This is a genomic window from Xanthomonas arboricola pv. guizotiae (genome assembly GCF_002940205.1).
Lineage (GTDB): Bacteria > Pseudomonadota > Gammaproteobacteria > Xanthomonadales > Xanthomonadaceae > Xanthomonas > Xanthomonas arboricola_C.
This window is the reverse complement of record NZ_MDSK01000007.1, coordinates 56,712-113,853: the sequence shown is the minus strand read 5'-3', so window position 1 is coordinate 113,853 and position 57,142 is coordinate 56,712. Positions and strand designations below refer to the sequence as shown.

The window sequence follows — 57,142 nt, the reverse complement described above, 5'->3', positions numbered from 1 at the left end:
GGCGAACATTTCAGCAGCTACGTGGAAGCGGGTTTCGACACTGGCCGCGAGCATTCGCGCGTGGCCGGTGCGGGTGGCGCCTGGCAGTTGCCGCATGCGATGCAACTGGATGTGTCGGTGCTGCGTGGCCTGACCTCGGCAAGCCCGGATTGGCAAGGCGGAATCGGTCTGTCGATCGCGTTTGAATAAGTGCGCCACACCGTTGTGACGGTGGCTATCTGCCGGCCGGGAACCGCACCGAGGCGTAGCAGGCTGCGTCGTCCCTATGTTGCACTGCCGCATGCATTGACGGCCCGGAAAAGGCCTAATTGGATCGATCCAATTTGATGCCAATGCATGCGCAGGTTCACTACCGCAAGGCTCGCCACATGACGCCAGCCAAGCCGACATCCGAGGCGAAGGACGGCCTGGACGCGCCACGCGCGCGTCGCGGTGCGGTGACCTTGCGCGATATCGCAGGCGCCATTGGGGTGTCGCGGGCAACGGTATCGTTGGTGCTGCGGGGCAGCCCGTTGGTGCACGCGAGCACGCGCGCGCGCGTGGAAGCCGAGCTGGATCGGCAGAATTACGTCTACAACCGTGCTGCGGCCAATCTGCGCCGGCGCACCTCGTCCAGCATTGCGCTGGTCATCAACGACCTGTCCAACCCGTTCTTTGCCGAATTTGCCGCCGGTGTCGACGAGGCATTGGGCGCAGCCGGTTACGTGACGCTGCTGGGCAGCACCGGCGAATCGACCCAGCGCCAGCAGGCGGTACTGAGCTCGCTGATGGAACACACGCCGGCGGGCATCATCCTGTCGCCGGCCGAAGGCAGCCAGGCGCAGGCGCTGACCCAGGTGCTCGGCCGCCAACGCAATGTGGTGCTGTTCAACCGCGAGGTGGAAGGCACGCAGTGGGATCTGCTGGCGCTGGACAATGCGCAAGGCGCCTTTCTCGCCTGCACCCATCTGATCGCGCAAGGGCATCGGCGCATCGTGTTTTTCGGTGGGCATGCCGAATCCAGTTCCTGCCGTCAGCGTCGTGCCGGCTACGCGCGCGCGATGGAAGAGGCGGCCCTGGAAACCCATTACGTCGAGTCCGCCCCCAATCGCCAGGACGCCGCACTATCTGGCGCGCGCATGCTGGGCACTGCCACGCAGGTTGCGACCGCTGCGGTCTGTTACAACGACAGCGTTGCGCTGGGCTTGATGGCGGCGTTGACGAAGCACGGCATCGTGCCGGGCCGCGACTTTGCGGTGACCGGCTTCGACGACATCGCCGAGGCGGCGCTGTTCACGCCTGCACTGACCACCCTGGCGGCAGATCCGCGTGCGCGCGGCAGGCAGGCCGCGCAACTGGTGCTGCAGCGGATCGGCAACCCCGAACTCGCGTCGCAACAGCTGACCGCCGCAGTCGCCTTGAAAATCCGCGCGAGCAGCGCATGCGCAGCGACAACCCAATTGCCACCATTTCCCTCAAGCAGTCCATCCGCCCATTCCCCCACCAAGGCCTCAGGCCGCTGACCAGGCAATTCCTATGGTTTCCCTTTCCACGCAGTCCACAGTGCCAAGCGGCAACAAGGCGCCCGTCAACAACGGCGTTGCGTTGTCGGTCGTCACCACGATCTTCTTCATGTGGGGCTTTCTGACCTGCCTCAACGACATCCTGATTCCGCATCTGAAGGCGGTGTTCGAACTCAACTTCGCGCAGGCGATGCTGGTGCAGTTCACCTTCTTCGGCGCGTATTTCCTGATGTCGCTGCCGGCCGGTTGGCTGGTCAATCGCCTGGGTTACAAGCAGGGCATCGTGGCCGGTTTGGCGGTGGCGGCGGTGGGCGCGCTGGGCTTCTGGCCGGCGGCAGAACTGCGCGTGTACGGTGCCTTCCTCGGCGCATTGTTCGTGCTGGCCACTGGCATCACCATCTTGCAGGTGGCAGCCAATCCCTACGTCGCCTTGCTCGGTCCGGAGCGCAGCGCCTCGAGCCGCTTGACCCTGGCACAGGCGCTGAATTCGCTCGGCACCGCAATCGCACCGCTGTTGGGTGGCTGGTTGATCCTGTCCAACACGGTGATGAGCGGCGACCAGCTCAAGGCGCTGCCGGAAGCCGAGCAACTGGCCTATCGCGTACAGGAAGCGCAAGCCGTGCAGGGGCCGTACATCGGTCTGGGCGTCGTGCTGTTCCTGCTGGCGATCTTCGTGTTCCTGTTCCGTCTGCCGGCTCTGACCGATGCCAGCGCACAGAAAGACGAGAGCAGGCATTCCTTGCTCGATGCGTTGCGTCATCCGCATGTGCGCTTCGGTGTGCTGGCGATCTTTTTCTACGTCGGTGCAGAAGTGGCGATCGGCAGCCTGATGGTCAACTATTTCTCGCTGCCGCAAATCGGCGGGTTCACCGAGCGTGAGGCAACCAAGTATGTGTCCGCGTACTGGACGCTGGCGATGATCGGCCGTTTCATCGGCTCGGCGCTGCTGGCCAAGCTGTCGCCACGCGTGTTGTTGTCGGTGTTCGCCGCAATCAATGCGGTTTTGCTGGGCCTCACCATGGCCAGTGGCGGCATGCTGGCGGTGTACGCACTGGTGGCGATCGGCCTGTTCAATTCGATCATGTTCCCGACCATTTTCACCCTGGGCATCGAGCGGCTTGGTGCGCTGACCGGCCGCGCCTCGAGCCTGTTGATCATGGCCATTGTCGGTGGCGCCATCGTGCCGTATCTGCAAGGGCTGCTCGCCGACAGCATCGGCCTGCATGAGTCGTTCGTGCTGCCGCTGCTGTGCTACCTGTACATCGTGTTCTACGGCATCTGGGGTTCGCGTCTGCGCGGCGCACTGGCGGAGGCGCGCGCATGAGTGCCTTGAAGAACCGGGTGGTGTGTTTTGGCGAGGCCTTGATCGACATGCTGGCACTGCCGCAGGCCGGTCCGGATGAGGCACGTACGTTTGCGCAATACGCCGGCGGTGCGCCGGCCAATGTCGCGGTCGCGGTGGCCCGGCTGGGCGGTGCGGCGCATTTCGTCGGCATGCTGGGGCGCGACATGTTCGGCGATTTTCTGCTGCAGAGCCTGCAGCAGGCCGGTGTCGCCACCGATGGCATCGTGCGCACCGATCAGGCCAAGACCGCGCTGGCCTTCGTGGCGTTGGATGAAGCCGGCGAACGCAGTTTCAGTTTCTATCGTCCGCCTGCGGCGGATCTGCTGTTCCGTCCGGACCATTTCGCTGCGGACGGCTTCACGCAGGCCGCCGTGCTGCATGTGTGTTCCAACAGCATGACCGAGCCTGCGATCGCGCAATGCACGCTGGACGGCATGCGCCGCGCACGCGCCGATGGTGCCATCGTCAGCCTGGATCTCAACCTGCGGCCGATGCTGTGGCCGCAGGATGTGGACCCGGCTGCGTTGCTGTGGGAGGCCTTGGCGCTGGCCGATGTGGTCAAGCTCTCGCGCGAAGAACTCGATTACCTGGCCGGCACGCTCGATGGCGACGCCAGCGCGGTCACCCGCAAGCTCTGGCAGGGCCAGGCCAGCTGGCTGCTGGTCACCGACGGTGGCGGTCCGGTGCATTGGCAGACACGCACCGATTCGGGTCAGGTGCCGGCCTTCCGCGTGCAGGTGCGCGACAGCACGGCGGCGGGCGATGCGTTCGTCGGTGGCTTGCTGTTTCAGCTGGCGACGCGTGCATCCACGCTGGAGCAGCTGACCGGCGATGCCGCTGCGATCACCGAGGTGATCCGTTTTGCCGCGGCGGTCGGCGCGCTCGCGGTAACGCGCAAGGGCGCGTTTGCGGCGATGCCGAGCGTCGATGAAGTCCATTCCCTGATCCAGGAACAATCATGAGCCGTTTGCCTGCGAGCCCCGCACCCGATTTCCGTTCGGCCGATGTACTGCGTCAACATATCGCCGACACCATGGCGTTCTACCACCCGCGCGCGATCGACCCGGCGGGCGGCTTTTTCCAGTATTTCCGCGACGATGGTTCGATCTACGATGCCGGGCATCGGCATCTGGTCAGCAGCACGCGCTTCGTCTTCAACTACGCGATGGCGTATCGCGAATTCGGCGATGCGCAGTATCTGCAGGCGGTGCGTCACGGCCTGGACTATCTGCGCAACGTGCATCGCAATCCGGCCACCGGCGGCTATGCATGGACCTTGCGCGATGGCGTGGTCGAAGACGACATGAATCATTGCTACGGCGTGGCATTCGTGCTGCTGGCTTATTCGTGCGGTTTGAAAGCCGGCGTCGCCGAGGCGCGCGCATGGATGGACGAGACCTGGCAACTACTGGAAAAACACTTCTGGGAAGCAGAATTCGGCTTGTATCGCGACGAAGCCGATGCGCAGTTCAACTTCACCAGCTACCGCGGTCAGAACGCCAACATGCATATGTGCGAGGCGATGATCGCCGCGTACGAGGCAAGCGGTGAGCAGCGTTATCTCGATCGTGCGCTGGTGCTGGCCGAGAACATGACCCGTCGCCAGGCAGCCAAAGCCGATGGGTTGGTGTGGGAGCATTACGACCTGCAGTGGAACATCGACTGGGACTACAACCGCGACAATCCCAAGCACCTGTTCCGCCCGTGGGGTTTCCAGCCCGGCCATCAGACCGAATGGGCCAAGCTGCTGATGCTGCTGGATCGCTACGCACCGACCGACTGGTTGTTGCCGACCGCGCAACACCTGTTCGATGTGGCGGTGGAGCGCTCCTGGGATGCGCAGCGTGGCGGGCTGTATTACGGCTTCGACCCCGACGGCAAGGTCTGCGATGACGACAAGTACTTCTGGGTGCAGGCCGAATCGCTGGCGGCGGCGGCATTGCTGGCGCAGCGCAGCGGCGAGCCGCGCTACTGGCAGTGGTACGACAAGCTCTGGGCGTATTCGTGGGCGCACATGATCGACCATCGCTACGGTGCGTGGTATCGCATTCTGGATGCGGACAACCGCAAGTACAGCGACGAAAAGAGCCCGGCCGGCAAGACCGATTACCACACCATGGGCGCGTGCTACGAAGTCTTGAACGTGTTGCGGCCGGCGGCTTGATGCTGGCGTGATCGAAGCGCGGCCGCGCAATGCGTCGGCGCCGCGTAGGAGCGCACCCGGGCGCGATGAGGCTTTACCGGTAAAGCCTCATCGCGCCCGGGTGCGCTCCTACGATGTCTGCAGTCTGCAGTCTGCAGTCTGCAGCTGCTCTTATTCCGGGTCGTAATCCAGATTCGATGCCAGCCAACGTTCGGCCAATGCCACGGTGATGCCCTTGCGCCTGGCGTAGTCGGCCACCTGTTCCTTGCCCAGGCGCCCGACCACGAAGTACTGGCTCTTGGGATGGCTGAAGTAATAGCCGGAGACCGCTGCGGTGGGCAGCATCGCGAAACTTTCGGTCAGCGTCATCGTGGTATGGCGCTCGGCATCGAGCAGGTCGAACAAGGTGCGCTTTTCGCTGTGCTCGGGGCAGGCGGGATACCCCGGTGCCGGACGAATGCCGCGATAGCGCTCGGCGATCAGCGCCTCGTTGTCCAGCGTCTCATCCTCCACATAGCCCCAGAATTCGGTGCGCACGCGTTGATGCAGGCGCTCGGCCAGCGCCTCGGCCAGACGGTCGGCCAGGGCCTTGAGCAGAATCGCGTTGTAGTCGTCGTGTGCGGTTTCGAACCGCGCCACATGCGGCTCGATGCCGATGCCGGCGGTGACCGCAAACGCGCCGATCCAGTCCTGCTTGCCGCTGCTCTTGGGCGCGATGAAATCGGCCAGGCAGAAGTCCGGGCGGTCGACGGGTTTGTCGACCTGTTGGCGTAAGAAGTGCAGGGAATGGGGAATGGAGAATCGGGAATGGTCGGGCGCCGATGCATCGCCTTGCGATTCCCGATTCCCGATTCCCGATTCCGCAGGCCCGGTCAGCACGACAACATCATCGCCGACTGCATTGGCCGGCCACAGCCCGAACACCACCTTCGCGGTGAGCCATTTTTCGGCGACGATGGTGCGCAGCATCTTGCGTGCATCGCGGTACAACTCGCTGGCCTGGCTGCCGACCACCTCGTCGCTGAGGATCGCCGGGAACTTGCCGGCCAGTTCCCAGGCCTGGAAGAACGGGGTCCAGTCGATCAGCTCGATCAACTCCTGCAGCGGGTAGTCGTCGAACACGTGCAGGCCCGGCTGACGCGGGGCGGGCGGTGTGTAGGTGTCCCAATCACCATCGAAGCGCTGTGCGCGTGCCTTTTCCAGCGATACCAGGCGTTTGGCGTCGCCGCGATTGCGATGGCGCGCGCGGATTTCCGCGTAGTCGGCATCGTTGGCGGCGACGAAGGCCTGGCGCAGGTCGCGCGAGATCAGCGACTGCGCCACGCCCACCGCGCGCGAGGCGTCCTTCACCCACACGGTGGGGGCAGTGTAGTGCGGGTCGATCTTCAAGGCGGTGTGTGCGCGCGAGGTGGTGGCGCCGCCGATCAACAGCGGAATCTCGAAGCCTTGCCGCTGCATCTCGCGTGCGACATGCGACATCTCTTCCAGCGACGGCGTGATCAGGCCGGACAACCCGATCAGGTCCGCATTCTCTGCGCGTGCACGGTCCAGTATCACCTGCGCCGACACCATCACGCCCAGATCCACCACGTCGAAGTTGTTGCATGCCAGCACAACGCCGACGATGTTCTTGCCGATATCGTGCACGTCGCCCTTGACGGTGGCCATGATGATCTTGCCGTTGGACTTGCCGACATCGCCGGTCCGCAGCTTTTCCGCTTCGATGAAGGGCAGCAGATACGCCACCGCCTTCTTCATCACACGCGCGGATTTGACCACCTGCGGCAGGAACATCTTGCCGGCGCCGAACAGGTCGCCGACCACGTTCATGCCGTCCATCAGCGGGCCTTCGATCACCTCCAGCGGGCGGGTGGACTGCTGGCGTGCCTCCTCGGTATCGGTTTCCACGAATGCGTCGATGCCGTGCACCAGCGCATGCGCCAGCCGCGCACGCACCGGCTTGTCGCGCCAGGCCAGGTCTTCGACTTTCGCCGCGCCCTTGCTGCCTTTATAGCGCTCTGCAATTTCCAGCAAGCGTTCGGTGCCGTCCTTGCGGCGATTGAGGATCACATCCTCCACGCGTTCGCGCAGTTCCGGGTCCAGCTCGTCGTAGATCGGCATGCCGCCGGCGTTGACGATGCCCATGTCCATGCCGGCCTTGATCGCATGGAACAGGAACACCGAGTGGATCGCCTGGCGCACGCTCTCGTTGCCGCGGAACGAAAACGACACGTTGGAAACGCCGCCGGAGACATGGCAATGCGGCAGTGTGTCCTTGATGATGCGGGTGGCTTCGATGAAGTCCACCGCGTAGTTGTCGTGTTCCTCGATGCCGGTGGCCACGGCAAAGATGTTGGGATCGAAGATGATGTCTTCCGGCGGAAAGCCCACCTGCTCGGTCAGCACCTTGTAGGCGCGCGTGCAGATCTCGACCTTGCGCGCGCAGGTATCGGCCTGGCCCACTTCATCGAAGGCCATCACCACCGCGGCAGCGCCATAGCGCAGCACCTTGCGCGCCTGTTCAATGAACAGCGCCTCGCCTTCCTTGAGCGAGATCGAGTTGACCACGCTCTTGCCTTGCAGGCACTTCAGGCCGGCTTCGATCACGCTCCACTTGGACGAATCCACCATCACCGGAATGCGCGCGATATCCGGCTCGGACATGATCAGGTTGAGAAAGCGCGTCATCGCCTTTTCCGAATCGATCAGGCCCTCGTCCATGTTGACGTCGAGGATCTGCGCGCCGCTGTCCACTTGCTGGCGGGCCACTTCCACGGCTTCCTCGTAGCGCTCTTCCTTGATCAGCTTGCGGAACTGCGCGCTGCCGGTGACGTTGGTGCGCTCGCCCACGTTGACGAACAACAGGTCCGGGGTGATGACCAGCGGCTCAAGACCAGACAGGCGGGTGTAGCGGGGAGTGCTCATGCAATGCTCTGCTGGACGTTGAGGGCGCGGTCGGTCGTGATGAGTGGGTGTTCACGGCCCGACCCTGGGGCGTCGTGCGAGGCGGCCCTCATCCGGCGCTTCGTGCCACCTTTTCCCGCTTGCGGGAGAAGGGCGGTGTGTTGTGCGCGGAGCGTTTTCGTGACACGCGGGGCTACGCCGCTGCTTCCTTCCCCCGCTCGCGGGAGAAGGTGCCCGAAGGGCGGGTGAGGGAGTAGCTCGCGCCTCACGCCGCCAGCTCCCGCGCACCTGCCAACTGCCTCGGAGCCAGATCGGCCACCGCCTCGGCGATGGCGCGGATATGGTCGGGCGAGGTGCCGCAGCAGCCGCCGACCAGATTGAGCAAACCGGCCTGCGCGAATTCGCGCAAGGTTTCGGCCATTTCTTCCGGGGTTTCGTCGTACTCGCCGAAGGCATTCGGCAGGCCGGCATTGGGATGCGCGCTGACGTAGGCGTCGGCAATCTGCGCCAGCGTTTCCACATGCGGCCGCAGGTCCTTGGCACCGAGCGCGCAGTTCAGGCCCACAGACAGTGGCCGCCCGTGCGCGACCGAGGCGTAGAACGCCTCGGCCGTCTGGCCGGACAAGGTGCGTCCGGAGGCATCGGTGATGGTGCCGGAGATCATCACCGGCAGGCGTCCGCCGCGCGCTTCGAACACTTCCTCGATCGCATACAGCGCGGCCTTGGCGTTGAGCGTGTCGAAGATGGTTTCCACCATCAGCGTGTCGGCGCCGCCGTCGATCAGGCCGTCGATGGCCTCGCGATAGGTGTCGCGCAAGGCGTCGAAGCTGGTGTTGCGGTAGCCGGGGTCGTTGACGTCCGGGCTGATCGAGGCGGTGCGGCTGGTCGGGCCGAGCACGCCGATCACGAAGCGCGGCTTGTGCGGGGTCAGCGCCTCGACTTCGTCGCAGCAGGCGCGCGCGACCTGCGCGCCGGCCTTGTTCAATTCGTAGACCAGATGTTCCAGGTGATAGTCGGCCTGGCTCACCGAGGTGGCGTTGAAGGTATTGGTTTCCAGCAGGTCGGCACCGGCGTCCAGATAGGCGCGATGGATGCCGGCGATGATCTCCGGGCGCGACAGCAACAGCAGATCGTTGTTGCCTTTCAGGTCATGGCCTTGCGGCGCGTGTGCGTGATCGCAGCCCGGGCCATGCACGTGTACCTGCGCGCTGTCGTAACCGTCGGCAAAGCGGCTGCCGCGATAGTCACGCTCCTGCAGGTCGTGGCGCTGGATCATCGTGCCCATCGCGCCGTCGATGATGAGGATGCGTTCGGCGAGCGCGGCAGTGAGCTTGGCCGCGCGCTCGGGATGCAGCCACGGCAATGCAAACGGGATTGGGGATTCGGAATTGGGGGTTGCTGGGGGCGTCATGATGCGATTCTCCGTGAGGCAGTGGCGCCGCTTTCAACGATTCCCGATTCCCAATTCCCGGCTTCACCGCAATCAACGAAATCACCTCGAAATGCGGCGGGCGCTTTTCGCGCGTCACCGTCTCCAGGCTGGACACGTCCAGCCCGGCCTTCTCGGCGAACCTGCGCAGCTCCTTGGCGGCAAAACCGAGATTGACGTGGCCATAGGCGTGCACCGCGGCGCGGTGTTCGTGCTTGGCCAGGCTGCACAGCAGCAGGCGGCCGCCGGGGCGCAGCACGCGCGCGGATTCGGCCACTGCCTGCGCCGGCTTGGCTGCGTAGGTGAGCGCATGCATCAGCACCACCAGGTCGAAGCTGGCATCGGGAAACGGCAGCGCATGCATGTCGCCCTCGCGCACCTCCACATTGCGCAGCTTGCGCAGGCGCTCGCTGGCGGCGGCGACCACGCGTGCGCTGGTGTCGATGCAGATGTAGCGGGTGGCATGTGGTGCCACCAGCTCGGCCAGCACGCCGTCGCCGGAGGCGATGTCGAGCACGTCGCCGGTTTCCAGCAAGGGCAGGGCGGTGCGCGCCAGCGCCTCCCAGGTGCGCCCCGGGGAGTAGTGCCGCTCCATGTCGCCGGCCACCGAATCGGCCCAGTTCTGGTCGGCGGCGCGGTTGGCCAGCACCGCGGCCACGCGCTCGGCGTCCTGACGCAGCAGCGGGTCGTCGCTGCCGGTGCTCAATGCCAGCCACAGGGCGCGCTGCGCCGGGTCCAGCGACACCTCGTCGAACCGGTAGTAAGCCGATACGCCGGCGCGGCGGTCGCGCACCAGCCCGGCTTCCTTGAGCTTGGCCAGGTGCGTGGACACGCGCGGCTGGGCCAGGCGGGTGATCGCCGACAGCTCGGCCACGGTGAGTTCTTCCTGCTCCAGCAAGGTCAGCAGGCGGACGCGGGTGGCGTCGGCAAATACCTTCAGGCGCGCCGACCAGTCTTCCAGATCCATGAATATCTCTATATCGCGATATGGAGATATTTTCGGCCGGGCAGGCTGTGGGGTCAACTACATACGCATGCGAATGGTTGGGGCTACAATGGGCGCTCAGCCTAGGCCTGGAGGGGTGCGACGTGGATTTCAGCTTTACCGAAGAACAATTGATGATCCAGGATGTGGCGCGCCGCATCGCCCAGGAAAAGATCGCCCCCAGCGCGGAGCAGTTCGATCGCAGCGGCGAGTTCCCGCTGGAGAACATCCGCCTGCTCGGCGAGAACGGCCTGATGGGCATCGAGGTGCCGGCCGAGTACGGTGGCGCCGGCATGGACCCGATCAGCTATGCGTTGGCAATGATCGAGATCGCCGCCGCCGACGGCGCGCATTCCACCATCGTGTCGGTCAACAACTCGCTGTTCTGCACCGGCATCCTGAAGAACGGCAGCGAGACGCAGAAGCAGCTGTACGTGCGCGCGATCGCCGAAGGCGCGCAGATCGGCGCATTCGCACTGACCGAGCCGCAGTCCGGTTCGGATGCTTCGGCGATGCGCTGCCGCGCGGTCAAGCAGGCCGATGGCAGCTTCGTGATCAACGGCAAGAAGAGCTGGATCACCTCCGGCCCGGTCGCCAAGTACATCGTGTTGTTTGCGGTGACCGAGCCGGACAAGGGCGCGCGCGGCATCACCGCCTTCATGGTCGACGCCGATCGCGCCGGCTTCCATCGCGGCAAGACCGAGCCCAAGCTCGGCATCCGTGCCTCGGCCACCTGCGAGATCGAGTTTGCCGATTACGTTACGCAGCCCGATGAGGTGCTGGGTGTGGAAGGCGAGGGCTTCAAGACCGCAATGAGCGTGCTGGATGCCGGGCGCATCGGCATCGCTTCGCAGGCGGTCGGCATCGCGCGTGCGGCGTACGAAGCCACGCTGGCCTACGTCAAGGAACGCAAGGCCTTCGGCGCGGCGATCGGCACCTTCCAGATGACCCAGGCCAAGATCGCCGACATGAAGTGCAAGCTGGATGCAGCGCTGCTGCTGACGCTGCGCGCGGCCTGGTTGAAGGGGCAGGGCCAGAAGTTCGGCACCGAAGCGGCCGTGGCCAAGCTCACCGCCTCGGAGGCGGCGATGTGGATCACCCATCAGGCGGTGCAGATCCACGGCGGCATGGGCTATTCCAAGGAAATGCCGCTGGAGCGCTACTTCCGCGACGCCAAGATCACCGAAATCTACGAGGGTACCTCGGAAATCCAGCGCCTGGTGATCGCCCGCGGCGAGACCGGCCTGCGCTGAAGAGCCTGATCCGGCACCGCGCCGCGGTCGGTTTTATTGGCCCAGGGATGCGCAGCAGTCGATCCAGCGTCTTGGCGCTGACGATTGCCTCGCACTCTGTAGGAGCGCGCTTGCGTGGGCGGTCAGATATCGCGGATGCGCCGTGTCAGTGGCCTGGCGCCGACACACCGCAGGCACCTCACAGCGCCAGATCGCGCCTGGTTGCGCCCGACCTTGTCGTACGCGGCGCGCGCGGATCACAATCGCGGCTTCTCCCGCCTCTGGTGCGCGCATGCCCCGATCCTTGCACGCTGTGCTTTCCCGCCTTTCGTCGTCCGCCCTTGTTGCGGTGCTGGTGTGTTGGGGGCTGTTGCTGGTCTGCGCTGCGGCAACTGCGCAAACGCCGCCGCCCTCGATCGTGCCCACCGACCGCCTGCAGGAAGCCTGGTGGGCGCAGCGGCATGCGCAGGTGCTGGAGCAGGTGAAGCAGCACGCCGACACCCCGCTGCTGTTGATCGGCGATTCGATCACCCAGAACTACGAAAAAGCCAAGGCACCGGACGAGGATTTTCAGCCGACCTGGCAGACCTTCTACGGCAGCCGTGGCGCGCTCAACCTGGGCTTCAGCGGCGATGGCACCGAACACGTGCTGTGGCGGCTGGCCAATGGCGAGGTCGATGGCCTGCAGCCGAAGGTCGCGCTGGTATTGATCGGTACCAACAACACCGGCCATCTCGGCCAGACCGCCGAGCAGGCCCAGCTCGGTATCGATGCGGTGGTGGCGGCGATCGAACAGAAATTGCCGCGCACCCAGATCTTGCTGGTGGGTGTGCTGCCCAGCGACATCTCCAGCGAGAAGTCGCGCCGCGATGCGCAGATCAACCAGGGCCTGGCGGTGCGCTATGGCGACAATCCACGCGTGACCTATCTGGATGTAGGGTCGATCTTCCAGCGCGACGGCAAGCTGCGCACCGAGCTGTTTTACGACACCCGCTTCCGTCCGCCGGCCGCTGCCCTGCATCCGGACACGCGAGGCCAGCGCATGCTGGCCGAGGCGATCGAGCCGACCCTGGCGCGCCTGCTCGGCGAGCCGCCGGTCAAGCCGGTTGCCGCGCTGGGCCGCGATTTTGCGACCTCGCTGATTCCGGTCGACCGGCTGGAGCAGGATTCCTACGACTGGTATGCGCGTCACCATGCGGCGCTGGCCGCAGCGCGCACGCTCAAGCCCGAGGTGGTGATGATCGGCGATTCGATCACCCACTTCTGGGCCGGCCCACCGCAGGCCACGCGTGTCAGTGGCCCCGAGTCCTGGAGCTGGTTGTACGGCAGGGCCCCGGTGCTGAATCTGGGCTTTGGCTGGGACCGCACCCAGAACGTGCTGTGGCGCATCCGCCAGGGCGAGCTCGACGGCCTGGATCCGCGCTGGGTGGTGCTGCATATCGGCACCAACAACCTCAGCGGCACCGCGCAATCGCGCGCCAGCACGCCTGCCGAGGCTGCATTGGGTGTGCAAGCAGTGGTGAGCGAAGTGCGCCGCCGCCTGCCCGACAGCAAGCTGATCCTGATGGCGATCATGCCTCGCGGCCGCAATGCCGGCGACGCACAGCGTGCGCCGATCGCCGAAACCAACCGGTTGCTCGCCGCGCGGTATGCCAAGGATCCGGCGGTGCGCCTGGTCGACATCGGACCGCAGATGTTGCAACCCGACGGCAGCCTGCCCGAAGCGCTGATGCCGGATGGCACTCATCCCAGCGAAGCCGGCTATCGCATCTGGGCGAAGGCGTTGCGTGAAGCAGGGATCACTGCTGCGCCTTAAGAGGCAGCCGACAAAACGACTGCACTCACAGCCAGGTGGCGCGCAGAGACTCGGAACCGACCTGATCCACTCGTGTGGTTCTTCGCGATATCAGCAGCCAACTGATGGCAGCTCGCCGCGTCTTGTCAGTCGCTCCTGAGGCGGGCTGCACGCAGCTGCGCCCATCGACAGGCGCGCGTAGCTGACGTGTGTGTTCCATGCGGCCAATCGCATGTTGCGGTGTTCAGTGCTGTCTAGCAGCTGAGCGTGCTTTCACGCATGCAAGGGTTGCAGTGATACGCCGGCAGCGCCGACGGCTTTGAACTACAAGTTGCTTCGAGCGGTGAGCTGTCTCTACCGGAAGACGTGGCGCGATCCGGCCGGTCGCATTCGACATTGCGGTAGCGGTGTACGCGGGACTCGCAACGTGAGGTCGCGGCCGGCACACCAGGCGCTGGATTTTAAAACCCCAGAAACCAGAAGACCCCCGATCGCTCGGAGGTCTTTTTAAACTGGTGCCCAGAAGAGGACTCGAACCTCCACGAAGTTGCCCCCGCTAGCACCTGAAGCTAGTGCGTCTACCAATTCCGCCACCTGGGCAGGTGAGCCGCAAATTCTGCAGACTCCTGGCAGGCTTGTCAATGCCTGGCGAATGGCAATTGCGACCGGCCGGGCGCGGCTTGCCGCCCATGGCGCGGCCGCAAGGGGTACCATGTAAGCAATGACAAAGAAAAACACCCCAGATTCCGATCGGCCCAGTCGCCGCAAGTCCACCAGCCCGGGCGAGTCCACCACCGCCGAAAAACAGAAGTTGCCGGGCTGGATGCCGGACTTCCTGGTCCGCGCCGCCGCCGGTGCGTCGACCAAGTCCGCCAACAAACGCGCTGCCGACAAGGCCGCCAACGCCTCGCCCGAGCTGCCGGTAGCGCCCGGACTGCCCACGCCGCCGCCACGCGCCCCGCATCCGCGCAAGAGTGGTCCGCCGGCGCCGCCGCCGGAACGCTTCCGGCAGGCGCCGACCGAAGCGCCCGCGCCCGCGGCGGGGTTCAACGATCCGCATGCCGACCGCGAAGCATTGCGCTACGCCGAGCCGATCGCCAGCCGCGAGGCCATCCTGCAGTTGCTCGAGGCCTGCGACGGCCCGCAGACCGCCGAGGAAATCGCCGAACAACTCAATCTCAGCGACCGCATCGACGCGCTGGGCAAGCGCCTGGCGGCGATGGTGCGCGAGGCGCAGCTGGTGCAGAACCGTCGCGGCGGCTACGCGCCGGTGCAGCAAACCAGTCTGATCGCCGGCGTGGTAATCGCCAATCCGGAAGGCTTCGGTTTCCTCAAGCCGGACGAAGGTGGCGACGACCTGTTCCTGCCGCCTTACGAAATGCGCAAGGTCATGCACGGCGATCGTGCGCTGGCCAACGTCACCGGCATCGACCGCCGCGGCCGTCGCGAAGGTGCGATCGCCCGCGTACTCGAGCGCGGCATGTCGCGCATGCTCGGGCGCTTTTTCTATGAGCACGGCGTGGCTTATGTCGACCCCGATGACAAGCGCATCCAGCGCAACGTGCAGATCGCACCGGATGGTATCGGCGAGGCGCGCGAAGGCCAGTTGGTGGTCTGCGAACTGATCGCACCGCCGGACGCGCGCCGCCCGGCGATCGGCAAGATCATCGCAGTGCTCGGCGACAAGCTGACCCCGTCGCTGGTGGTGGAAATGGCCATCCACGGCCACGAGCTGCCGCACGAATTCCCGCAGGAAGTGCTGGACGAGGCCGCGGCAGTGCCGTTGGTGGTCGAGCCGCAGATGATCGGCGGGCGCGTGGATCTGCGGCAGATGCCGCTGGTCACCATCGACGGCGAAGACGCCAAGGATTTCGACGACGCGGTGTATTGCGAACCCAATGCAGACGGCTTCCGTCTGGTGGTGGCGATCGCCGACGTATCCAACTATGTGCGCCCGGGCACCCCGTTGGACGACGAAGCGCAAAAGCGCGCCACCTCGGTGTATTTCCCGGGTTTCGTGGTGCCGATGCTGCCGGAGACCCTGTCCAACGGCATCTGCTCGCTGATGCCCAAGGTCGACCGCATGTGCTTCGTCTGCGACATGCAGGTGGGCCGCGATGGCGAAGTCACCGGCTCGCGTTTCTACGAAGCGGTGATGAACTCGCATGCGCGCCTGACCTATAACCAGGTCTGGAAGGCGGTGGGCGAGGACGACGCCGACACCAAGGCCTTCATCGGCCCGTTGCTGCCGCAGGTGCAGCGCCTGCATCAGCTGTACAACGTGCTGTCCAAGGCGCGCACGCAGCGTGGCGCGATCGAGTTCGAAACCTCCGAAGTGCGTTTCGTGCTCGACAACACCGGCGAAGTCACCCAGGCCGGCATGCTGGTGCGCAACGATGCGCACAAGCTGATCGAAGAGTGCATGATCGCCGCCAACGTCGAGGCCGCGCGTTACCTGCTGAGCGTGCATGTGCCGGCGCCGTACCGCGTGCACGAGCGGCCGCCGGAGAGCAAGTACGAAGACCTGCTGGAGTTCCTCAAGGAATTCCAGCTGAGCCTGCCGGCATGGAGCAAGGTACGCCCCGGCGACTACACCAGGCTGCTGAAGAAGGTGCGTGCGCGCCCCGACGCGGCGCTGCTGGAGTCGGTGCTGCTGCGCAGCCAGAGCCTGGCGGTGTATTCGCCGGACAACAATGGCCATTTCGGTCTGGCGTTGGAGGCGTACGCGCACTTCACCTCGCCGATCCGGCGTTACCCGGATCTGCTGGTGCACCGCGCGATCAAGCACGCCTTGAGCGGTGCCAGCCCGGAAAAATACATCTACACCCCGCGTCAGATGGCGGCGTTGGCGCTGCAGTGTTCCGAGCGTGGTCGGCGCGCCGACGAAGCCGAGCGCGAAGTCGACGAGCGGTATCGCGCCGCGTGGATGGAACAGCATGTCGGTGGCCAGTTCGATGGCGTGATCAGCGGCGTGACCGGATTCGGCCTGTTTGTGGAGTTGAACGAGTCCAAGGTCAACGGCCTGGTGCATGTCACCCAGTTGCCGCAGGACTACTACCAGTTCGATCCGATCCGCAAGACGCTCAGTGGCGAGCGCCGTGGCCGCACCTTCCGTCTGGGCGACCCGGTGCGGGTGCTGGTGCTCAAGGCCAGCATGGAGGAACGCAAGATCGACTTCCGCCTGGCAGAGGATCGCGGCGATTCGCCCGAACCGCCGCCGCCGCCGCGTGCTCAGCCGGCCAAGCGCAAGAAGAAGCAGTACTAAGCGTGTCTGCAGGACCGCGAGCCGCCCTCCGACGGCGGCTCGCGACGCGTACGGACCGCCGCATATGAGCTGCAGGTCGTTGCGGCTAGACGCTCGCAACGCGCGCTGGGTGCCCACTTTCAAGGCTTGAGGCGACGATGGACGCAGCAATCGAGTACAGCGGTGGCTGCCAGTGCGGCGCCGTGCGTTTCCACGTGCGCGGCAGGCTGACGGACGCCTCGATCTGCCATTGCCGCATGTGTCAGAAAGCCTTCGGTGCCTAGTACGCGCCGTTGGTTTCGGTGCGCGGTACCGAGTTCGGCTGGACCCGCGGCGAGCCGAAGCGCTTCGCCTCTTCATCGTTGGTGTTGCGTGGCTTCTGCGCCGAATGTGGCACGCCGCTGAGCTATGAAGCGCCCGATGGCCCGGCGATTGCTGCCGGTGCGTTCGATACGCCCGAGCGGTTGCCTCCGGCAATCCAGTACGGGGTGGAGCGCAAGCTGCCCTTCGTCGATGCATTGGCCGATCTGCCGGCGCGCACCACCGAGGACGATGTCGCCGCATTGGCGTTTCTGGCCGATGTGGTGTCAAGGCAGCATCCGGATCACGATACTGCGCAGTGGCCAGTGTGAGTTTGCGCCCGCAGGCGTGAGCGCCTATCGCAGGGGGGGCGACGGCGAGTGCGTGCAGGTGCCGGCACCATCGCAACGGTGCGAGCGCCATCTTCGATCCCCGCAATCGGCCGTACAGCGTGCTGACGTTCTGGCCGTGGTCCAGGAACAACGCGATCTCCCTGCTGGCAGTGCCGTCTGCGCTCCGCCCGTGACGTGGCAGGCCGCAGGCCCTACCATTCCCCTTTATCTCTTCGTATCCGGCGCAATGAGCAGCAAGCAGAATCAGTGGATCGTCGGCGTCAACGCCGTCGCCTCGTCCGTCGAGAACGACGCCGACAACGTGCGCGAGGTGTTGATCGAGGCCGGCAGCAAGAATCCGCGCCTGATCGAAATCGAAGAGCAGGCCCGTCGCAAGGGCATCGACGTGCGCAGGGTCACCACCCAGGCACTCGATGGCGTCGGTGGGCAGGTGCGCCACCAGGGCGTGGTCGCGCGTTATGCCGCAGCGCGGCTGTGGGCGGAAAACGAGCTCGAAGCGCTGGTGACCGCAGCCGAGGGACGTGCCTTGCTGCTGATCCTCGATGGCGTGCAGGATCCGCACAATCTCGGTGCATGCCTGCGCAGCGCAGCCGCCGCCGGCGTCACTGCGGTGGTCATTCCCAAGGACAAGTCGGCCACGGTCAACGCGACCGTGCGCAAGACATCGGCCGGTGCGGCCGACCGTATTCCGGTGGTGGCGGTGACCAATCTGGCGCGTTGCCTGCGCGATCTGCAGAAGCAGGGCGTGTGGCTGTACGGCCTGGCCGGCGAAGCCGAGGCGTCGCTGTACAGCGTGGACCTGCGCGGCAACGTCGGGCTGGTGCTCGGCGGCGAGGCCGACGGCCTGCGTCGTCTCACCCGCGAGCATTGCGATGGCCTGGTCAAGATCCCGATGCCGGGCGATATCGAAAGCCTCAACGTGTCGGTGGCCGCCGGCGTGACCCTGTTCGAAGCGGTACGCCAGCGCCTGGGCGCCTGAAGCGGCGACCGAAACGACTGCGCTCACCGCCAGGTGGGCGCGTGAGCGGCCGATGCCCTGACTCAGCACGCACCACCGTGCACTGCGCTTGCTGCGCGCTGTCCGCATCCAGCTGGCGATTGTTCGCTCTGTTGCCAACCACTCTGAACCGCACGTGCGTGCCAATGGCGAGCCGCGCAGGTCGGTCGGCACGGCGAGATCGCGCATCCGGCGCGGTTCGCTCCGCGCACCCACGCAGTGGCCGATCTGCGCAAACCATGGTGCCGGTGCGCTTGCCGCTGCAGTGCCGGGCGTGCAGGTAGCGCGCTGCAGATGACTTTCGCCCAGGCATGTGGAGATCCACCGGCGCGCGTGCCCGTTTTTGCCTACCATATCGCCAGCGAACGGCGTGTTATGTCTGATGAGAGATGGGGCGGGGGCCTGGTCGACGGGCGAGAACGGATGCGATGCCAAGGCGTCGGCACGGGGAAACAGGCGGCCGCAGCGCTGGCTCGGTGCCGTGGTCTGCATGTTGCTGGCGCTGTGCCCGCTCGTGGCACTGGCTGCACCGGCCGGCACGGCGCCATTACGCGACTACGCGATCGACAGCTGGAGCTCGCGTAACGGCCTGCCGCACAACTCCTTGCGCGATATCGCCCAGACCCGCGATGGCTACCTGTGGTTCGCCACCTGGGAAGGCCTGGTGCGTTACAACGGCCTGGAATTCGGCATCGTCGACCGCAGCACGCGTCCCGGCCTGCCCGACAACGGCGTCGGCGCCTTGTACGTCGACCACGACGGGGCGCTGTGGCTCAGCGATGCGCGCGGCAATCTGGTGCGGCACGGCAGCGACGGGCAGTGGCGGCACTGGCAGCGGCAGGGACAGTGGCCGCAGGCGCTGATCCATGCAATGACCATGGATGCGCACGGCCGCATGTGGTTGCTGTTCGAGGGCCACGGGCTGGGCTGCCTGTGGCCGGATGGGCGCTTCGAGTATTTTCCGCCGCGCGATGGCGTGCCGCTGCAGAGCAGCTTTCCGCGCATGGCGTTCGACGACCGGGGTCGGCTGCTGATCGGCACGCTGGACGGCCTGATCTATCGCGAAGCGGACGGGCGCATGCATCGCGCCCCGGCCGCGTTCGGCCTGCCGCCGGGGCTGGCGTGGCCATACCGCGCCGCTGACGGCACGCTGTGGGTCGTCGCCGGCGAGCAGCTGTATCGGCTGCGGGGCGAGACTGCGGAGCTGGTGCGGCGGGTGCCGGGGCAGGGCCATTTCACCGCGATGCTGCAGGACCGTCATGGCGACCTGTGGCTGGGCAGCGAAAATCAGGGGCTGCTGCGCATCGGCAGTCATGGCGTGGAGCAGTTGCCGGCCGGTCGCAGCCTGCCGACCGGGCGCATCGTCAGCCTGCGCGAGGATGCCGAAGGCAGCATCTGGGTCGGCGCCAACGGCGGGCTGTTTCGGCTGCGCGAGACTTTGTTCAGCAGTTACAGCCAACGCGATGGCCTGAGCGGCGACTATGCCCGCGCGGTGCTGGAAGACCGCGACGGCAGCCTGTGGATCGCCAGCACCGCCGGCCTGGATCGGATGCTGCCGGACGGGCGCATCGTGCCGGTGGCGGTGGCCACGCCCTCCGGGCGCACGCTCTCGGTGCTCAGCCTGGCGCTGGATCGGCACGGCGATCTATGGGTGGGCACGTATGCCGATGGCGTCTTCGTGCTGCGCGACGGACGCCTGCTGCGGCATTACGGTGACGCCGAGGGCATTCCCAGCGGGCATATCCGCGCCATCGTGATCGACGACTCAGGCGTGGTATGGCTGGCCACGCAGCGCGGCGTGGTGAAGCTGGTGAACGGCAAGCGGGCGCCCCTGGCCGTCGACGGCCTGCCCGATGGCGTGGTGACCGCGCTGGCCAGCCTCGATGGCGCGCTGTGGATCGGCTCGGTCGACGGCGCGGCGGTACTGCGCGACGGAAAACTGCAGCAATTGAATCTGGAAGCCCTGGGCGGCGCGCGGAGCGTGTTCGGTTTTCAGCGCATCGGTGACGCGGTCTGGATCTCGACCGACCGCGGCCTGTACCGGGTGCGTAACGGCAGGCTCGCACGCGTGGGCCTGGAGCAGGGCATGCCGGTCGATACGGTGTTCCAGCTGGTCGGCGACCGGTTCGGCAACGCCTGGATCAGCAGCAATCGCGGCGTGCTGCGCACACAACTCGCCCTGCTCGACGCGGTTGCCGATGGACGCGGCCGGCTGCTCATCGAACGCTATGGCGAGATCGACGGCATGGGCAACGCGCAGGCCAACGGCAGCTCCGGGCCGAGCATGATCGCGCGTGCCGACGGCTCGATCTGGGTGGTCACCGCCGGCGGCGTGAGTACGGTTGATCCGGCGCGCCTGCAGCGCTTTCGCGAGCGGCGCGCGCCGCCTGCGGTGATCGAGAGCGTGCAGCAGGACGCACGTCCGCTGACATGGCGGCAGCAGGCACGCCTGCCGGGCGGGCACCGCCTGAACGTGTCCTACGTCGGCATGAGCTTTCTGCCGCCGGAGCGGATCGAATACCGCACGCGCCTGGAAGGCCTGGACACCGACTGGACCGAGCGTGGCCGGCAACGCAGCGTGGAATTCATCGGCCTGCCGCCAGGGCGCTACCGTCTGCATGTGGCGGCCCGTCACCCGGGCGGTGCCTGGAGTCCGCACGAGGCGGTGTGGGCGTTCGAGGTGCTGCCGCTGTGGTGGCAGCGCCAGGACGTGCGCCTGGCCGCGGTGCTGGGCGCGATGTTCCTGCTTGCGCTGGTGTATCGATTCCTGTTGCGCCGCTACAAGACCCATAACACACGCCTGGCCGAACTGGTGCGCAAGCGCACCGAAGATCTGCAACTGCAGGCACAGCGCTTGCTGCAGGCCAACCAGGAAAAGAGCGAGCTGCTGACGCGGCTGCGCATCAAGTCGGATGTGTTCGAGCGCCAGGCGCACGAGGACGCCCTGACCGGGCTGCCCAACCGCCGGCATTTCGACGAGGCGCTGGCGCGCGACATCAGCCGCGCCCGCCGCAGCGGGCGGCCGCTGGTGCTGGCGATTCTGGATATCGATCACTTCAAGCGCATCAACGACCACTATTCGCACGCCAGTGGCGATGCGGTGCTGCACGAAGTCGGCGTGCTGCTGACCGCCGCCGCACGCGCGTCGGACCTGCCGGCACGCCTGGGCGGCGAAGAGTTCGCCCTGCTGCTGGCCGACACCCCGCTGGAGGATGCGCAGGCGCTATGCCAGCGCATCCGCGAGCGATTCCACGCGCGCAGCGACTGGGGCGGCGTGGAAGGCCTGCAGGTGACCTTCAGTGCCGGCGTGGCCCAGTTGCGCGACGACGATACCGGCTCATCGCTGATGCAGCGCGCCGACCAGGCGCTGTACCAGGCCAAGAGTGCGGGGCGCGATCGCATCTGTGTGGGTTAGGTGCTGGGATTGGGGAATCGGGATTTGGGAATCGGGAATCGCAGAGCCAAGGTGCTTGGCGCTTTCCTTCTCCTGCGGGAGAAGGTGCCCGAAGGGCGGATGAGGGTAAGGGCACACGCAGTGGCGCCGCCAACTGCTGATGTCTCAAGCAGGGAGCCCCGCTGCTTTAACGATTCCCCAATCCCCAATCCCCGCTCAAACAGGTCCCGGCCAGGCATTGGCTATCGTGCAGAACAGCCGCGCGGTCTGCTCGGTGTCGTAGACCGCGCTATGCGCATCGGCGGCGTTCCAGTCCAGGCCTGCGGCTTGTGCCGCGCGCGCCAGCACGGTCTGCCCGTACGCCACGCCGGCCAGGGTGACGGTGTCGAACACGCTGAACGGATGGAACGGGTTGCGTTTGTGGCCGACGCGCGCAACTGCGGCGTTGAGGAAGTTCAGATCGAAATGCGCGTTGTGGCCGACCAGGATCGCGCGCTGGCAACCGTACTTCTTGACTGCCGCGCGCACCGGTGCGAACACATGGTCCAGCGCGTCCTTTTCCTGCTTGGCGAAGCGGAACGGATGGTCGAGCACGATGCCGGTGATCTCCAGCGACTTCGGGTCGATCTCCAGCCCCGGCGCCGGCACCAGATGGGCGCTGGCGGTGTCGCCCGGGAAGAACCGCCCGTCGGCATCCATTTCGATCGGCACGCAGGCGATTTCCAGCAGGGCGTGCCTGTTCCAGTCGAATCCTCCCGTTTCCACATCCACCACCACGGGCAGATAGCCGCGGAAGCGTCGCGACATGGGCAGGAAGGAGGGGGCAGGCTGCAGGTCGACCGGTTCGTTCATCGGCATAGCCTAGCAGGTCGCACGGCCGGCCCGATCGTGGCGGCTGGCGGCCTGCCCGCGTGTACTGAGCGGCGATCCGGCAAACAAAAGCCCGACCCGTGTTGCCACGGATCGGGCCCAGGAACGGTGCTGCAGCGCTGGCGTCAGCGGGCGGCGACCACGCTCGCGATCAGCCCGGTGGCCACCGCAATGAGCACGTAGTTATTGTCCACGCGGCGCCACTCGTGCCCGCGTTGCGGCGTGTTCAAGTGATGCTTGCGGTAGTCGGTCACACGTATTCCACGATGGTCCGGTGCCAGGCGCTCGCCGCGGCGATACGGCGGGCCGCGACGATCGTTGCGGTGGTCGTCGTGGTGCGCGCTGCGGCGGTCGTCGCGCCTGTCGTCGCGGTGATCGTCGCGGCGGTCCGGACCATGCGCGTCGTGGTGCTGCGCGATGCGGTCGCGGTCGTCATGCTGTTGCGGCGCCGCGAACGCTGCGCCGGACGTCAGCAGCGATACAACCATGAGGGATCCGATGATGCGTTTCATCTGCCTACTCCTGCGTCACAGGAACAGCCTGTGCGAGCCCACCGTAGGTATTTGTAGCTGAATACGTAATGAAATAAGGCGTTGCGGCCTGTGCCGGCAGGTGCTGCCGGCACCTGTTGCGATCAGATGACGCCGGTGGTGCTGGTGTCGTCGCGCTTCAGGCGCGGCGGCAGCGGCTGCTCGCCGTGCACCAGAAACCACACGTTCTCGGCGATGTTGGTGGCGTGGTCGCCGATGCGCTCCAGGTTCTTGGCCATGAACAGCAGGTGCGTGCAGGGCGTGATGTTGCGCGGGTCTTCCATCATGTAGGTCAGCAACTCGCGAAACAGCGCGGTGTACTGCGCATCCAGGCGTGCATCTTCGTCGCGCACGCGGATGGCCGCATCGGCATCCTTGTTGCGGTACGCCTGCACCGCTTCGCGCACCGCATCGGCGGCCATCTTGCCGAGTGCACGCAGGCCCACCGTCTGCGGTAGCGGCGGTGCGGAATTGAGCGCGATCGAGCGCTTGGCGACATTGGCCGCGTAATCGCCGATGCGTTCGATATCGGCCGGAATGCGCAGGCCGGCCAGGATCTCGCGCAGGTCGCGCGCCATCGGCCCACGCAGCGCCAGCCGCATCACGTCGTGGCTGATCGCATGCTCCAGCGCATCGATCGCTTCGTCGTTGACCACGATACGATGCGCGGCGTTGTCGTCGCGACGCTCCACCACATCCAGTGCGGCTTCCAGCTGCGCCACCGCCGTGTCGCCCATGCGCACGATCTCGGCGACAAGACGGTGCTGCTCCTCGTCGTAGCTTTTGACGATATGGTCGTTGAGGTGCTGGTTCATCGTGATCTCGATTTGTGGCGGTGGTGGATGTCCGCCGTGACCTCGGCGACATGGCACATCATGCAAATGTCGTGCCGGGCGGCGCGACGGAGATGCTGGAGACGGCGTTGCGATGACGCGGCTTACATCAACCGAAACGACCGGTGATGTAGTCCTCGGTCTGTTGCTTGGACGGCTGGGAGAAAATCGTTTCGGTGCGGTCATGCTCGATCAGGTCGCCCAGGTACATGAAGGCGGTGTAGTCGGACACGCGCGCGGCCTGCTGCATGTTGTGGGTCACGATCACGATGGTGTATTCGCGCTTGAGCTCTTCCACCAGCTGCTCGATCCGGCTGGTGGAAATCGGGTCCAGCGCCGAGGTCGGTTCGTCCAGCAGCAACACGTCCGGGCGCAGCGCCACTGCGCGTGCGATGCACAACCGCTGCTGCTGGCCGCCGGACAGGCCCAGCGCGCTTTGCCCCAGCTTGTCCTTGACCTCGTCCCACAGCGCGCCCTGGCGCAGCGCCTGCTCGACCCGGTTCTGCATGTCGGCCTTGGAGAGTTTTTCGTGGTGGCGGATGCCGTAGGCGACGTTTTCGAAGATCGTCATCGGAAACGGCACCGGCTTCTGGAACACCATGCCGACCTTGCTGCGCAGCCGGTTCATCGGGTACTTCGGCGACAGGATGTTTTCGTTGTCCAGCAGCACCTCGCCGCGCGCTTCCATCTTCGGATACATCGCATAGATGCGGTTGAAGATGCGCAGCAGGGTGGACTTGCCGCAACCCGATGGCCCGATCAGCGCGGTGACGCGCTTTTCCGGGATCTCGATGTTGATGCCCTTGAGCGCGTGGTACTTGTCGTAATAGAAATCCAGATTGCGTGCGGCCACTTTCACCGGCGTCTGCGCGGCCGGAGCTCCCTTGGCGGCCGGAACGGCGATGCGATGCATCGGCATGGCGTTTTGGAGATCGTTCATGTCGGGTGTCCGGAGGGAGAGGTCAGTCATTGGAAATCTTGTTGCGCAATAGCAGGGCGCGCGCGCCCAGGCTCACCAGCAGCACGAACACGGTCAGCACCAGCGCGCCGGACCAGGCCAGGGTCTGCCAGGTCTCGTAGGGGCTGCCGGCGAACTGATTCATGATCACCGGCACGCTGGCCATCGGCTGGAACACATTGCTGTTCCAGTACTGATTGCCGAAGGCGGTGAACAGCAACGGCGCGGTCTCGCCGCTGATACGGGCCAGGGCCAGCAGGATGCCGGTGAGGATGCCGGCCGATGCGGCGCGATACAGCACCTGCACGGTGACCTTCCATTGCGGGATGCCCAGCGACAACGCCGCTTCGCGCATTTGCGCCGGCACCAGGCGCAGCATTTCGTCGGTGGTGCGTACCACGACCGGCAGCACGATGAAGGCCAGCGACAGCGCGCCGGCAAACGCCGAGAAGCGCCCGCCGGTCTGCATCACGTACAGCGTGTAGACGAACAATCCCAGCACGATCGATGGCGCCGACAACAGGATGTCGTTGACGAAGCGCACCACCACGCCGGCCTTGCGTGCATTGCCGTATTCGGCCAGCCAGGTGCCGGCGGCAATGCCCAGCGGCGTGCCGATGGCCAGCGCCAGACCGCACATCACCGCACTGCCGAAGAAGGCATTGAGTAGCCCGCCTTCCTGCATCGGCGGCGGTGTCATCTTGATAAACAGGTTGACGTCGATGCCCGGCACGCCCTTGGACAACAGGGTCCACAGGATCCAGGCCAGGAAGAACAGGCCGAACATCGCGGTGACGCAGGACAGCAACAGGGCGATCGCGTTGGTCACGCGGCGGCGGTTGTACGGCGATTGCGAGACCGAGGACATCAGTTGCCCTCCCGACGCGACAGCTGCATCAGCATGAAGCGCGCAATCGCCAGCACGATGAAGGTCACGATGAACAGCACGAAGCCCAGCAGCAGCAATGCCGAGCGATAGGTTTCGGTGGCCTCGCCGAAGTCATTGGCGATCAGTGCGGCGATGGTGGTGCCGGGCTCCAGCAGCGACGGCGACAGCCGCACCGTATTACCGACCACGAACGCCACCGCCATGGTCTCGCCCAGCGCACGGCCCAGGCCCAGGAACACGCCACCGATCACCGCCGAGCGGGTATAGGGCAGCACGATGTCCCAGCTGACTTCCCACTTGGTCGACCCCAGCGCATACGCCGATTCCTTCAGGCGCGTCGGCACGGTCAGGAACACCTCGCGCATCACCGACGAGATGAAGGGGATCACCATGATCGCCAGCACGAAGCCGGCGGTCAGCAACCCGATGCCCAACGGCGGGCCCTGGAACAATGGGCCGATCAGCGGCAGCGTGCCGAGGTGATCGTTGAGCCAGGGCGTCACGTGCTCGGTCATCACCGGCACCAGCACGAACAGGCCCCACATGCCGTAGATGATCGACGGGATGCCGGCTAGCAGTTCGATCGCGGTGCCGACCGGGCCGCGCAACCAGCGCGGCGCCACTTCGGTCAGGAAGAACGCGATACCGAAACTCACCGGCACCGCAATCAGCATCGCAATCACTGCGGTGACCAGGGTGCCGTAGATCGGCGCCAGCGCGCCGTATTTGTTTTCCACCGGATTCCAGTCGGCGGAATAGAAAAAGCTCATGCCCTGCATCTGCAGGGCATGGCGTCCGCCCCACAGCATCGATAGCGCGGCGCTGCCGAGCGCCAGCAGGACGAAGACGACCGTGGCGGCCAGCGCAAGCTTGAACAGGCGATCGGCGCGTGCATCGCGCAGGTCGCGGCCGCGCGGGGCGGTCATCGCTTCGGGAATGGCGGTGGCATTCATTCGATTGGACTCGTCACCCGCGCGACGGCGGGAGCGTGAGACAGCAGGAACGGCGAGGCGCCCGCAGGCACCTCACCGCAGCGCAACCCGCCATGACGGCGGGTGCAGGGCATCACTTGAACTCGCTGCCCCAATAGGCTTCGATCTGCTTGACCAGTTCCGGCGGCAGCGGCACGTAATGCAGTTCGCTGGCCTGGGCTTGGCCGTTGTCCAATGCCCACTTGAAGAAGTCCAGCGTCGCCTTGCTGCGTGCCGCATCCTTGGGCTGTTTGTGCATCAGCATGAAGTTGGTGGCGGTGATCGGCCATGCCTTCTCGCCCGGTGCGTTGGTGATCACCAGATTGAAATCCTTGGCGTTGGCCCAGTCGGCGCTGGCGGCGGCAGCGGCGAAGCTTTCCGCATTCGGCTCCACCCACTGGCCAGCCGCGTTCTGCAGCGAGGCGTAGGGCATCTTGTTCTGCAGTGCGTAGGCCAGTTCGACATAGCCGATCGAACCCTTGATCTGCTGCACGTACGAGGCCACGCCTTCATTGCCCTTGCCGCCGACGCCACCGGGCCACTGCACCGAGGTGCCTTCGCCGACCTTGCTCTTCCACTCCGGGCTGACCTTGGACAGGTAGTTGGAGAAGTTGAAGGTGGTGCCCGAGCCATCGGAGCGATGCACCAGGTTGATCTTGGTCGCCGGCAGCGTTACGCCGGGATTGGCCGCGACGATCGCCGCGTCGTTCCACATCGTGACCTTGCCCAGGAAGATGTCGCCCAGCAGCGCGCCGGTCAGGCGCAGCTTGCCCGGTGCGATGCCTTCCAGATTGACCACCGGCACCACGCCACCGATCGCCGACGGGAACTGGCCCAGGCCGGCCAGCTGCAGTTCGGCGCTGTCCAGCGGCTTGTCGGTCGAACCGAAATCCACCGTGCCGGCCTTGATCTGCGCGATGCCGCCGCCGGAACCGATCGACTGGTAGTTCACCTTGTTGCCGGTGGCGGCGTTGTAGTCGGCCGACCACTTGGACACCAGCGGATAGATGAAGGACGCACCGGCGCCGGAGATCTCGGCGCCCTTGCTGTCGCTGGCGGTGGCGCCTGCGGTCGGCGCGCCCTTGGCGGCGTCGCCGGACTGCGCGTCCTTGCCGGGCGAGCACGCGGCCAGGGCCAGGGCGATGGTGAGGGACAGGGCGGTCAGGCTGGCCGACTGCAATTTCATGGAAGCTCCGAGGCTGGATTGGCCGGGTGTCCGGCAGACCACGCTATGAAATGATGTTTTTGTTACACGTGCATGACAGTGCCTTCTGGACCAGGCATCACAAAAAAAGACGCGACCCCGTGGGGCCGCGTCCCGGTGCCGACGCCGGGGAGAGAGACGGCGTCGTTCCTGTCGCTGTGGCTGGGCATTACTTGGGCAGGTTCTTGGCCCAGTAGCCTTCGATCTGGGTCACCAGGCTGTCCGGCAGCGGCACGTAGTCCAGTTGCTTGGCCTGCGCGTCGCCCTTGCTGTAGACCCAGCGGAAGAACTCCAGCGTGTTCTTGAGGCCGGCCGGGTTCTTCGGCTTCTTCTGCACCAAAATGAAGTTGGTGGCGGTGATCGGCCAGGCGTTGTCGCCGGCGGCATTGGTCATCACCAGGTAGAAGTCCTTGCTGCTGCCCCAGTCGGCGCTGTTGGCGGCGGCGGCGAAGGTCTCGTCGGACGGCTGCACGAACTTGCCGGCAGCATTCTTCATCGCGGTGTAGGCCATCTTGTTCTGCAGCGCATACGACAGCTCGACGTAGCCGATGCCGCCCTTGATCTGCTTCACGTACGCGGCGACACCTTCGTTGCCCTTGCCGCCGATGCCGGTCGGCCACTGCACCGCGGTGCCTTCGCCAACCTTGCCCTTCCAGTCCGCGTTGACCTTGGACAGGTAGTTGGTGAAATTGAAGCTGGTGCCCGAACCGTCGGAGCGATGCACCACGGTGATCTTGCCTTCCGGCAGCTTCGTGCCCGGGTTGAGCGCGGCGATCGCCGGGTCGTTCCAGGTGCTGACCTTGCCCAGGAAGATGTCGCCCAGGGTCTTGCCGTCCAGCTTGAGCGCGCCGGCGGCGATTCCCGGCACATTGACCACCGGCACCACGCCGCCAATCACCGACGGGAATTGCGCCAGGCCGGCCGCGGCCAGTTCTTCCGGCTTGAGCGGCGCATCGGACGAGCCGAAGTCCACGCTGGCCGCCTTGATCTGGGCGATGCCGCCGCCCGAACCGATCGACTGATAGTTGACCTGCTTCTTGGTGGCGGTGTTGTAGTCGGCCGACCACTTGGACATCACCGGGTAGATGAACGACGCACCGGCGCCGGTGACATCGGCGGCCTGGGCGCACAGTGCCAGCGAGGCGGCGAGTACGCCGATGGCCAGACGGGTCTTCAGAGAGTGGATCACGGAACAGCTCCTGTAGCGAAGGGATGAGGACGTCCCGCCGTCGTGCCATTGCAGGGCAGGGGCATGACTGCGCGGTGTCCGGGAGATGACATGCAGATGACGGCGTTGCGGCGGGGCGCGTTGCCGGGTCGGATCAGGGTGGTTGCCGCCGTGGCACGCTCACGGGAGCGCAGCACGGCAGCCGATCCAGCGCGCACTTACCAATAGAACTGCGCACGTGCCTCAATGATCGACGGGTTGTCGTCGACCAGGCCACGCGTGGCGCTGTTGTAGCGGGTGCTTTCCACCTTGGCGTAGTTCAGCGCGAACTTGAAGTTGGAGCGCCAGTACCAGTTGGCGCCGAGCGTCCACACATCCATCTTGCCGCCCAGCACGCCGTCCACGAACGGGGTGGTGCCGTTGGAGACCAGGTGGCCGTCGTTGAGGTCCAGGGTGTCGTAGCGCACCGCCAGCTGCCACAAACCGGAGGCCGGCGCGTTCGGCAGCGGCGTGGTCGGCACGCCGGCCTTGTAGCCCCAGGTCTCGCCGGTGATGTTCCAGACGCCGCTGACGTACCAGCCGTCACTCTTGTAATCGTTGGCGTTGTTGCCGATGCGCTTGGCGTTTTCCTGGAAGTACTCGCTCTGCAGCTTGAACGGGCCGGTGATCCACATCGCCTCGGCTCCGGCCACGCCCACGCGGTCCACGTTGGTGATGGCGCCACTGTCGATCAGGCGCACCGTGGTCAGGTCGGCGTCCGGGCGCGCGCGCAGGCGCAGGGTGTCGTCGTCGGTGTCGTAACCCAGGTAGCTCAGGCCGAAATGCAGCACGTTGCCGCTCTCGTTGAGCGGCGCCCAGGTGCCGCGCGCGCCATAGCCGCTGCCGTGGGCCTGGTTGCGGGTGAGCTCGCGGCCGAACGCACTGGCGGTCACGCTCCAGTTGTTGTCGCCCATGCCATAGGCCACGCCCAGCCGGCGAGAGATACCGTAGGTGTTGGTGACCGAAGCCTTGGACACGAAATCGTTGTTCTTGGTGCTGGACAGTTCTTCCAGGCTGTTGGGTTGCTTGAACTGGCCGATCTGCAGGTAGTTGTTGGCGTTGCCGCCGAACTTGTACTTGATGTTGTTGTCGAGGAGACGCCCGGTGCTGCGGATGGTGGTGCCACGGATGGTGACTTCCTTCAGCACGCTGGGGTCGTAACCGGCCACCCATTCGACATTGCCCGGGCCCTTGCCCTTGAGCACCAGCTCGGCGCGGCGGATGCTGAATTCTGAATTGTCGCCATTGGCGCCGATCGCGCCGTTGAGGTCCAGCACATCGTTGTGGAACCAGTTACCGTCGGCCTGGACCAGACCTTCCAGCGAGATCTCCGAACCGCCGATCACGTCGATGGCGATTTCGGCGTGCGCGGCGGGTGCGGCCAGCGCCAGTAGCAGGGCGGAGCCAAGCAGGGTGGGAGAAAGTTTCATGTGTGCCTTGCGACCTGAGAAAGTGAGCGCAGGCTATGGCGTGAAAGTTGCGTTAATGTGACAACTTCGCAGCGCGGTGATTTTTAATTTTTGTCAACGAAGACAAATATTTACATGAGTTTTGTTTTTGTCATCGTGTGTCATGAGTCTGAACAAAGACCGGGTTATGACAGATGTGACAGAGCATCCGCGTCGCGTATTGGCGAGCTCAAGTGTGCGACAACCTGAACTTACGCCGTAAATCCATGATCAATCAGGCGCTTTGTGCGTCGCACCACTTGCACATGGCTGCTCTAAATTGTTAGTTTCGAGGCCATGTTTCCTCGATTCCTCCAATTGCTGCTGGTTTGCCTGCTCGCGCTCACCGCGTGGTCGGCAGCCAGTGCACATACGCGCATCCACGATGCGTTCGTGGGCGACGGCTTGGCGATGATGGTGGATGCTGGCGAAGAACGCGATGCAGCAGGAGATCCGCAGGACGACGGCGATACACAGAGCCAAGTCGACACACAGCCTGCAGACGATATCCCCTTGCTCTCCCAGGCATGGCCGATGCTGGCGCGGTATTCCCCCTCTTGGCACGCGCATCACGCGCCGGCAAATCAAAAACGCGACATGATCCCACAGCTGCGCCCTCCAAACGCACTGATTGGCTGATCCCCGCTGTCGCTGTACCCGGCGCGTTCCGCGCCGGATTTCCGATTGATTTGTTTTGTCTTTGCAATTCGCGGCTTGCGCCGCGAACGGCTATTCGTTGCCCAGAGGAATCTCCCATGGAAAGTTTGCTAGAAGGTTTTCGTCATTTCCGTAAGGAAGTGTATCCGCGCCAGAGTGCGCGCTTTCAGGAACTGGCAGGCGGCCAAAGCCCGCACACGCTATTCATTACCTGCGCAGACTCGCGCGTCATGCCGGAGCTGATCTTCTCCGCACAGCCGGGTGAGCTGTTCGTCTACCGCAACATCGGCAATGTGGTGCCGCCTTACTCCCAGCATGTCAGCGGCGTGGTGGCGGCGATCGAATACGCCATCGCCGTGCTGGGCGTGCGGCACATCGTGATCTGCGGTCATACCGACTGCGGCGCAATGAAGGCCGTGCTCAAGCCGGAGTCGCTGGAAGACGTGCCCTCCGTGGCAGCGTGGCTCAAGCACACCGACGCAGCGCGTCATGTCACTGCCCATCACGGGCACGACCCGCACAGCCAGGACGCGCTGAGCTGCATGACCGAAGAGAACGTGGTCTCGCAGCTGGATCATCTGCGCACGCAGCCGGTGGTGGCCGCGCGTCTGGCCGCAGGTACCTTGCGGATCCATGGCTGGATCTACGATATCGCCCACGGCGAGATCCGCGCCTTCGATGCCGAGAAGGGTGGCTTCCGTCCGTTGTTGGCGGAGAAGACTCCTGAAGCCACCCCACGTCCGCGACTGCAGCAAGTCGTGCGCGCTGAACTCGCCTGAGGGAGCCGACCATGAACACATCAGGTATCGGCGGATATTTCCGTCAGGGACTGTTCGGGCGTGATTTATTGGCGTCGGTTGTGGTCTTCCTCGTCGCGCTTCCGCTGTGCATGGGGATTGCGATCGCTTCCGGCATGCCGCCAGCCGCCGGCCTGATCACCGGCATCATCGGTGGTCTCGTCGTTGGCTTTCTGGCGGGCTCTCCGCTGCAGGTGAGCGGGCCGGCCGCCGGCCTGGCTGTGTTGGTGTTCGAACTGGTGCGTGAACACGGCGCTGCCGCGCTTGGTCCGGTGATCCTGGTCGCCGGTGCGATTCAGCTGGTTGCCGGCCTGTGCCGCGCAGGTGTGTGGTTCCGGATGACGTCGCCGGCCGTGGTGGCCGGCATGCTGTCGGGCATCGGCATCCTGATCGTGGCCTCGCAGGCGCACGTGCTGATGGATGCCGCGCCCAAGGCGCGTGGTCTGGAAAACTTCGCCGCATTGCCTGCCGTGTTGTGGCAGGCGATCAGCGAAGGCACCGGCCGCAATGCGTTGTTGGTGGGTCTGGCGACGATCGGCATCATCCTGGCATGGGACAAGCTGCGCCCGCAGCGTCTACGTTTCCTGCCGGGTGCGTTGATCGCGGTGGTGGCCGTGACGGCGACCGTGCAGTTGCAGGGTTTGGACGTCAACAAGGTCGATGTCCCGACCAATCTGTTCTCTGCAATCAGCATTCCCAGCATTTCCGACATCTTTGGCGTGTTCAACCACACGTTGCTGGTGTCGGCAGTGACCTTCGCCTTCATCGCCAGCGCTGAAACCTTGCTGTCGGCGGCGGCGGTGGACCGGATGCATCAGGGTGCACGCACGCAGTACGACCGTGAGCTGGCGGCGCAGGGTGTGGGCAATATGCTGTGCGGCTTCCTGGGCGCATTGCCGATGACCGGCGTGATCGTGCGCAGTGCGGCCAATGTGCAGGCCGGCGCGGCGACGCGTGCATCGACCATCCTGCACGGTAGCTGGTTGCTGGTGTTCGCAATGCTGCTGCCATGGCTGCTGCGGATGACGCCGGTGGCGTGTCTGGCCGGCATCCTGGTTTACACCGGTGTGAAGATGATCAAGATCGGGCAGGTCAAGGAACTGGCGACTTATGGGCGTGGAACGGCGGCGATCTACCTGGCCACCACGTTCGCGATCGTGGCCACCGACCTGCTGACCGGTGTGCTGATCGGCTTCGGCCTGTCGTTGTTCCGGCTGGCATTGCATTCGTCGCGCCTGAAGGTCGAAGTGCGCGAGCACGCCGACAAGAAGGACGAGATGCACCTGACCCTGCAGGGCTCGGCCACCTTCCTGAAGGTGCCGGCGATGGCACGTACGCTGGAGAGCGTGCCGCCGAACACTGCGCTGCATCTGGATGTGGCCAAGCTGCACCACGTCGACCACGCCTGCATCGAGCTATTGCGCGACTGGAGCCGGAATGCGTCATCGCGCGGCTGCGAGCTGTTGGTGGATTGGAAGGAGCTGGAGCGACGTGTCGAAGGGCGGCCGACGGTGGAGCGCGCACCGGTGGAACCGCAAGTCGAGCAAGCGAAAGCTGCGTAAGGTGTTGTAGACGCCCGGCGTTCGCGCCGGGTGACCCCATCGCGACCGGATGATGCATGGCGCCGAAAGACGCATCATCCGGCCGCGATTTTTTTGGGGCGGGGAATCGGGAATCGGGAATCGGGAATCGGGAATCGGGAATCGGGAATCGAAAAAGCTTGCGGCCGTGCGGTTGCGGAGTACGGCGCATGCTTTTCCCACTGCACCGTTGCGCCGATGCCGTGGTTGCACATCACCCCTTGGTTTTTGTTTGCCGCTCCGGGGCCGGCTGGGTCTTGTCGCGGTAGCGGCATAGGTCGTGGATCACGCAGCCTGGGCAATCGGGTTTGCGCGCCTTGCAGACGTAGCGGCCGTGCAGGATCAGCCAGTGGTGTGCGTCGTGCAGGAACTCGGCAGGAATGACCTTGACCAATTTGTCTTCGACAGCGCGCACGTCCTTGCCCGGCGCCAGACCGGTGCGGTTTGCGACGCGGAAGATATGCGTGTCCACCGCCATGGTGGGCTCGCCGAACGCGGTGTTGAGCACGACGTTGGCGGTCTTGCGGCCGACGCCGGGTAGCGCTTCCAGCGCGGCGCGATCGTGCGGCACCTGACCACCGTATTGCTCCAGCAGGATCCGGCAGGTGGCGATGACGTTCTTGGCCTTGGCGTTGAACAGGCCGATGGTGGCGATGTAGCGCTTCAGGCCTTCTTCGCCCAGATCGAGAATGTCGCGCGGGGTATTGGCCACCGGATACAGCTTGCGGGTGGCCTTGTTGACGCCGACATCGGTGGCTTGTGCCGATAGCAGGACCGCGATCAGCAGCTCGAAGGGCGTGGTGTATTCCAGCTCGGTGGTCGGGTGCGGATTGAGTTCGCGCAGCCGCGCGAACATCTCCTGTATCTCAGGCTTGCGCATGCTGCTGGCACGACGCGCCGGTGAAGTTGCCTGCGTCGTATTCAAGACTGCGCTCCGCCGGCGGCTTTTGCCTTGGCACGCGCCAGGATGGCGGCGGCCAGCGGCGGCAAGGCCGGGGTTGCCGGTTGGCTGGGTGCCGGGGCAGGTGCCCTGCGTGCGTCGCGTTCGGCGGCGCGGCGTTGCAGGCGCGCGGCGCGCGCGCGATAGCGTTCGCGCGCGGCCCATGCATCGCGCAGACGCCGTTGTGCAGCCAGCAATGTGGCGCACACACGCGGGCAGTTGGCGTCCAGCGCGTCGTGCTGCGGATCGGGCAGATACGCCATCAAGCCGAGTGCCAGCGCGCGATCGAGATCATCGGCCTGCACGCAGTCGAATAGTTGCAAGGGCAGGGGACGCGATGCCGGCATGGGGTCGAGCGTCATGGCGAAGATCAGCGGTTATTGAATTGGGCGGGGCGCTTGTCGAGAAACGCGCCGGTGCCTTCGCGCATGTCGTCGGTGGCAAATAACAGCGCAAATTGCGCGGTTTCCAGCTGCAGGCCTTCTTCGATGGCGCATTCGCCACCGAACACCACCGCGTCCAGAACGCCGCGCAGCGCGAGCGGTGCGGCAGCGGCCAGGCGCTGTGCCAGGGCGAGGGTTTCGTCCTGCAGTGCCTCCGGCTCGACCACGCGGTTGACCAGACCCAATTGAAATGCGCGCGCGGCATCGATCGGCAGGCCGAGCAGGCACAGTTCCAGCGCAGCCGCTCGCCCGGTCAGACGCAACAGCCGTTGCGTGCCGCCGAAGCCCGGGATCAGGCCGAGATTGATTTCCGGCTGCCCCAGGCGCGCGCTGGATGCGGCGATGCGCAGATGGCAGGCCATTGCCAGCTCCAGTCCGCCGCCCAGCGCAAAGCCATTGACCATGGCGATCACCGGCTTGGGCATGCGCTCGATCCGGCGCATCAGCTGCTGGCCGAGCAGCGAGAACTCGCGGCCCTGCATCGCCGACAGGTCGCGCATTTCGGCGATGTCCGCGCCGGCGACAAACGCCTTGGGGCCGGCACCGGTCAGTATCACCACGCGGATGTGGTCCGCGCTGGCGGCCTCGGCGAAGGCTTGGTCCAGCGCCTGCAGCGTCTCCTGGTTCAAGGCGTTCAGTTTGTCCGGTCGATTGACCGTGATCGTCCGTACACTGGCGTGGTCGGCGATCAGAATGACGTGATTGGACATGGAAATCCTTGCGAACGTAAAAAAATAGTAAATACGGAACTTCCGAAAGCCTTGCTGGTCCTAGCTTTCGTGATAAGTGGCGGTTCGGTATCGCGGCCGCTATCCTAGCGCGTCATCTCAGGCGGCAGACCCGTCCTGTGCCACCACCCTGGAGAATTGTTTGATGAAGTTGCGTTCTATCGCGGTCGCTGTGGCGGCCCTGGCCCTGACGGGCAATGCACTGGCCCAGGACACGACGTCCGAGAAGGGCAAGTTGAGCTACTACTTCGGCTATGACTACGGCAACAACCTTGCCGAGCTCACCGGCCGCGGCGAGCAGCTCGACATCAACTCGGTGGTAAAGGGTCTGCAGGACGCCTATGCCAAGAAGCAGCCGGCGATCACTGCCGACCAGCTCAAGCCGGCCGTCGAAGCGTTCCAGAAGCGCGAGCAGGGCCGTGCCCAGCAGGCCAAGGCCGAGTACGACAAGGCCGCTGCGGCGAACAAGACCAAGAGCGATGCGTTCCTGGCCAAGAACAAGGGCACCGCCGGCGTGCAGACGCTGCCGAGCGGCGTGCAGTACCGCGTGATCGAAGCCGGCAAGGGCGCCAAGCCGACCCAGGCCAGTACCGTGCAGCTGGAAGTGGCCGGTCCGTTCCCGTTCGGCGACCGCGAGAAGGCGCGTCCGGCGCAGCAGATCCCGGCCATCAAGGTCAGCGAAGTCGAAATGCAGGCCATGCGCGACACGCTGCTGCAGATGCCGGCCGGCTCGAAGTGGGAAGTGACCCTGCCGCCGGACAAGGCCTACGGTGCCGATCCGCGTACGCCGTTCCCGCCGAACGTGGCCGTGCAGTTCGAGATCAAGCTGGTCAGCGTCAAGTAATTGCGTCTGCTGTTGCTGTGACAACGCCGGCCACCAGGCCGGCGTTGTCGTTTGGGTCCACCGGCTGCGCGACAGGATGGACGGACGGCGTGAGGATGCGGTGCGGCGGGAGCCAGCGATGAGCGACACGGATTCGAACCGCAGTGGCCTGCCCAGCCCATGTATCGGTGTATGTTCGCTGGACGCGCAGGCGCACTGTGTCGGCTGCCTGCGCAGCCTGGATGAAATTGCACGCTGGATGAGCATGAGCGACGGCGAACGTCAGGAGTATCTGCATACGGTTCTGCCTGCGCGCGCGCTGGCGGCGCGGTTGCCCGAGTGTGCGCAGCTGCGGCGCGCGTTGTATGCGCTGGACACCGCGCCCGACGGGCCGGGCTGGAATCATGCCGAACTGGTCGACCTGACCGAAGGCGGCGCGTCTGCCGAGGCGGCAGTGCTGTGCGGTCTGGTGCCGCGCGCGCGGGGCACCACGGTGCTGCTGACCCGGCGCACCGACAGCCTGCGTCACCATGCCGGGCAGGTCAGTTTTCCCGGTGGACGGGTCGAGCCGTCGGATGCGGATGCGGCCGCTGCGGCCTTGCGCGAGAGCTGCGAGGAAATCGCGCTCGGCGCCGGCCAGGTGCATGCGCTGGGATATCTGGATCCGTTTCTGACCGTGAGCGGGTTTCGCGTCACCCCGGTGGTGGCGGTGATCGACCCGGCATTCGTGGCGGTGCCGCAGCCGGAGGAAGTGGCCGAGGTGTTCGAGGTGCCGTTGGCCTATCTGATGGACCCGGACAATCTGCGCAGCGTGGAGCTGGAGTTTCGCGGCCGGCCACGCCGCGTGCTGGAATACGGCTGGCCTGGCCACCGCATCTGGGGCGCCACTGCGGCCATTCTCCTCAATCTTCGTCGTCGTCTGGAGCAGGTTGCATGAGCGCGGAACCCCACTGGACCACGCTGGTCGACAGCGCCACGCTGGCCGCGGCATTGCCGCATCCGCAGTTGCGATTGCTGGACGCGCGCGCTGCGCCACCGACTGCGCCGGACCCGGATGCAGCGCGCAAGGCCTATGCGCAGGGGCATCTGCCAGGCGCGCACTATGTCGATCTCGACGGGGATCTGGCCGATCTGTCGCAGCCGGCACAGGGGCGGCATCCGCTGCCGCAAAGCGCCGCATTCGCCAGGCGGCTGGGCGAGTGGGGGATCGACCCGGACAGCCAGGTGGTGATCTACGACGCCGCCGACGGCAGCATGGCCGCGGCGCGGGCCTGGTGGCTGCTGCGGTTGCTGGGGCATCGTCGCGTGGCGGTGCTCGACGGCGGGCTGGCCGCCTGGCGCGCGGCGGGGTTGCCGGAAAGCACCGAGCCGCCTGCACTGCACGATGGCGCGGCGTATCCAGGCAGCTTCGATGGCGAGGCCGTGGTCGAGGCCGGGCAGATCCTGGCGCGGCTGGATCAGGCGCCGGGCTGGTTGCTGGATGCGCGCGCTGCCGAGCGCTTTCGCGGCGCGGTGGAGCCGGTCGATCCGGTGGCCGGGCATGTGCCCGGTGCGGTGAGTCGTCCGTTGGGTGTGAACCTGCGCGACGGGCGTTTCAGGCCGGCCGAGGAACTGCGTAGCGAGTTGTCTGCGCTGTTGGGCGCGTATCGTCCCGAGCAGACAGTCGTGATGTGCGGCTCGGGCGTGACCGCCTGCCATCTGTTGCTGGCGCTGGAAGTGGCCGGCCTGCCGGGCGCGCGCGTTTACGCCGGCTCCTGGAGCGGTTGGTTGCAGGATGCGACACGTCCGGTCGCGACCGGCCCCTGATTGCAGGCACAATGGCGGCAGGAACGGTGACCTGTGGGGACGCAGGTTCGCTGCGCGGAGCGCAGTTTCTCGCAGTGCTGGGTGACTCATGCGGTTGCAGTTGCAGGTCGGCGCGCTGTGCGTCGCGATGCTATCGATGGCCGCCTGTTCGGCGGGGTCGACCGCCGACGCCAACGGTGCGCGCATTGCCGGTCGTGGACAGAGCGACCGCCATGCGGTGTATCAGGTCGAACTCGAACGTGCACGCGCCGAGCGCTTGCAGCGCTTGCGGGCGCCCGACGGCTGGCTGAGCTACACCGGTTCCGGGCGTGTGCGTGCAGGCCATTACCAGGTGGGCAGCGATCCGCGTAGCGATCTGGTGTTGCCGGCCGGTCCTGCGCAGCTGGGGCAGCTGACGCTGGATGGCGACGGCCGCGTGCACTTCGACGCCGCCGCCAATGTACCGGTGCACTTGAACGGGCAGCGCGTCGATCGCGTGCGGCTGGAGCCGGAGCGTGCGGGCCAACGTGGCGATCGCCTGGATGTGGAAGGGCGGCAGTTCTATCTGGTGCAGACCGGCAGCTTGTTCGGCTGGCGTTTCCGCGACCCGGCAGCGCCGCCGCTGAGCCATTTTGCCGGGCTGGAGTATTTTCCGATCGATCCGCACTGGCGCATCCAGGCGCGCTGGCAGGCCTATCCCACGCCGCGCACGACCACGCTGCTGACGTCGATCGGTACACCGCTCACCGTCGAGGTGCCGGGCGAGGCGGTGTTCTCGCGCAATGGCCAGGACTACCGCTTGCAGCCGATCGTCAGCGACGACGGGCAGGGCCTGTTCTTCCTGTTCGCCGATCGCACCAGCGGCAAGGAGAGTTATGGTGGCGCGCGCTATCTCTACACCGCGCCGCCACATGATGGCCGGCTCGTGCTCGACTTCAATCTGGCCGAAAATCCGCCCTGCGCGTTGACGCCGCACGTGGTCTGCCCGATCGCATCGCCGGAAAACCGCCTGGATCTTGCGGTGAATGCAGGCGAGAAGACCTATCGCGCAGCCGAGCGCTGAGCGCTGCACCAGCGAAGGCGCATGCGGGGCCGATGGCGTCGTGGGCACCGCTGCTAGCGCGGTGCATGCGACCAGCTGACCGCCGCTTCGATCTGCGGCCACGGAAACAACGGGCCGGGATCGAGCTTGCGTTGGATCTTGCGCGACGGGTCGTCGCTGGCCGCTTCCTGGGTGGTGTCCAGTGCCTGGTGGCCGGCAATGCGGCGTATCGACGGCAACTGCTGCTGCAGCCATTGCAGCAGCGTGATCAGCGCGTTGATCTGCACCTGCGGATAGGCTTCGCTCATGCACTGGTGGCGCGAGTCCAGCCAGTGCGGATAACGGCCGCTGTTGACCAGTTCGATGCCCAGCGTATGCGGGTTGTGGCCGCGCACGTGGTGGGCGACGCGCTCCAGCGCGACGTATTGCTGGATGCTGCCGTTGCGGTCGATGTAGTAATGCCCGCTGTTGCCGGTGCCGCTGTCGTAGAGCACGCGTTCGCCGTATTCGCGCGCCATCGCCATGTCGGGCAATTCGGTGCAATGGATGACCACCATGTCGATCTGCGTGAGCGCGCGTCGCGCCAGCCGCGCTTCGTAGGACAACGGCGCGTAGGTGATCGGCGGCGACGGTAGGACGGCATCGGACATGGGGCGGATGCTAGCATTCGACGATGGCTTTGAATCCCGACAGCCCTTTGGGCAAATTGATGGCAACCCTGCCGCAGACCGGCCAGGTGACCTGGATCGGCGTGCGCCCGGCGCGCGACGTGGACATGATCGAGGTGGACGCGGCGCAGGCCAGCACCGGCATCGGCCTGGTCGGCGACCGCTACAAGGGCGGCAGCGGCAAGCGCGGCGTGACCCTGATCCAGGCCGAACATCTGCCGGTGATCGCAGCGCTGGCCGGCCACCCCGCGATTGCGCCGGCCACCTTGCGCCGCAACCTGGTGGTGTCCGGCATCCCGCTGATCGCCTTGAAGGGGCGGCGCTTCCGCATCGGCGATGTCGAGCTGGAAGGCACCGACCCCTGCGATCCGTGCTCGCGCATGGAAGATGCGCTGGGCGCGGGCGGCTATAACGCCATGCGCGGCCATGGCGGCTTGTGCGCGCGCATCCTGCGTGGCGGCGTGCTGCGCATCGGCGATACGGTGCAGGCGCTATGAGCCGCGGTCACTGCATCCTGTCGCACGGCTTCGAAAGCGGCCCCGACGCGCTGAAGGTCACCGCCCTGGCCGATGTCGCCGGGCAGCTTGGCTGGAGCCACGAGCGCCCGGACTACACCGATCTGGACGCACGCCGCGAGGTCAGTTCGCTCGGCGATGTGCAGGGCCGGCTGCAACGCCTGCTGGAGATCGCGCGGGCGGCGGCCGACAAGGGCCCGCTGGTGCTGGTCGGCTCCAGCCTGGGCTCGTATATCGCCGCGCAGGTGTCGTTGCAGGTGCCCACGCGCGGGCTGTTCCTGATGGTGCCGCCGACCCGGATGGGGCCGTTGCCGGCACTGGATGCGGCGCACGTGCCGATTTCCATCGTGCATGCCTGGCGCGATGAATTGATTCCGGCCGGCGAGGTGATCGCCTGGGCGCAGGCGCGGCATGCGCGCTTGCTGCTGGTCGACGACGAACACCGGCTGGCATCGCATGTGGATGCGTCGGCACGCGCGTTCGCCGAACTGTTGCAGAGCCTGTGATGCGCAATGGTCTGAAGATGCGTGGGCGACGGGGCCTGCGATGAACGTGGTGATTCGCGAAGCCGGCGATGGCGATGCCGCGGCGATCGAACTGCTGACGGTGGTCGCGTTCATGCGCGACGCACATAGCCGCCACGACGAGCAGCAGGTGATCGCCGCCTTGCGCAACGACGGCGCGCTGGCGTTGTCGCTGGTGGCCGACCACGACGGGTATGTGGTCGGGCACCTGGCGGTATCGCCGGTGTCGCTGTCGGACGATTCGCCCGGCTGGTACGCGTTGGGGCCGCTGGCGATCGGGCCGGGGCATCAGCGCCAGGGACTGGGCACGCGCCTGGTGCAGGCGGCGCTGGGCAGCTTGCGCGAGCGTGGCGCTGCCGGTTGTCTGGCATTGGGCGAGCCGGCGTTTTTCCGGCGTCTGGGCTTTGCGGTGGAGCCGGGGCTGGTGTTGCCGGGCGTCCCGGCCTCCGAGCTGCAGGCGCTGGCGTTCGGCGACCGTCTGCTGCCGCTGGCCGACGTCGCCTATCACCCGGCCTTCGGGCTGGGGTGAGTCCAGCCGCTGGCGACCGCCTGGCGTGATCCACGCCAGGCATTGCGTGCGGTGCCAGTTCGCTCGGCCGCATCTTCCATCGCTGTAGAGACACCGTCGCGCCGGGAGTGATCGCAGCATGGCGAGCGCTGCGATTGGCGCGCTCCTGTCGAGGTGGACGATGCAACGTGATGACGAAGACCTGGGCCAGGCCGCGCAGGCGGGCCGGCTGATTTCCCACGGCAGCGATGACCAGGACGATGCCGCGTTGCTGGCATCGCTCACATTGCGTCTGCGCCAGAGCGGTGACCGGCCCGATGCGCTGGTCCAGCGTCTGCTCGGTCTGGTCGATGCGCTCTGGGACACCGAGTTCGGGCGCTTTCTGCTCAGGCATCGCGGGTTGAATGCCTACTGGACCCATCGGCTGGTGACGTATCGCGCCGATGCGCCGCCGAACGAGTCGATGTCGGCGATGGAACGGCATATCTTCGAAGAGGCACCTGCGGTGCTTGCGACCCGCGAACGCTTCGGCATCTTCCAGCAGCAGCTGCAGGAGCTGCTGCGGCCAGGCATGACGCTGGCATCGGTGCCCTGCGGATGGATGGGCGAGCTGTTGCTGTTGGACTACCGGGAATGTCCGGACGTGCGCCTGATCGGTATCGATCTGGACCCGCAGGCGCTGGAAGGGGCGCTGCACCTCGCACGCGCGCGCGGGCTGGAGGGGCAGCTTTCGCTTCGTCTCCAGGACGCATGGACATCTGGTGCCGACGATCGCGTGGATGTGCTGACCAGCAATGGCTTGAACATCTATGAGCCGGACGGCGAGCGCGTGATTGCGCTGTATCGCGCTTTTTTTCAAAGGCTGGCGCCAGGCGGCGTGCTGGTCGCAAGTTTCCTAACACCGCCGCCGACGCTGTCTGCCGAGTCGCCGTGGAAGCTGGAACACATCGATCCCGAGGCGCTGACGCTGCAGAACCTGGTGTTCGCCGAGATCGTCCAGGCGCGCTGGGCCTCGTTCCGCACCCACGCGCAGACCCGCGCGCAGCTGGAAAGCGCTGGGTTCACCGATCTCCACTTCATCGATGATCGCGCCAGCATCTTCCCTACGGTGGTTGCCCGGAGACCTGCGGCCCGCTGAGTGGGGGGGCGAAGGCATCGGCCGCGTCGTATGCGCCGCTGTGCCGGTGGGACGCAGCCTGGCGGGCGAGTTTCGTGCCACGTGCTAAGTGCTGCGGGTCCTGGCCTTCGGCGAGTGCTTGCCGTGCTTTTTCGAGGGCGCCTGACAGCCAGCAGGGTGCCGGCCGCCAGGAGCTTGAGCATGTCTGCAAGAGCCGGTGCTTGCCATGCTGCGCTTGAACGCGGTCAATCCTGCCGCGGTGTCCGGAATTTGGCTTGCGTCGCAGGCTGACCTACACTTTGCCGCGTTGCCCACTGTCTGAGGATTGGTCCAATGCGCCATTGATGCCGCCGTCGTGATGACGGCCTTACCTGCTGCCGGTCCGGCTGGATCGGTGCGTGTGCTGGCATGCAATGGAGACCCGTATGACCTGTCCGTCGCTGACGCTGGAAAGCGTTGCGTATGTGCTGCCCGATGGCAGCCCGCTATTTTCCGATCTGACCCTCCACATCGACCAACGCGCCACCGGCCTGGTCGGGCGCAATGGCGTGGGCAAGAGCGTGCTTGCGCGCCTGCTGGCAGGCGAGGTGTTGCCCAGCGCAGGGCGTTACGTGCACAACGGCAGCGTGCATTACCTGCCGCAGCGCGTGCGCGTGGCGCCGGGGCAGAGCATTGCCGAACTGGCCGGTGTCGCGCCGCTGCTGGATGCGCTGGACCGTATCGCCGCCGGCAGCGTTGCGCCCGCCGACTTTGAACGCGTCGGCGAGCGCTGGACCGCCCATGCGCAATTTGCCGCAGAACTCGAACGGCAAGGCCTGGGTGGGCGCGATCCGCGTGCACCGGCCGCGCAGCTCAGCGGCGGCGAAGCGACGCGCGTGGCACTGGCCGGTGCGTTTCTGACCCGGCCGGACCTGTTGATTCTGGACGAGCCCAGCAATCACCTGGATGGCCCGCAACGGCAGCGGCTGATGGATCAGCTGCTGGCGTGGAGCGGTGGCTTGCTGGTGATCAGCCACGACCGCGGCCTGCTCGATGCGATGCAGCGCATTGTTGAACTGTCCGCGCAGGGGCTGCGCAGCTATGGCGGCAATTACGCGTTCTATGCGCAGCAGCGCGCCATCGAACAGCGTGCGGCCAGCGCGTTGCTGGCCCAGCGCAGACAGGCACGTGCGCGCGGCGAGCAGGCGCTGCGCGAACAGCAGCAGCGTCAACAGCAACGCCAGGCACGCTGCGTGCGTGCTGCAGGGCAGGCCAATCAGGCCGCGATCCTGCTCGGCGCGCAGAAGCAACGCAGCGAGCTCAGCGCGGGGCGGCTGCAACAGCACCGCCAGGCCGAACAGGCGCGGTTGAGCGAGGCGGTAGTGCAGGCCGCAGCGCAGCTGCAGGACGCCCCCACGATCGCGCTCCTGGCGCCGGCATCGCCCGCCGGCGCATCGCGGCAGCTGGCCACGCTGCAGCAGGTGGAGCTGGTCGGCGGACGGCTGGGCGGGCGGTGGGTGGATCTGCGGCTGCATGGGCAGCCGCGGATCGGCCTGGTCGGCCCCAACGGCAGCGGCAAGTCGTCGTTGCTGCAACTGCTGGCCGGGCGCCTGCAAGCCAGCGCGGGGCATTGCCAGGTGCATGTACCGGTGGCGTATCTGGATCAGCACCTGGGGCTGCTGGATCCGGCGCGCTCGGCCGCTGCGCAGCTGCAGGATGCAGACCCGGGCGCGCCGGCCCACGCGCAGCGGCTACGCCTGGCGCTGCTGGGACTGGACCAGCAGCGTGCCGACCTGCCCACCGGCCAGCTCAGCGGCGGCCAGCGGCTCAAGGCGGCGCTGGCCTTGCGCTGTACCGGGCGCAGCCGGCGCAACTGCTGTTGCTGGACGAGCCGCCAACCACCTGGACCTGGCTTCGGTGGAAGCGATCGAGGCGCTGCTGCGCGGCTACCAGGGGGCGCTGATCGTCGCCTCGCACGATGCCGCCTTCCTGCAGCGGCTGGGCCTGCGGCAGCGCCTGGAGACCGCGTAAGCGCAATGGCGGCTGGCGCCGTGGTGAACCGCGCGGCGGGCGATCCGGCCGGCGGGCTGGTAAAGCCGGCTCCGATGGCCGACCATTTGCGCCCCGCCCGCGGCGGCCACGGCTTTGCCCTCCCGGGCGCCGGCCCAGCGTCCTGCTCCCACGCTCGCCCTCACGGCCAGCGTCTCCATCGATACCTGCCTACGTGAAATTCTTCGCATCCTGTGCCAAGGGCCTGGAATACCTGCTTGCCGACGAGCTGCTGTCGCTCGGTGCCAGCAAGGCCACCGCCACCATCTCCGGCGTCAACGTCGAAGGCGACCTGCGCGACGCGCAGCGCGCCGTGCTGTGGTCGCGCCTGGCCAGCCGCGTGCTGTGGCCGCTGAGCGAGTTCGATTGCCCGGACGAGGACGCGCTGTATGCCGGCGTGGCCGAATTGCCGTGGGGCGAGCACCTGTCCGTCGGCCACACGCTGTCGGTGGACGCGCATGTCTCCGGTACCGCGATCACGCATGCGCGTTACGCGGCGCAGCGGATCAAGGACGCGGTGGTCGACACCATGCGCCGGCAGGGCCTGGAACGTCCGTCGGTGGACGTGGACAGCCCGGATCTGCGTTTGAACCTGTCGCTGCGCAAGGGCCGTGCCACCATTTCGGTGGATCTGGGCGGCGGCCCGCTGCACCGGCGCGGTTGGCGCATGGCGCAGAACGATGCGCCGCTGAAAGAAAATCTGGCCGCGGCGGTGTTGCTGCGCGGCGGTTGGCCGCGCGCCTACGCCGATGGCGGCGGCCTGCTGGATCCGATGTGCGGCAGCGGCACCTTGCTGATCGAAGGCGCGCTGATGGCCGCCGACGTGGCGCCCGGCCTGCAGCGCTATGGCAGCGATCTCCCCAGCCGCTGGCGCGGCTTCGATCGCGAGGGCTGGCAGCAGCTGGTGGGCGAAGCGCGCGAGCGCGACAGTCTTGGCCGCGCCGCACTCCGGCAGGTGATCCACGGCAGCGACATGGACCCGCACGCGATCCGCGCCGCCAAAGAGAATGCGCAAGTGGCCGGTGTGGCCGAGGCGATCTGGTTCGGCGTGCGCGAGGTGGGCGACCTGCAGGCCCCGCCGCAGGCCACCGGTGTGGTGGTGTGCAATCCGCCTTACGACGAACGTCTGGCCGCCGATGCGGCGCTGTATCGCCGCCTGGGCGATACCCTGCAGCGTGCGGTGCCGCAATGGCGGGCCAGCCTGCTGTGCGGCAACGCCGAGCTGGCGTATGCCACCGGCCTGCGCGCGGGCAAGAAATACCAGCTGTTCAATGGCGCGATCGAGTGCGCGTTGATCGTCTGCGACCCGATCGCGGTGCCGCGGCGCAGCCCGCTGGCGGCGCCGACCGCGCTCAGCGAGGGCGCACAGATGGTCGCCAACCGCCTGCGCAAGAACCTGCAGAAGTTCAAGAAGTGGCGCGCACGCGAAGGCATCGAATGCTTCCGCGTCTACGACGCCGATCTGCCGGAATACTCCGCCGCCATCGACGTGTACCAGCAAGCCGATGGCGATCGCCGCGTGTTTCTGCATGTGCAGGAATACGCCGCACCGGCGACGATTCCGGAAGCCGACGTGCGCCGCCGCCTGGGCGAACTGCTGGCCGCCGCACGCGAGGTGTTCGAAGTGCCGGGCGAACGCGTGGCGCTCAAATCGCGCGAGCGCGGCAAGGGCGGCAGCAAGTACGGCCGCTTCGAGCAGCGCAACGAATTCATCAACGTGCGCGAGCATGGCGCGCTGCTGCGGGTGAACCTGTTCGATTACCTGGATACCGGCCTGTTCCTGGATCATCGCCCGTTGCGCGGCACCATGGCCACGCAATCGAAGGGGCGGCGCTTCCTCAACCTGTTCTGCTACACCGGCGTGGCCAGTGTGCAAGCGGCGGTGGCCGGCGCGAGCTCGACCACCAGCGTGGACCTATCCGGTACCTATCTGCAGTGGTGCGCCGACAACCTGGCCCTGAACGGCCAGGCCGGCAGCAAGCACAAGCTGGTGCAGGCCGACGCGCTGGCCTGGCTGGAAGCCGAGCGCGCGCATTTCGACGTGATCTTCTGCGACCCGCCGACCTTCTCCAACTCCGCACGCGCCGAAGACTTCGACATCCAGCGCGAGCACGTGCGGCTGTTGCGCGCGGCAGTGGCGCGCCTGGCGCCGGGTGGGGTGCTGTATTTCTCCAACAACTTCCGTCGCTTCAAGCTGGACGAGGAACTGGTGGCCGAGTTTGCGCAGTGCGAGGAAATCAGCCCGCGCACCATCGACCCGGATTTCGAGCGGCATGCGCGCATCCATCGCGCCTGGCGGTTGACCGCCTGAGGAAGTGGCCCGGTCGTGTCCGACCGGGCAATGCGCGCAGGGCGCACGGGATCGCCCGCATGCGTGCGGCTGCAGCGCGCCGTGTCACCGGCGGCGCCCGATCGCGCGGCCGCGGCCGCGCAGGCGAGGGCGGCGCGGCCAGCCAACAAGCCCACCACGGCGCTGCGGTATGCTGATTCGCATGCTCTGGAGTCAACGATGACCGCACCACCCCGGATTGCCTTTCTCGCCAGTCACGCCGAGCCGGCGGTGACCGCGCGCGCGCGTCTTGTGCAGCGCTATGGCGATCATCCGCTGGACACCGCCGATATCGTCTGCGCCCTGGGCGGGGACGGCTTCATGCTGCAGACCCTGCACCGGCACGGCGCTGCCAGCAAGCCGGTGTTCGGCATGAAGCTGGGCTCGGTCGGGTTTCTGATGAACCAATACCGCGACGACGAGGACGACCTGCTCGCGCGTCTGCAACGTGCCGAACCGGCGCACCTGCGCCCGCTGGAAATGCAGGTGCAGACCGAGTCCGGCGCCAGCACGGTGTCGCTGGCCTACAACGAGGTCTCGCTGCTGCGCCAGACCCGCCAGGCCGCGCATTTGAGCGTGGATCTCAATGGCCAGACCCGCATCGCCGAGCTGATCGGCGACGGTGTCATGGTCGCCACGCCAGCCGGCAGCACCGCCTACAACTATTCCGCGCACGGGCCGATCCTGCCGCTGGGCTCGCACACGCTGGCACTGACGCCGATCGCCCCGTATCGCCCGCGCCGCTGGCGTGGCGCCATCCTCAAGGCCGACACCGAAGTGTGCTTCCGCGTGCTGGACCCGTACAAGCGCCCGGTCAGCGTCACCGCCGACTCGCACGAGATCCGCGACGTGGTCGAAGTAACCATCCGCGAATCCAGGCAACGCCAGGTCACCCTGTTGTTCGATCCCGAACACAATCTGGAAGAGCGCATCTTCAGCGAACAGTTTGCGGTTTGAGGAGCGGGGATTTGGGATTGGGGATTCGAGAGTCGGGATTGGCAACGGCAGCAGCGTGCCACGTCGTCTTTAGAATCGCGCGCACGCGCTACGATGCTGCGCGGATGGGCGATCAAATCCCGACCTCCAGTTCCTGCTTTAAACCAATCCCCAATCCCCAATCCCCGCCCCAATGACCGATAATTCCCCCAGGCTCCTGACCGTCGCAGTGACCTCGCGCGCGCTGTTCGATCTCGAAGAAGGCCATGCGCTGTTCGAGGCCGATGGCGTGGAGGCGTATTCGGCGTTCCAGCGCGAGCATGAGGACGACATCCTGGAGCCAGGCGTGGCCTTTCCGGTGGTGCGCAAGCTGCTGGCGCTCAACCACGATGTGCCCGAAGAGACCCCGCGTGTGGAAGTGATCCTGCTGTCGCGCAATTCCGCCGACACCGGGCTGCGCATCTTCAATTCGATCCAGCACTACAACCTGGGCATCGTACGGGCGACCTTCACCTCGGGTCAGCCGACCTGGCCGTACGTGAAGCCGTTCGGCACCGACCTGTTCCTGTCGGCCAACCCAGAGTCGGTACGGCGTGCGCTCACCCATGGCATCGCGGCGGCGACCATCATGCCGCGCGCGCCGGGCGAACGCGCCGAGGCCGCGGCGGCGATCGTGGACAACGACGAAAGCCGCCTGTCGACGCAGCTACGCATCGCCTTCGACGGCGATGCGGTGATCTTCGGCGACGAGAGCGAACGCATCTCGCGCGAGCAGGGCGTGGAGGCCTTCGGGCGCCACGAGCGCGAGCGTGCGCGCGAGCCGTTGTCGGTCGGGCCGTTCCGTAATTTCCTCTCGGCGCTGCATACGCTGCAGGCGGCATTCCCGCCGGGCGAGGCCTCGCCGATCCGTACCGCGCTGGTCACCGCACGCTCGGCGCCGGCGCACGAGCGGGTGATCCGCACCCTGCGCGAGTGGGGCGTGCGTCTGGACGAGGCGCTGTTTCTCGGTGGGCGACACAAGGGGCCGTTCCTGGAGGCGTTTGGCGCGGACATCTTCTTCGACGACTCGCAGCACAACATCGACAGTGCGCGCCAGCACCAGCACGTGGCGGCCGGCCACGTACCGCATGGCGTGGCCAACGATCCGCCGGCCAGGTGAGCGAGGCACCGAAGCTTGCTGGACGCGCCGCGCTGCGCTCCAGCTGGCGCCAGCTGGAGCTGTACTTTGCCGACGACACCGTGCAGACCCGCATGTCGCGCTGGGCGCCGTACCGGCTGATGCTGCCGTATACGCGCGGCATGCTGGCGGCGCTGTGGCTGCAGCCGCGGCCCGAGCGCATCGGCCTGATCGGCTTCGGCGGCGGCGCGCAGGCCAAGTTCTGCCACCGGTATCTGCGCAGCACGCGCATCGAGGCGGTGGACGCCGATGCGCAGGTGCTGGCCTTGCGCGATGCGTTTGGCGTGCCACGCGACGATGCGCGGCTGGAGGTCACGCATGGCGACGGTGCGCAGTGGATCGCCACGCGTACCGGGCGCTACGACCTGCTGCTGCTGGATGCCTACGATGCCGATGGCATCCCACCGGCGTTGTGCACGCCCGCCTTCTACGCCGCTTGCCGCGCTGCGCTGGCGCCCGGCGGCGTGCTGGCGCTGAACCTGTTCCAGGTGCCGCTGGCCGGGCATCTGGCCACGCTGCGCGAGGTATTCGATGGGCGGGTGCTGCTGTTGCCCGAGCCGGATCCGCGCAACCAGCTGCTGTACGCCTGGAACGGCAAACGCACGCCGGGCACCGCGGAGCAGGCACTGGCGACATTGCCGTGGCCGGCGCGCCGGCAACTGCGGCCGGCGATGCTGCGGCTGCAGGCAGCGTGGATGGAGCGGGCCTGGCGGTTTTCGTGAGCCGCTGTCCGGCGCGCGGCGTCAGCCTGCGCAGGAGAACACTTCGACCGCGCTCGCAGGCGCGCGGTCATGGGGGCAGCGGAGTTTCCGCATCTGCCAGCGGCAACCGGATATCGGTCAACCGCCAGCGCAGCCCTTGCCGGGTCAGCACGAACACCACCGGCGCTCCGGTCGCGGTGCGGGTGGTGGCGGTGAAGCGGCGGGTGGATTCGAAGCGCTGCTCGGCGCCGTGCAGCGGACGCGCCGGCGCCGGCGCCGCATAGGTGTCCGGGCTGACGGTGGTGCCGGTGACGCGATTCCACACGCTATGGCCTTGCAGCAGCGCGCCGATGCCCAGCGGGGTCACCAGCGTGTCCACGCCGGCGCCGCTGATGCCGCTGGCAAGCTGCAGGGCGAACCCGCCGAGCAGGCTCGATTGCATGCGGCTGCCGGCCTGGCGAACCAGGTAATCGTCCAGCTGCGCCTTGAGGTTGACCCGCAGGCTGGGGAAATCCACATGGCGTTCCAGCTGCGCGGCGTCGCGATTGGCGACGGCCTGGCTGATGCCGCGAATGGCCAGGTACGGGCCTACAACCACATAGCTGACAAGCAGCAGCACGGCCAGTACGGGCAACAGCAACCAGCGCTTGTTCATGGTGTGCAGTCCATGGCGGTGGTGGGCGCAAGACGCAGCGATGCACGGCGTTGCGCAGCTATAGATCGCTTCGGTGTGCCGATCGCCGGCAGCGCGTCGATGGCCGTCGGCGCCGCGCGATCCATCAAAATTCCAGATCCAGCGCGGCGCACAGATAATCGACGAACGGCGCCAGCACCGCCAGGTCGGCCGCGATGGTCTGGCGCAGGCGCGGGCCGGTCATGACGGCATCGTCGAGATGACGCAGGTACGCCCAGTTGCGATGCTTGAGATCGTCGATGAACTCGAACTCGTTGGGAAAGCCGCGCGGTGCACGCACCAGTTTTTCGCTGTCGTCCAGCGCAAACTTGCGGCGCAGTCTGGGTTCGTAGGCGGCCGCCTTCCAGTTGCTGGGGTTGTCGAAAATGAACTGGCGCAGCTTGCGCTGGGTGTCCGGCTCCGGATGCCACAGCCCGGCACCGACGAAACTCTCGCCCGGCTGCAGATGGATGTAGAACGACGGCGCCGGCACCTGGCGGCGGCGCTCATGGAACAGGCGCGCGCCCTGCCAGTTCTTGTACGGCGATTTGTCGTTGGAAAAACGCGCATCGCGGTAGATGCGAAACAGCGAGCCGCCCTGGGTCTTGGGATCGGCGCGATAGTGCTCGCTGACCTCTGCCAGGGCCGGCTGCAGGTCGGTGATCAGCTGCAGGAACGGCTGGCGCACATGCGCTTCGTACTGATGCCGGTGATCGTTGAACCAGGTCTTGTCGTTGTGGCGCGCCAGGGCGCGCAGGAACTTGAAACTGGCGTCGGAAAAATAGGTGGTCATAGCGTGCGTTGGAGGTCCAAACCCCAGGCGGCGAGCTGATCGAGCAGGGACTGCTTGGTAGCATCGTCGGGGTGAGCAAGCCGTAAATCCGCGATCTGCGCATGGAATTGATCGAGCGTGAGCTCGCCCAGGCCACGGTCGTCGAGCAGGCGTTGACGGCGATAGACATTCCAGCGTTCCTGCTCTTCGAACGACAGCGTCTGCGGCCAGTTGCGCGCGTGGTAGCGGAACAGCAACTCGACCAGGCGCGGGTCGCGAAAGCGCGACGCCAGCGCGCCCAGTTCGGCCGGCGCACTGGCGCGCACCTGCGCCAGCAGGCGCTTGTCGCCTTCGGTCAGGAAGCCGTCATAGAGCGAGGCATCGGCATCGCTGACCGCCGGCGCCGCAGCGCGCTCGTTGCCGTACACCTGGCGCACTTTTTCGGCCAGTTCAGGGCCGAGCTCGCGCAGGCGTGCAGCCTTGGCCAGCACCGTGTCGTGGTCGATGCCCAGGCGCTGGAAATCCGCTGCGCGCAGATGCTGCCAGGCCACCAGCGCCGGCGACTTGTTCAAGTGCACTTCCTTGAGCGCAATGCGCTGCTCGCCCTCGGGCAGGTCGGCGGCGCGGAGATACAGCCGGTCGGCGATCTCGTCCGGGCTCAGGCGCAACAGCACGTCAGGATCGCCGTCCAGGTCGAACACGATCACGCGGCTGTCGATGCGCGGATGGCGCGTCAGCGGCAGCACCGCGGCGGCGCACATGCGCGAGGCGGGATAGCGTTGCGAGATATGCAGCACCGGCTGCATCGCGATGACGTCTAGCAGCGTTGCCGCAAAGCGCTTGTCGCGCAGGCGCAGTGCGTAGTCCCACAACTTGGGTTGATGCTGCTGGAACCTGCGCGCCATGCCGATGGTGGCGTACACGTCCGACAGCGCCTCGTGCGCGTCGCCTTCGCGCACTGCGTTGGCATCGGCCAGGTGTTCGAGCTTGAACGAGGTGGCGCCGTCTTCGCGCTGCGGCCACACGATGCCGTCCGGGCGCAGCGCATGCACCAGCCGCAACACGTCGAGCAGGTCCCAGCGCGAATTGCCGCCGCGCCACTCGCGCTCGTACGGGTCGTAGAAATTGCGGAACAGCCCGCAGCGCACGAACTCGTCGTCGAAGCGGATCGAGTTGTAGCCCAGCGTGCAGGTCTGCGGCCGGCTCATCTGTTCGGAGATGCGCGCGAACGCTTCGGCCTCGCTCACGCCTTCGCGCAGTGCGTGCTGCGGGGTGATGCCGGTGACCATGGTCGCGTACGGCGATGGCAGCAGATCGTCGGCCGGCTGCACATAGAAACTGATCGGTTCTTCGATCACGCGCAGTTGCGCATCGGTACGCACCGCGGCGAACTGTGCGATGCGCGTGCGGCGCGGATCCTGGCCGAAGGTTTCCAGGTCGTAGAAGAGAAAGCTGTCAGGCATGCGGTATGAAATCCAGGTCCGCGGCGCGCTGCGCAGGGCGCCGCCAGTGCTGCCTAGTATCTCTTATCCCTGCCCACGCCTGCTGACGCCGGCCTGTGTGGATGGATCAGTGCGCGCCTTGCAGCGGCTGCAGGCGTGCATGCACGACCGCTTCCAGCGCGGCCCAGTCGATGCGCGACAGGTCGCTGTGCCCGCGCGTGGCCTCGACCAGGATCTGGCGCTGGATCTCGCTGCGCGCCAGGGCGATCGAGTAGCGCGTGCGCAGGAAGGTCACCATCGTGTAATGCGGCACGAAACGGGTGGGCCAGCGCGCCTGCAATTGCTGTTCGAGCGCGCGTTGCAGCAGGAAGTCGGGATCGTCGACGCGGTCGCGCATCTCCAGGTAATTCTCCAGCGCCATCTGCTGGATCGCTGCGGCGTCGTCACGGCGTGCGGCCTGGAACGCGGCAAACGCGGTTTCCAGATCCACGTGCGCATCCAGCTGCTCTGCCAGCGCCACGCAATCTTCGAACGCGCAGTTCATGCCCTGGCCGTGGAACGGCACCATCGCGTGCGCGGCGTCGCCGATCAGCAGTGCGCGCCCGCCCAGATGCCAACGGTCCAGGGTGAGGGTGCCGAGCAGGCCGGGCGGATGTTCTTCCCAATGCTCCTTGAGCTGCGGGATCAGCGGCAGGGCATCGGGAAAATCACGCGCGAACAGGGCCAGCGCTTCATCGCCGGTACGCGTGGTGGCAAAGCTGGGCTCGCCGGCGTTGGGCAGGAACAGCGTGACGGTGAAGGTGCCGCCGTCGTTGGGCAGCGCGATGCACATGTAGCGCCCGCGCGGCCAGATGTGCAGCGCATTGCCTTCGATGCGGAACCCGCCGCCGGGCAGTGGCGGAATTTCCAATTCCTTATAGGAGTGATCGAGGAATTCGGTGCGCTCGCCCAGCGGCGACTTGCGCTGCATCGCCGCGCGCAACGCCGAGCCGGCGCCATCGCTGCCGATCAGGCTCTGGAAGTGGATTTCGTGCGGCTGGTCGTCGCGGTCGTCGATGAAGCGCGCATAGCCGGCATCGAAGTCCACCGTGTGCAGGCGCCGATAAAAATGCACGCGTGCGCCAGCGCGTTCGGCCAGATCCAGCAGCGCCACGTTCAACGCGGCGCGGTGGATCGACCAGATCACCTCGCTGTCGTCGCGTCCATAGCGTTGCAACTGCGGTTCGCCGATCAACGGATGCACCATGCGCCCGCGCATCATCACCGCCTTGGCCATCACCGCGTCTTCAGCACCGGCCTGGCGCAGCGCATGGCGGCCGCGCTCGGCCAGCGCCAGGTTGATCGAGCGGCCGGACTCGTAGCCCTTGATGCGCGGATCGCCGCGGCGCTCGTAGACGGTGACCTGCCAGCCGCGACGCGACAACAGGATGGCCAGCAGGCAACCGGCCAGGCCAGCGCCGATCAAGGTCAGGGAACGGGGAGAGACTGCGCTCAATGCGGTATCCGGCAGCGGCCGGACGCAAGTGCCGGCGAAGGGGGAGAACGGGGATGGCTGGCAACGGCACCTGCCGCGATCAGCCAGGTGCGGGTTCGGAGTGTACGTGCGCGTGTGCCGGTTCCGGCCCACGCACCGATCTGGTCGATGGCACAGTCTGTGCCGCGTGTACTCAGGCGCTGGCCCAGGTTTCCACCTGTTCCACCAACCGATGCAGATCGCTGAAGCGGTTGTATAGCGGCACGGGTGCGATGCGGATCACGTCCGGTTCGCGCCAGTCGCCGAGCACGCCGACCGACTGCAGGTACTCGAACAGCGAGCGCCCCTGCGCGCGGCCACCGGCCACCCGCAACGACAACTGGCAGCCGCGTTGCGAAGGCGTGGCCGGGGTGACGATCTGCAGCACCTGCGGCACGCGGGCGTGGATCAGCTGTTCCAGGTGCCCGGTGAGTTGTTCGGACTTGGCGCGCAGCGCCGGCATGCCGGCCTGATCGAACAGCTCCAGCGACGCACGCAGCGGCGCCAGCGCCAGCACCGGCGGATTGCTCAGCTGCCAGCCTTCGGCGCCAGGCGAGGGCACGAACTGCGGCTGCATGCGGAAGCGGCTCTGCTGCTCGTGTCCCCACCAACCGGCCATGCGCGGCAGGTCGCTGTTGGCATGGCGTGCGTGCACGAAACAGCCACCCACCGCGCCGGGGCCGGCGTTGAGATATTTGTAGTGGCACCACACCGCGAAATCCGCGCCGTCGTCGTGCAGCGTCAACGCGATGTTGCCGACCGCATGCGCCAGGTCGAAACCCACCATCGCGCCCTGCGCGCGTGCCAGCCGCGCGATTTCGCCCAGCTCGAAGGCCTGGCCGGTGCGGTACTGGATGCCGGGCCACAGTACCAGCGCCAGCCGCGGACCGTGCCGTGCGATGGCATCGGCGATCGCCGCCATCGAGACCGTGCCATTGGGTTGGTCGGCTTCCACTTCGATCAGTTGCGTGGCCGGATCCAGCCCATGCAGGCGCAGCTGCGATTCCACCGCATGGCGGTCGGACGGAAACGCGCCGGCTTCGATCAGGATGGCGCCACGCTCGGGCGTGGGCCGGTAGAAGCTGGCCATCATCAGATGCAGGTTGACGCTCAGCGTGTTCATCGCGACCACCTCGCCGGGCTGCGCGCCGACCACGCGCGCCAGGCCATCGCGCACCAGCTGGTGATAGGTCAGCCACTGGGTGGGGCCGGTGAAGTGGCCTTCCACCGCGAGCGCACCCCACTGGTCGAGCACCTCGGCCACCATCGCACGTGCGCCGCGCGGCTGCAGGCCCAGCGAATTGCCGACGAAATAGGTCTGGTCCTGGCCGGCATGCTGCGGGAACACGAAGGCATCGCGCAGGTGGCGCAGCGGGTCGGCGGCGTCCAGGGCAACGGCATGGGCGCGGGACAGCAGGTCGGTCATGATCACGGCTCGCAACGCAGGTCAGTGGCGCAGTTTACCCGCCGGCACCGTGTGCGCCGTCATGCGCCGCCGCTGCCTCGGCTGCAGCGCTGCTCGAGGCTGGCCGGGCAGCGCGCAACAGATGCGCCAAGGTGCCGATACTGTCGGTGATGCGGTCGATGGTGTCGGCCAGTGCGGCGGTGGCGGGCGAGCCGTCGGGCAGCGCGGCCAATGCATCGGACAGCTGGCGCTCGGCGCTGCGCAAGGTGGCCGCGGCGGGAATGCCGCCGTCGACCAGGCAGGCGATCAGCTCGGACAGCGCCTGGTCGGCCTGTTGCGCGAAGGCGGGCAGCGCTTCCAGCGCAGGCAGGGGATGGCCGTCGCGCAGCACCGCCTCCAGCGACAGGGTGGCGCGGATCAGCCGGTTGCCGTTGGCCAGCAACGATTCGGCGAGTTTGAGCTCGTGCAGATTGCGTCGGCTGCGTGGCTCGCCGCGCAGGCGTTCGATCGAGGCCTGCGCGTTGGTGCGCGCCACGCGTGCAGCAGCGCGGGTATCGCCCAGATCGTCCATCCTGCCGAGCAGCAGATTGCGCAGATGATCGCGGTAGGCGCTCAACAGCTGCGCCAGCGAGGCGCGGATATGCCGGCGCTCGCGCGTGGGCCATACCGCGTAGGCGATCAACGCCCAGGCGCTGCCGGCCACCGTGGCCTGCAGACGCGCGCCGATGGCCTCGCCCGGCGCCACGCCTTCGAACGACAGCAGCAGCACCAGCATGCCGGTCAGAAACGCCACGCCGATGCCGTAGTTCACCTGCGTCAGCAGGCGGAAGCCCAGGCAGAACAGCGCCAGCAACGCCAGGCGGACGCTGGCGCCGTCCATCGCCAGATGCGCCAGCAAGGTCGCCACCAGCAGGCCGACGAAGGTGCCGGCCACGCGCAAGGCGCCGAAGCTGAAAGTGCCGCCGAAATCCGGCTTGAGCACGATGGCGGTGGTCATCGGAATCCAGAAGCCGTGCGGGATCTGCTGCCAGCGCTGGAAGGCGATCGCCAGCGCCAGGCATACGCCGCAGCGCAAGGCATGCCGGAAGGCCACCGAGGACAGATCCAGGTTCGCGCGCAGCGTGGCCCAGGTCGCCGCGGGCCGCAGTGCCGCCGGCAGGCGCGCTTCGGCCAGCTGCGCCTGGATCTCGCCACGGCTGCTGGCCCAATGCGCGTTGCGGATCAGGGCGCGCAGCTGGCCGCCGAGGCCTTGCGCGCGCGCCACCGCCACCCGCACCAGCCGGCGCTCGCGGGTATCGGCGTTGTCGTGCTGGAACTGCGCCAGTGCGGCGACCAGATCGTCGAAGCCGGTCATCGAGGCATTGGCGGCGAGCGGATCTTCGCCCACCGTCATCGCATGCGCGAGCTGTTCCAGCACGATGGCGCTGCGTTCGAGCACGCGCTCGATCGCCGGGCGCGCCTGCGAGTCGGTCAGGCGGGTATCGACATCGGCCAGCGACAGCAGCT

Annotated in this window: 46 protein-coding genes, 1 tRNA gene and 3 pseudogenes (2 of these 50 only partly in view); 27 read left to right on the top strand and 23 right to left on the bottom strand. The window is 66.5% G+C overall.

Translation table 11 applies throughout. The features are described from left to right. The 5 genes from XarbCFBP7408_RS06290 to XarbCFBP7408_RS06270 form a co-directional block, all read left to right on the top strand. A protein-coding gene (locus XarbCFBP7408_RS06290; protein ID WP_181106325.1) for a transporter crosses the window boundary here: on the top strand, positions 1-189 show its 3' end. 657 nt of this gene lie to the left of the window's left edge; only the last 189 of its 846 coding nucleotides appear in the window; the start codon falls outside the window, past its left edge; it ends in the stop codon at positions 187-189. 143 nt (positions 190-332) lie between these two features. Further along, positions 333-1,502 (top strand): LacI family DNA-binding transcriptional regulator, encoded by a 1,170-nt coding sequence (locus XarbCFBP7408_RS06285; RefSeq protein WP_429001375.1) that lies wholly within the window; start codon positions 333-335, stop codon positions 1,500-1,502. A 13-nt stretch (positions 1,503-1,515) separates the two neighbouring features. Next, positions 1,516-2,826, top strand: a complete 1,311-nt coding sequence (fucP, locus tag XarbCFBP7408_RS06280; RefSeq protein ID WP_104562217.1) for an L-fucose:H+ symporter permease — start codon at positions 1,516-1,518, stop codon at positions 2,824-2,826. Further along, positions 2,823-3,809 (top strand): carbohydrate kinase family protein, encoded by a 987-nt coding sequence (locus tag XarbCFBP7408_RS06275; RefSeq protein ID WP_181106312.1) that lies wholly within the window; start codon positions 2,823-2,825, stop codon positions 3,807-3,809. Before fucP ends, XarbCFBP7408_RS06275 begins: the two co-directional genes overlap by 4 nt. Beyond that, the gene (locus XarbCFBP7408_RS06270; protein ID WP_104562215.1) at positions 3,806-5,011 is read left to right on the top strand and encodes an AGE family epimerase/isomerase; all 1,206 of its coding nucleotides are present in this window, start codon (positions 3,806-3,808) and stop codon (positions 5,009-5,011) included. Before XarbCFBP7408_RS06275 ends, XarbCFBP7408_RS06270 begins: the two co-directional genes overlap by 4 nt. 150 nt (positions 5,012-5,161) lie before the next feature. On the opposite strand, the gene metH is transcribed toward XarbCFBP7408_RS06270, so the two are convergent. The 3 genes and pseudogenes from metH to XarbCFBP7408_RS06255 all read right to left on the bottom strand — a co-directional run. Beyond that, on the bottom strand, positions 5,162-7,915 hold the full coding sequence (metH, locus tag XarbCFBP7408_RS06265) for a methionine synthase (protein ID WP_104562214.1): 2,754 nt from the start codon (positions 7,913-7,915) through the stop codon (positions 5,162-5,164). Between the two features lie 244 nt (positions 7,916-8,159). Then, entirely contained in the window at positions 8,160-9,305 is a 1,146-nt protein-coding gene (locus tag XarbCFBP7408_RS06260) for a homocysteine S-methyltransferase family protein (protein ID WP_104562213.1), read from the bottom strand. 37 nt (positions 9,306-9,342) lie between these two features. Then, a pseudogene (locus tag XarbCFBP7408_RS06255) lies at positions 9,343-10,290 on the bottom strand (ArsR/SmtB family transcription factor); the annotation flags it as partial. A gap of 122 nt (positions 10,291-10,412) precedes the next feature. Here XarbCFBP7408_RS06255 and XarbCFBP7408_RS06250 point away from each other — a divergent pair. Then, a complete protein-coding gene (locus tag XarbCFBP7408_RS06250) occupies positions 10,413-11,561 on the top strand; it encodes an acyl-CoA dehydrogenase family protein (RefSeq protein WP_104562212.1) in 1,149 nt (382 codons plus the stop codon). Between the two features lie 271 nt (positions 11,562-11,832). Continuing rightward, a complete protein-coding gene (locus XarbCFBP7408_RS06240; RefSeq protein ID WP_181106310.1) occupies positions 11,833-13,356 on the top strand; it encodes a platelet-activating factor acetylhydrolase IB subunit in 1,524 nt (507 codons plus the stop codon). A gap of 492 nt (positions 13,357-13,848) precedes the next feature. On the opposite strand, the gene XarbCFBP7408_RS06235 is transcribed toward XarbCFBP7408_RS06240, so the two are convergent. Continuing rightward, a tRNA-Leu gene (locus tag XarbCFBP7408_RS06235) sits at positions 13,849-13,935 on the bottom strand. 121 nt (positions 13,936-14,056) lie between these two features. Here XarbCFBP7408_RS06235 and rnr point away from each other — a divergent pair. From rnr to XarbCFBP7408_RS06215, 4 genes and pseudogenes are all read left to right on the top strand, one after another. Then, a complete protein-coding gene (gene rnr / locus XarbCFBP7408_RS06230; RefSeq protein WP_104562209.1) occupies positions 14,057-16,600 on the top strand; it encodes a ribonuclease R in 2,544 nt (847 codons plus the stop codon). A 137-nt stretch (positions 16,601-16,737) separates the two neighbouring features. Next, positions 16,738-17,211, top strand: a pseudogene (locus tag XarbCFBP7408_RS06225) (GFA family protein). Between the two features lie 247 nt (positions 17,212-17,458). Beyond that, a complete protein-coding gene (gene rlmB, locus XarbCFBP7408_RS06220; RefSeq protein ID WP_104562208.1) occupies positions 17,459-18,211 on the top strand; it encodes a 23S rRNA (guanosine(2251)-2'-O)-methyltransferase RlmB in 753 nt (250 codons plus the stop codon). A gap of 400 nt (positions 18,212-18,611) precedes the next feature. Further along, positions 18,612-21,644, top strand: a complete 3,033-nt coding sequence (locus tag XarbCFBP7408_RS06215; RefSeq protein WP_104562207.1) for a ligand-binding sensor domain-containing diguanylate cyclase — start codon at positions 18,612-18,614, stop codon at positions 21,642-21,644. Between the two features lie 195 nt (positions 21,645-21,839). On the opposite strand, the gene rnt is transcribed toward XarbCFBP7408_RS06215, so the two are convergent. From rnt to XarbCFBP7408_RS06170, 9 genes are all read right to left on the bottom strand, one after another. After that, positions 21,840-22,481 carry a ribonuclease T gene (gene rnt, locus XarbCFBP7408_RS06210; RefSeq protein ID WP_104562206.1) on the bottom strand — a complete coding sequence of 214 codons (642 nt, stop codon included), beginning with the start codon at positions 22,479-22,481 and terminating at the stop codon, positions 21,840-21,842. Positions 22,482-22,618: 137 nt separating this feature from the next. Then, the gene (locus XarbCFBP7408_RS06205; RefSeq protein WP_104562205.1) at positions 22,619-23,005 is read right to left on the bottom strand and encodes an RcnB family protein; all 387 of its coding nucleotides are present in this window, start codon (positions 23,003-23,005) and stop codon (positions 22,619-22,621) included. A 122-nt stretch (positions 23,006-23,127) separates the two neighbouring features. Further along, the gene (phoU, locus tag XarbCFBP7408_RS06200) at positions 23,128-23,838 is read right to left on the bottom strand and encodes a phosphate signaling complex protein PhoU (protein ID WP_104562204.1); all 711 of its coding nucleotides are present in this window, start codon (positions 23,836-23,838) and stop codon (positions 23,128-23,130) included. A 127-nt stretch (positions 23,839-23,965) separates the two neighbouring features. Continuing rightward, the gene (gene pstB / locus XarbCFBP7408_RS06195; protein WP_104562203.1) at positions 23,966-24,796 is read right to left on the bottom strand and encodes a phosphate ABC transporter ATP-binding protein PstB; all 831 of its coding nucleotides are present in this window, start codon (positions 24,794-24,796) and stop codon (positions 23,966-23,968) included. Positions 24,797-24,818: 22 nt separating this feature from the next. Beyond that, positions 24,819-25,682, bottom strand: a complete 864-nt coding sequence (gene pstA / locus XarbCFBP7408_RS06190) for a phosphate ABC transporter permease PstA (protein WP_104562202.1) — start codon at positions 25,680-25,682, stop codon at positions 24,819-24,821. After that, positions 25,682-26,656, bottom strand: coding sequence for a phosphate ABC transporter permease subunit PstC (pstC, locus tag XarbCFBP7408_RS06185; RefSeq protein ID WP_078563471.1), 975 nt, complete (start codon positions 26,654-26,656; stop codon positions 25,682-25,684). Before pstC ends, pstA begins: the two co-directional genes overlap by 1 nt. Before the next feature lie 112 nt (positions 26,657-26,768). Further along, entirely contained in the window at positions 26,769-27,860 is a 1,092-nt protein-coding gene (gene pstS, locus XarbCFBP7408_RS06180) for a phosphate ABC transporter substrate-binding protein PstS (protein WP_104562201.1), read from the bottom strand. 187 nt (positions 27,861-28,047) lie between these two features. Beyond that, entirely contained in the window at positions 28,048-29,067 is a 1,020-nt protein-coding gene (gene pstS, locus XarbCFBP7408_RS06175; protein WP_181106308.1) for a phosphate ABC transporter substrate-binding protein PstS, read from the bottom strand. Positions 29,068-29,264: 197 nt separating this feature from the next. Beyond that, a complete protein-coding gene (locus XarbCFBP7408_RS06170; RefSeq protein ID WP_104562199.1) occupies positions 29,265-30,515 on the bottom strand; it encodes an OprO/OprP family phosphate-selective porin in 1,251 nt (416 codons plus the stop codon). A 336-nt stretch (positions 30,516-30,851) separates the two neighbouring features. Here XarbCFBP7408_RS06170 and XarbCFBP7408_RS06165 point away from each other — a divergent pair, with 336 nt between their 5' ends. From XarbCFBP7408_RS06165 to XarbCFBP7408_RS06155, 3 genes are all read left to right on the top strand, one after another. After that, positions 30,852-31,172, top strand: a complete 321-nt coding sequence (locus XarbCFBP7408_RS06165) for a hypothetical protein (protein ID WP_181106323.1) — start codon at positions 30,852-30,854, stop codon at positions 31,170-31,172. 116 nt (positions 31,173-31,288) lie between these two features. Then, positions 31,289-31,969: a carbonic anhydrase gene (locus XarbCFBP7408_RS06160; protein ID WP_104562197.1), complete on the top strand. Its 681-nt coding sequence runs from the start codon at positions 31,289-31,291 to the stop codon at positions 31,967-31,969. Positions 31,970-31,980: 11 nt separating this feature from the next. Then, positions 31,981-33,549 carry a SulP family inorganic anion transporter gene (locus XarbCFBP7408_RS06155; RefSeq protein ID WP_104562196.1) on the top strand — a complete coding sequence of 523 codons (1,569 nt, stop codon included), beginning with the start codon at positions 31,981-31,983 and terminating at the stop codon, positions 33,547-33,549. Between the two features lie 232 nt (positions 33,550-33,781). Here XarbCFBP7408_RS06155 and nth read toward each other — a convergent pair whose 3' ends face one another. The 3 genes from nth to XarbCFBP7408_RS06135 are packed head-to-tail and all read right to left on the bottom strand — an operon-like array spanning position 33,782 to position 35,660. Then, positions 33,782-34,492, bottom strand: coding sequence for an endonuclease III (gene nth / locus XarbCFBP7408_RS06145; RefSeq protein ID WP_104562194.1), 711 nt, complete (start codon positions 34,490-34,492; stop codon positions 33,782-33,784). Further along, positions 34,489-34,869, bottom strand: coding sequence for a hypothetical protein (locus XarbCFBP7408_RS06140; RefSeq protein ID WP_104562193.1), 381 nt, complete (start codon positions 34,867-34,869; stop codon positions 34,489-34,491). The genes nth and XarbCFBP7408_RS06140 overlap by 4 nt, the downstream gene beginning before the upstream one ends. An 8-nt stretch (positions 34,870-34,877) precedes the next feature. Next, a complete protein-coding gene (locus XarbCFBP7408_RS06135; RefSeq protein ID WP_104562192.1) occupies positions 34,878-35,660 on the bottom strand; it encodes an enoyl-CoA hydratase-related protein in 783 nt (260 codons plus the stop codon). A 163-nt stretch (positions 35,661-35,823) separates the two neighbouring features. On the opposite strand from XarbCFBP7408_RS06135, the gene XarbCFBP7408_RS06130 reads away from it, so the two are divergent. From XarbCFBP7408_RS06130 to XarbCFBP7408_RS06115, 4 genes are all read left to right on the top strand, one after another. After that, positions 35,824-36,522 carry an FKBP-type peptidyl-prolyl cis-trans isomerase N-terminal domain-containing protein gene (locus XarbCFBP7408_RS06130; RefSeq protein WP_104562191.1) on the top strand — a complete coding sequence of 233 codons (699 nt, stop codon included), beginning with the start codon at positions 35,824-35,826 and terminating at the stop codon, positions 36,520-36,522. A gap of 118 nt (positions 36,523-36,640) precedes the next feature. Continuing rightward, on the top strand, positions 36,641-37,438 hold the full coding sequence (locus tag XarbCFBP7408_RS06125) for a CoA pyrophosphatase (RefSeq protein ID WP_104562190.1): 798 nt from the start codon (positions 36,641-36,643) through the stop codon (positions 37,436-37,438). Then, positions 37,435-38,307, top strand: coding sequence for a sulfurtransferase (locus XarbCFBP7408_RS06120; protein WP_104562189.1), 873 nt, complete (start codon positions 37,435-37,437; stop codon positions 38,305-38,307). The genes XarbCFBP7408_RS06125 and XarbCFBP7408_RS06120 overlap by 4 nt, the downstream gene beginning before the upstream one ends. 88 nt (positions 38,308-38,395) lie before the next feature. After that, positions 38,396-39,349 (top strand): DUF1684 domain-containing protein, encoded by a 954-nt coding sequence (locus tag XarbCFBP7408_RS06115; RefSeq protein ID WP_104562188.1) that lies wholly within the window; start codon positions 38,396-38,398, stop codon positions 39,347-39,349. A gap of 53 nt (positions 39,350-39,402) precedes the next feature. Here the strand turns inward: XarbCFBP7408_RS06115 and XarbCFBP7408_RS06110 are convergent, their stop codons facing one another. Continuing rightward, positions 39,403-39,978, bottom strand: a complete 576-nt coding sequence (locus XarbCFBP7408_RS06110; protein WP_104562187.1) for an N-acetylmuramoyl-L-alanine amidase — start codon at positions 39,976-39,978, stop codon at positions 39,403-39,405. Positions 39,979-40,001: 23 nt separating this feature from the next. Here XarbCFBP7408_RS06110 and XarbCFBP7408_RS06105 point away from each other — a divergent pair, with 23 nt between their 5' ends. The 9 genes and pseudogenes from XarbCFBP7408_RS06105 to XarbCFBP7408_RS06065 all read left to right on the top strand — a co-directional run bounded on the left by XarbCFBP7408_RS06105 (position 40,002) and on the right by XarbCFBP7408_RS06065 (position 49,852). After that, on the top strand, positions 40,002-40,493 hold the full coding sequence (locus XarbCFBP7408_RS06105; protein ID WP_104562186.1) for an MOSC domain-containing protein: 492 nt from the start codon (positions 40,002-40,004) through the stop codon (positions 40,491-40,493). After that, a complete protein-coding gene (locus tag XarbCFBP7408_RS06100; protein ID WP_104562185.1) occupies positions 40,490-41,017 on the top strand; it encodes a YqiA/YcfP family alpha/beta fold hydrolase in 528 nt (175 codons plus the stop codon). Before XarbCFBP7408_RS06105 ends, XarbCFBP7408_RS06100 begins: the two co-directional genes overlap by 4 nt. 40 nt (positions 41,018-41,057) lie before the next feature. Beyond that, positions 41,058-41,564 carry a GNAT family N-acetyltransferase gene (locus XarbCFBP7408_RS06095; RefSeq protein WP_104562184.1) on the top strand — a complete coding sequence of 169 codons (507 nt, stop codon included), beginning with the start codon at positions 41,058-41,060 and terminating at the stop codon, positions 41,562-41,564. Between the two features lie 160 nt (positions 41,565-41,724). Next, complete coding sequence (locus tag XarbCFBP7408_RS06090) at positions 41,725-42,681, top strand: SAM-dependent methyltransferase (RefSeq protein WP_104562183.1); 957 nt, start codon at positions 41,725-41,727, stop codon at positions 42,679-42,681. A gap of 404 nt (positions 42,682-43,085) precedes the next feature. Further along, positions 43,086-44,670, top strand: a pseudogene (locus XarbCFBP7408_RS06085) (ABC-F family ATP-binding cassette domain-containing protein). 193 nt (positions 44,671-44,863) lie between these two features. Further along, positions 44,864-46,999, top strand: a complete 2,136-nt coding sequence (gene rlmKL, locus XarbCFBP7408_RS06080) for a bifunctional 23S rRNA (guanine(2069)-N(7))-methyltransferase RlmK/23S rRNA (guanine(2445)-N(2))-methyltransferase RlmL (protein ID WP_104562182.1) — start codon at positions 44,864-44,866, stop codon at positions 46,997-46,999. Positions 47,000-47,197: 198 nt separating this feature from the next. Next, entirely contained in the window at positions 47,198-47,974 is a 777-nt protein-coding gene (locus XarbCFBP7408_RS06075) for an NAD kinase (RefSeq protein ID WP_104562181.1), read from the top strand. A 172-nt stretch (positions 47,975-48,146) separates the two neighbouring features. After that, entirely contained in the window at positions 48,147-49,112 is a 966-nt protein-coding gene (locus XarbCFBP7408_RS06070; RefSeq protein WP_104562180.1) for a 5'-nucleotidase, read from the top strand. Next, on the top strand, positions 49,109-49,852 hold the full coding sequence (locus XarbCFBP7408_RS06065) for a transferase (RefSeq protein WP_104562179.1): 744 nt from the start codon (positions 49,109-49,111) through the stop codon (positions 49,850-49,852). Before XarbCFBP7408_RS06070 ends, XarbCFBP7408_RS06065 begins: the two co-directional genes overlap by 4 nt. Before the next feature lie 67 nt (positions 49,853-49,919). On the opposite strand, the gene XarbCFBP7408_RS06060 is transcribed toward XarbCFBP7408_RS06065, so the two are convergent. From XarbCFBP7408_RS06060 to XarbCFBP7408_RS06035, 6 genes are all read right to left on the bottom strand, one after another. Continuing rightward, the gene (locus XarbCFBP7408_RS06060) at positions 49,920-50,486 is read right to left on the bottom strand and encodes a DUF2939 domain-containing protein (protein ID WP_104562178.1); all 567 of its coding nucleotides are present in this window, start codon (positions 50,484-50,486) and stop codon (positions 49,920-49,922) included. 124 nt (positions 50,487-50,610) lie between these two features. Then, the gene (locus XarbCFBP7408_RS06055; RefSeq protein WP_104562177.1) at positions 50,611-51,297 is read right to left on the bottom strand and encodes a DUF2461 domain-containing protein; all 687 of its coding nucleotides are present in this window, start codon (positions 51,295-51,297) and stop codon (positions 50,611-50,613) included. Then, positions 51,294-52,739 carry an exodeoxyribonuclease I gene (sbcB, locus tag XarbCFBP7408_RS06050; protein WP_104562176.1) on the bottom strand — a complete coding sequence of 482 codons (1,446 nt, stop codon included), beginning with the start codon at positions 52,737-52,739 and terminating at the stop codon, positions 51,294-51,296. Before sbcB ends, XarbCFBP7408_RS06055 begins: the two co-directional genes overlap by 4 nt. Positions 52,740-52,845: 106 nt before the next feature. Next, on the bottom strand, positions 52,846-54,213 hold the full coding sequence (locus tag XarbCFBP7408_RS06045) for an FAD-dependent oxidoreductase (RefSeq protein ID WP_104562175.1): 1,368 nt from the start codon (positions 54,211-54,213) through the stop codon (positions 52,846-52,848). A 172-nt stretch (positions 54,214-54,385) separates the two neighbouring features. Further along, positions 54,386-55,657, bottom strand: coding sequence for a kynureninase (gene kynU, locus XarbCFBP7408_RS06040; RefSeq protein ID WP_104562264.1), 1,272 nt, complete (start codon positions 55,655-55,657; stop codon positions 54,386-54,388). A 34-nt stretch (positions 55,658-55,691) separates the two neighbouring features. Then, on the bottom strand, positions 55,692-57,142 hold the 3' portion of the coding sequence (locus tag XarbCFBP7408_RS06035) for an FUSC family protein (protein ID WP_104562174.1). The gene runs 691 nt beyond the window's last position; 1,451 of the gene's 2,142 nt are visible here — the last part of the coding sequence; its start codon lies off the right edge, out of view; the stop codon is at positions 55,692-55,694.

Bases quoted from the DNA above. Each gene is read 5' to 3' on its own strand.
- XarbCFBP7408_RS06215 (WP_104562207.1), top strand. From the start codon at position 18,612: ATGAGAGATGGGGCGGGGGCCTGGTCGACGGGCGAGAACGGATGCGAT.
- XarbCFBP7408_RS06090 (WP_104562183.1), top strand. From the start codon at position 41,725: ATGCAACGTGATGACGAAGACCTGGGCCAGGCCGCGCAGGCGGGCCGG.
- XarbCFBP7408_RS06260 (WP_104562213.1), bottom strand. From the start codon at position 9,305: ATGACGCCCCCAGCAACCCCCAATTCCGAATCCCCAATCCCGTTTGCA.
- XarbCFBP7408_RS06075 (WP_104562181.1), top strand. From the start codon at position 47,198: ATGACCGCACCACCCCGGATTGCCTTTCTCGCCAGTCACGCCGAGCCG.
- XarbCFBP7408_RS06270 (WP_104562215.1), top strand. From the start codon at position 3,806: ATGAGCCGTTTGCCTGCGAGCCCCGCACCCGATTTCCGTTCGGCCGAT.
- pstB (WP_104562203.1), bottom strand. From the start codon at position 24,796: ATGAACGATCTCCAAAACGCCATGCCGATGCATCGCATCGCCGTTCCG.
- XarbCFBP7408_RS06155 (WP_104562196.1), top strand. From the start codon at position 31,981: ATGAACACATCAGGTATCGGCGGATATTTCCGTCAGGGACTGTTCGGG.
- XarbCFBP7408_RS06170 (WP_104562199.1), bottom strand. From the start codon at position 30,515: ATGAAACTTTCTCCCACCCTGCTTGGCTCCGCCCTGCTACTGGCGCTG.
- XarbCFBP7408_RS06110 (WP_104562187.1), bottom strand. From the start codon at position 39,978: ATGTCCGATGCCGTCCTACCGTCGCCGCCGATCACCTACGCGCCGTTG.
- rlmB (WP_104562208.1), top strand. From the start codon at position 17,459: ATGAGCAGCAAGCAGAATCAGTGGATCGTCGGCGTCAACGCCGTCGCC.
- sbcB (WP_104562176.1), bottom strand. From the start codon at position 52,739: ATGCCTGACAGCTTTCTCTTCTACGACCTGGAAACCTTCGGCCAGGAT.
- pstS (WP_104562201.1), bottom strand. From the start codon at position 27,860: ATGAAATTGCAGTCGGCCAGCCTGACCGCCCTGTCCCTCACCATCGCC.
- XarbCFBP7408_RS06115 (WP_104562188.1), top strand. From the start codon at position 38,396: ATGCGGTTGCAGTTGCAGGTCGGCGCGCTGTGCGTCGCGATGCTATCG.
- XarbCFBP7408_RS06160 (WP_104562197.1), top strand. From the start codon at position 31,289: ATGGAAAGTTTGCTAGAAGGTTTTCGTCATTTCCGTAAGGAAGTGTAT.
- XarbCFBP7408_RS06060 (WP_104562178.1), bottom strand. From the start codon at position 50,486: ATGAACAAGCGCTGGTTGCTGTTGCCCGTACTGGCCGTGCTGCTGCTT.
- XarbCFBP7408_RS06100 (WP_104562185.1), top strand. From the start codon at position 40,490: ATGAGCCGCGGTCACTGCATCCTGTCGCACGGCTTCGAAAGCGGCCCC.
- XarbCFBP7408_RS06140 (WP_104562193.1), bottom strand. From the start codon at position 34,869: ATGACGCTCGACCCCATGCCGGCATCGCGTCCCCTGCCCTTGCAACTA.
- XarbCFBP7408_RS06070 (WP_104562180.1), top strand. From the start codon at position 48,147: ATGACCGATAATTCCCCCAGGCTCCTGACCGTCGCAGTGACCTCGCGC.
- XarbCFBP7408_RS06095 (WP_104562184.1), top strand. From the start codon at position 41,058: ATGAACGTGGTGATTCGCGAAGCCGGCGATGGCGATGCCGCGGCGATC.
- XarbCFBP7408_RS06120 (WP_104562189.1), top strand. From the start codon at position 37,435: ATGAGCGCGGAACCCCACTGGACCACGCTGGTCGACAGCGCCACGCTG.
- XarbCFBP7408_RS06205 (WP_104562205.1), bottom strand. From the start codon at position 23,005: ATGAAACGCATCATCGGATCCCTCATGGTTGTATCGCTGCTGACGTCC.
- XarbCFBP7408_RS06130 (WP_104562191.1), top strand. From the start codon at position 35,824: ATGAAGTTGCGTTCTATCGCGGTCGCTGTGGCGGCCCTGGCCCTGACG.
- XarbCFBP7408_RS06125 (WP_104562190.1), top strand. From the start codon at position 36,641: ATGAGCGACACGGATTCGAACCGCAGTGGCCTGCCCAGCCCATGTATC.
- pstC (WP_078563471.1), bottom strand. From the start codon at position 26,656: ATGAATGCCACCGCCATTCCCGAAGCGATGACCGCCCCGCGCGGCCGC.
- XarbCFBP7408_RS06105 (WP_104562186.1), top strand. From the start codon at position 40,002: ATGGCTTTGAATCCCGACAGCCCTTTGGGCAAATTGATGGCAACCCTG.
- XarbCFBP7408_RS06275 (WP_181106312.1), top strand. From the start codon at position 2,823: ATGAGTGCCTTGAAGAACCGGGTGGTGTGTTTTGGCGAGGCCTTGATC.
- rnr (WP_104562209.1), top strand. From the start codon at position 14,057: ATGACAAAGAAAAACACCCCAGATTCCGATCGGCCCAGTCGCCGCAAG.
- pstA (WP_104562202.1), bottom strand. From the start codon at position 25,682: ATGTCCTCGGTCTCGCAATCGCCGTACAACCGCCGCCGCGTGACCAAC.
- XarbCFBP7408_RS06240 (WP_181106310.1), top strand. From the start codon at position 11,833: ATGCCCCGATCCTTGCACGCTGTGCTTTCCCGCCTTTCGTCGTCCGCC.
- fucP (WP_104562217.1), top strand. From the start codon at position 1,516: ATGGTTTCCCTTTCCACGCAGTCCACAGTGCCAAGCGGCAACAAGGCG.
- XarbCFBP7408_RS06285 (WP_429001375.1), top strand. From the start codon at position 333: ATGCATGCGCAGGTTCACTACCGCAAGGCTCGCCACATGACGCCAGCC.
- rnt (WP_104562206.1), bottom strand. From the start codon at position 22,481: ATGCCGATGAACGAACCGGTCGACCTGCAGCCTGCCCCCTCCTTCCTG.
- XarbCFBP7408_RS06135 (WP_104562192.1), bottom strand. From the start codon at position 35,660: ATGTCCAATCACGTCATTCTGATCGCCGACCACGCCAGTGTACGGACG.
- metH (WP_104562214.1), bottom strand. From the start codon at position 7,915: ATGAGCACTCCCCGCTACACCCGCCTGTCTGGTCTTGAGCCGCTGGTC.
- kynU (WP_104562264.1), bottom strand. From the start codon at position 55,657: ATGACCGACCTGCTGTCCCGCGCCCATGCCGTTGCCCTGGACGCCGCC.
- phoU (WP_104562204.1), bottom strand. From the start codon at position 23,838: ATGAACCAGCACCTCAACGACCATATCGTCAAAAGCTACGACGAGGAG.
- XarbCFBP7408_RS06055 (WP_104562177.1), bottom strand. From the start codon at position 51,297: ATGACCACCTATTTTTCCGACGCCAGTTTCAAGTTCCTGCGCGCCCTG.